The organism is Clostridium sp. LS, assembly GCF_002760435.1.
GTDB lineage: Bacteria > Bacillota > Clostridia > Clostridiales > Clostridiaceae > Clostridium.
The window spans coordinates 1-57,671 of the sequence record NZ_AUUU01000028.1 but is presented as its reverse complement, the minus strand read 5'-3'; the positions used below and the strand labels follow the sequence as shown (position 1 = coordinate 57,671).

General features: G+C 30.7%; 57 protein-coding genes, 1 other RNA gene and 1 pseudogene (1 of these 59 running past the window's edge). 51 read left to right on the top strand and 8 right to left on the bottom strand.

Annotation, left to right across the window (positions count from 1 at the left end; genetic code table 11):
* The 10 genes from COL3_RS07260 to ffs all read left to right on the top strand — a co-directional run.
* A protein-coding gene (locus COL3_RS07260) for a pyruvate carboxylase (RefSeq protein WP_008418863.1) crosses the window boundary here: on the top strand, positions 1-370 show its end. 3,071 nt of this gene lie to the left of the window's left edge; only the last 370 of its 3,441 coding nucleotides appear in the window; its start codon lies off the left edge, out of view; its stop codon occupies positions 368-370.
* A gap of 371 nt (positions 371-741) precedes the next feature.
* The gene (locus COL3_RS07255) at positions 742-2,436 is read left to right on the top strand and encodes a methyl-accepting chemotaxis protein (protein ID WP_008418865.1); all 1,695 of its coding nucleotides are present in this window, start codon (positions 742-744) and stop codon (positions 2,434-2,436) included.
* Positions 2,437-2,642: 206 nt separating this feature from the next.
* A complete protein-coding gene (locus COL3_RS07250; RefSeq protein ID WP_008418867.1) occupies positions 2,643-3,125 on the top strand; it encodes a DUF6803 family protein in 483 nt (160 codons plus the stop codon).
* A 282-nt stretch (positions 3,126-3,407) separates the two neighbouring features.
* Positions 3,408-4,448 carry an AI-2E family transporter gene (locus tag COL3_RS07245; RefSeq protein WP_008418869.1) on the top strand — a complete coding sequence of 347 codons (1,041 nt, stop codon included), beginning with the start codon at positions 3,408-3,410 and terminating at the stop codon, positions 4,446-4,448.
* Between the two features lie 232 nt (positions 4,449-4,680).
* Positions 4,681-5,556, top strand: a complete 876-nt coding sequence (locus COL3_RS07240; protein WP_008418872.1) for a response regulator — start codon at positions 4,681-4,683, stop codon at positions 5,554-5,556.
* The gene (locus COL3_RS07235) at positions 5,538-6,005 is read left to right on the top strand and encodes a chemotaxis protein CheX (protein ID WP_008418873.1); all 468 of its coding nucleotides are present in this window, start codon (positions 5,538-5,540) and stop codon (positions 6,003-6,005) included. Before COL3_RS07240 ends, COL3_RS07235 begins: the two co-directional genes overlap by 19 nt.
* 114 nt (positions 6,006-6,119) lie before the next feature.
* On the top strand, positions 6,120-6,767 hold the full coding sequence (locus tag COL3_RS07230) for a TIGR01906 family membrane protein (protein WP_008418876.1): 648 nt from the start codon (positions 6,120-6,122) through the stop codon (positions 6,765-6,767).
* A 16-nt stretch (positions 6,768-6,783) separates the two neighbouring features.
* Positions 6,784-7,161: a fluoride efflux transporter CrcB gene (gene crcB, locus COL3_RS07225; RefSeq protein WP_008418878.1), complete on the top strand. Its 378-nt coding sequence runs from the start codon at positions 6,784-6,786 to the stop codon at positions 7,159-7,161.
* Positions 7,162-7,212: 51 nt separating this feature from the next.
* Positions 7,213-7,764, top strand: a complete 552-nt coding sequence (locus COL3_RS07220; protein ID WP_008418881.1) for a ferritin family protein — start codon at positions 7,213-7,215, stop codon at positions 7,762-7,764.
* 409 nt (positions 7,765-8,173) lie between these two features.
* An RNA gene (ffs, locus tag COL3_RS07215) (signal recognition particle sRNA large type) lies at positions 8,174-8,440 on the top strand.
* 138 nt (positions 8,441-8,578) lie between these two features.
* On the opposite strand, the gene COL3_RS07210 is transcribed toward ffs, so the two are convergent.
* The 3 genes from COL3_RS07210 to COL3_RS07200 are packed head-to-tail and all read right to left on the bottom strand — an operon-like array spanning position 8,579 to position 10,849.
* Entirely contained in the window at positions 8,579-9,463 is an 885-nt protein-coding gene (locus COL3_RS07210) for a fumarylacetoacetate hydrolase family protein (RefSeq protein WP_008418882.1), read from the bottom strand.
* A gap of 58 nt (positions 9,464-9,521) precedes the next feature.
* Positions 9,522-10,013 carry a dihydrofolate reductase gene (locus COL3_RS07205; protein ID WP_008418883.1) on the bottom strand — a complete coding sequence of 164 codons (492 nt, stop codon included), beginning with the start codon at positions 10,011-10,013 and terminating at the stop codon, positions 9,522-9,524.
* 44 nt (positions 10,014-10,057) lie between these two features.
* Entirely contained in the window at positions 10,058-10,849 is a 792-nt protein-coding gene (locus tag COL3_RS07200) for a thymidylate synthase (protein WP_008418884.1), read from the bottom strand.
* Positions 10,850-11,031: 182 nt separating this feature from the next.
* Here COL3_RS07200 and dnaX point away from each other — a divergent pair, with 182 nt between their 5' ends.
* From dnaX to COL3_RS07120, 16 genes are all read left to right on the top strand, one after another.
* Positions 11,032-12,660, top strand: a complete 1,629-nt coding sequence (gene dnaX, locus COL3_RS07195; RefSeq protein ID WP_008418885.1) for a DNA polymerase III subunit gamma/tau — start codon at positions 11,032-11,034, stop codon at positions 12,658-12,660.
* Positions 12,661-12,775: 115 nt separating this feature from the next.
* Complete coding sequence (locus COL3_RS07190) at positions 12,776-13,123, top strand: YbaB/EbfC family nucleoid-associated protein (RefSeq protein WP_008418886.1); 348 nt, start codon at positions 12,776-12,778, stop codon at positions 13,121-13,123.
* Positions 13,124-13,254: 131 nt separating this feature from the next.
* A complete protein-coding gene (gene recR / locus COL3_RS07185) occupies positions 13,255-13,851 on the top strand; it encodes a recombination mediator RecR (protein ID WP_035282288.1) in 597 nt (198 codons plus the stop codon).
* Positions 13,852-14,086: 235 nt separating this feature from the next.
* Complete coding sequence (locus COL3_RS07180) at positions 14,087-14,365, top strand: DUF2508 family protein (protein ID WP_008418888.1); 279 nt, start codon at positions 14,087-14,089, stop codon at positions 14,363-14,365.
* Between the two features lie 21 nt (positions 14,366-14,386).
* Entirely contained in the window at positions 14,387-14,656 is a 270-nt protein-coding gene (locus COL3_RS07175; protein WP_008418889.1) for a pro-sigmaK processing inhibitor BofA family protein, read from the top strand.
* 318 nt (positions 14,657-14,974) lie between these two features.
* Complete coding sequence (locus COL3_RS07170) at positions 14,975-16,321, top strand: CHAP domain-containing protein (protein WP_008418890.1); 1,347 nt, start codon at positions 14,975-14,977, stop codon at positions 16,319-16,321.
* Positions 16,322-16,552: 231 nt separating this feature from the next.
* Entirely contained in the window at positions 16,553-18,583 is a 2,031-nt protein-coding gene (locus tag COL3_RS07165; protein ID WP_008418891.1) for a M13 family metallopeptidase, read from the top strand.
* 79 nt (positions 18,584-18,662) lie between these two features.
* Complete coding sequence (locus tag COL3_RS28615; RefSeq protein WP_008418892.1) at positions 18,663-18,839, top strand: hypothetical protein; 177 nt, start codon at positions 18,663-18,665, stop codon at positions 18,837-18,839.
* A gap of 252 nt (positions 18,840-19,091) precedes the next feature.
* The gene (locus COL3_RS07155; protein ID WP_008418894.1) at positions 19,092-19,853 is read left to right on the top strand and encodes a helix-turn-helix transcriptional regulator; all 762 of its coding nucleotides are present in this window, start codon (positions 19,092-19,094) and stop codon (positions 19,851-19,853) included.
* Between the two features lie 149 nt (positions 19,854-20,002).
* Positions 20,003-20,350 (top strand): P-II family nitrogen regulator, encoded by a 348-nt coding sequence (locus tag COL3_RS07150; protein ID WP_008418897.1) that lies wholly within the window; start codon positions 20,003-20,005, stop codon positions 20,348-20,350.
* 123 nt (positions 20,351-20,473) lie between these two features.
* A complete protein-coding gene (locus COL3_RS07145) occupies positions 20,474-21,568 on the top strand; it encodes a spermidine/putrescine ABC transporter substrate-binding protein (RefSeq protein WP_008418900.1) in 1,095 nt (364 codons plus the stop codon).
* A gap of 33 nt (positions 21,569-21,601) precedes the next feature.
* Positions 21,602-22,729: an ABC transporter ATP-binding protein gene (locus COL3_RS07140; protein ID WP_008418903.1), complete on the top strand. Its 1,128-nt coding sequence runs from the start codon at positions 21,602-21,604 to the stop codon at positions 22,727-22,729.
* Between the two features lie 12 nt (positions 22,730-22,741).
* Positions 22,742-23,605: an ABC transporter permease gene (locus tag COL3_RS07135; protein ID WP_008418904.1), complete on the top strand. Its 864-nt coding sequence runs from the start codon at positions 22,742-22,744 to the stop codon at positions 23,603-23,605.
* 1 nt (position 23,606) lies between these two features.
* Positions 23,607-24,413, top strand: coding sequence for an ABC transporter permease (locus tag COL3_RS07130; RefSeq protein WP_008418906.1), 807 nt, complete (start codon positions 23,607-23,609; stop codon positions 24,411-24,413).
* A 35-nt stretch (positions 24,414-24,448) separates the two neighbouring features.
* Positions 24,449-25,819 (top strand): amidohydrolase family protein, encoded by a 1,371-nt coding sequence (locus tag COL3_RS07125; protein WP_008418908.1) that lies wholly within the window; start codon positions 24,449-24,451, stop codon positions 25,817-25,819.
* Positions 25,820-25,916: 97 nt separating this feature from the next.
* Complete coding sequence (locus COL3_RS07120) at positions 25,917-27,398, top strand: aldehyde dehydrogenase family protein (RefSeq protein ID WP_008418910.1); 1,482 nt, start codon at positions 25,917-25,919, stop codon at positions 27,396-27,398.
* 20 nt (positions 27,399-27,418) lie between these two features.
* Here COL3_RS07120 and COL3_RS28610 read toward each other — a convergent pair whose 3' ends face one another.
* A complete protein-coding gene (locus COL3_RS28610) occupies positions 27,419-27,592 on the bottom strand; it encodes a hypothetical protein (protein WP_008418911.1) in 174 nt (57 codons plus the stop codon).
* A gap of 117 nt (positions 27,593-27,709) precedes the next feature.
* Complete coding sequence (locus tag COL3_RS07115) at positions 27,710-28,462, bottom strand: helix-turn-helix transcriptional regulator (protein ID WP_008418913.1); 753 nt, start codon at positions 28,460-28,462, stop codon at positions 27,710-27,712.
* Positions 28,463-28,825: 363 nt separating this feature from the next.
* Between COL3_RS07115 and COL3_RS07110 the strand changes: the two genes are divergently transcribed.
* The 7 genes from COL3_RS07110 (at position 28,826) to COL3_RS07080 (ending at position 37,450) form a co-directional block, all read left to right on the top strand.
* Positions 28,826-30,181, top strand: coding sequence for a putrescine aminotransferase (locus COL3_RS07110; protein WP_008418916.1), 1,356 nt, complete (start codon positions 28,826-28,828; stop codon positions 30,179-30,181).
* A 62-nt stretch (positions 30,182-30,243) separates the two neighbouring features.
* On the top strand, positions 30,244-31,362 hold the full coding sequence (locus tag COL3_RS07105) for a 4-hydroxybutyrate dehydrogenase (RefSeq protein ID WP_008418918.1): 1,119 nt from the start codon (positions 30,244-30,246) through the stop codon (positions 31,360-31,362).
* 452 nt (positions 31,363-31,814) lie between these two features.
* Complete coding sequence (locus tag COL3_RS07100; RefSeq protein ID WP_008418920.1) at positions 31,815-32,741, top strand: ABC transporter permease; 927 nt, start codon at positions 31,815-31,817, stop codon at positions 32,739-32,741.
* A gap of 12 nt (positions 32,742-32,753) precedes the next feature.
* The gene (locus COL3_RS07095) at positions 32,754-33,698 is read left to right on the top strand and encodes an ABC transporter permease (protein ID WP_008418922.1); all 945 of its coding nucleotides are present in this window, start codon (positions 32,754-32,756) and stop codon (positions 33,696-33,698) included.
* 12 nt (positions 33,699-33,710) lie between these two features.
* Positions 33,711-34,718, top strand: a complete 1,008-nt coding sequence (locus COL3_RS07090; RefSeq protein WP_008418924.1) for an ABC transporter ATP-binding protein — start codon at positions 33,711-33,713, stop codon at positions 34,716-34,718.
* Positions 34,718-35,698, top strand: a complete 981-nt coding sequence (locus COL3_RS07085) for a dipeptide ABC transporter ATP-binding protein (protein WP_008418925.1) — start codon at positions 34,718-34,720, stop codon at positions 35,696-35,698. Before COL3_RS07090 ends, COL3_RS07085 begins: the two co-directional genes overlap by 1 nt.
* Positions 35,699-35,794: 96 nt before the next feature.
* Positions 35,795-37,450, top strand: a complete 1,656-nt coding sequence (locus COL3_RS07080; protein ID WP_008418927.1) for a peptide ABC transporter substrate-binding protein — start codon at positions 35,795-35,797, stop codon at positions 37,448-37,450.
* A 94-nt stretch (positions 37,451-37,544) separates the two neighbouring features.
* On the opposite strand, the gene COL3_RS07075 is transcribed toward COL3_RS07080, so the two are convergent.
* The gene (locus tag COL3_RS07075) at positions 37,545-38,618 is read right to left on the bottom strand and encodes a metalloregulator ArsR/SmtB family transcription factor (protein WP_008418930.1); all 1,074 of its coding nucleotides are present in this window, start codon (positions 38,616-38,618) and stop codon (positions 37,545-37,547) included.
* 193 nt (positions 38,619-38,811) lie between these two features.
* Between COL3_RS07075 and COL3_RS07070 the strand changes: the two genes are divergently transcribed.
* The 14 genes and pseudogenes from COL3_RS07070 to COL3_RS07005 all read left to right on the top strand — a co-directional run bounded on the left by COL3_RS07070 (position 38,812) and on the right by COL3_RS07005 (position 50,751).
* Complete coding sequence (locus COL3_RS07070; RefSeq protein ID WP_008418932.1) at positions 38,812-39,570, top strand: hypothetical protein; 759 nt, start codon at positions 38,812-38,814, stop codon at positions 39,568-39,570.
* Entirely contained in the window at positions 39,561-40,490 is a 930-nt protein-coding gene (locus COL3_RS07065) for a carbohydrate kinase family protein (RefSeq protein ID WP_207655439.1), read from the top strand. Before COL3_RS07070 ends, COL3_RS07065 begins: the two co-directional genes overlap by 10 nt.
* A gap of 548 nt (positions 40,491-41,038) precedes the next feature.
* The gene (locus COL3_RS07060; RefSeq protein ID WP_008418934.1) at positions 41,039-41,947 is read left to right on the top strand and encodes a D-2-hydroxyacid dehydrogenase; all 909 of its coding nucleotides are present in this window, start codon (positions 41,039-41,041) and stop codon (positions 41,945-41,947) included.
* A 21-nt stretch (positions 41,948-41,968) separates the two neighbouring features.
* Complete coding sequence (locus tag COL3_RS07055; RefSeq protein WP_008418935.1) at positions 41,969-43,225, top strand: DUF1015 family protein; 1,257 nt, start codon at positions 41,969-41,971, stop codon at positions 43,223-43,225.
* 377 nt (positions 43,226-43,602) lie between these two features.
* Entirely contained in the window at positions 43,603-44,265 is a 663-nt protein-coding gene (locus tag COL3_RS07050; protein WP_008418936.1) for a putative cell wall binding protein, read from the top strand.
* A 60-nt stretch (positions 44,266-44,325) separates the two neighbouring features.
* Positions 44,326-44,532: pseudogene (locus COL3_RS07045) on the top strand (phosphohydrolase); the annotation flags it as partial.
* Positions 44,533-45,147: 615 nt separating this feature from the next.
* Entirely contained in the window at positions 45,148-45,807 is a 660-nt protein-coding gene (locus COL3_RS07040; protein ID WP_008418938.1) for a phosphatase PAP2 family protein, read from the top strand.
* Positions 45,808-46,824: a glycosyltransferase family 2 protein gene (locus COL3_RS07035; protein ID WP_008418939.1), complete on the top strand. Its 1,017-nt coding sequence runs from the start codon at positions 45,808-45,810 to the stop codon at positions 46,822-46,824.
* A gap of 113 nt (positions 46,825-46,937) precedes the next feature.
* Entirely contained in the window at positions 46,938-48,044 is a 1,107-nt protein-coding gene (gene glf / locus COL3_RS07030) for a UDP-galactopyranose mutase (RefSeq protein ID WP_008418940.1), read from the top strand.
* A 293-nt stretch (positions 48,045-48,337) separates the two neighbouring features.
* Positions 48,338-48,547, top strand: a complete 210-nt coding sequence (locus tag COL3_RS07025; RefSeq protein WP_008418941.1) for a hypothetical protein — start codon at positions 48,338-48,340, stop codon at positions 48,545-48,547.
* Positions 48,548-48,640: 93 nt separating this feature from the next.
* Positions 48,641-49,003 carry a spore coat protein gene (locus COL3_RS07020; protein ID WP_008418943.1) on the top strand — a complete coding sequence of 121 codons (363 nt, stop codon included), beginning with the start codon at positions 48,641-48,643 and terminating at the stop codon, positions 49,001-49,003.
* Positions 49,004-49,022: 19 nt separating this feature from the next.
* On the top strand, positions 49,023-50,159 hold the full coding sequence (locus COL3_RS07015) for a zinc-dependent alcohol dehydrogenase (RefSeq protein WP_008418945.1): 1,137 nt from the start codon (positions 49,023-49,025) through the stop codon (positions 50,157-50,159).
* Positions 50,160-50,193: 34 nt separating this feature from the next.
* Positions 50,194-50,421 carry a hypothetical protein gene (locus COL3_RS07010; RefSeq protein WP_008418947.1) on the top strand — a complete coding sequence of 76 codons (228 nt, stop codon included), beginning with the start codon at positions 50,194-50,196 and terminating at the stop codon, positions 50,419-50,421.
* 24 nt (positions 50,422-50,445) lie between these two features.
* Positions 50,446-50,751: a spore coat protein gene (locus tag COL3_RS07005; RefSeq protein ID WP_008418949.1), complete on the top strand. Its 306-nt coding sequence runs from the start codon at positions 50,446-50,448 to the stop codon at positions 50,749-50,751.
* Between the two features lie 132 nt (positions 50,752-50,883).
* On the opposite strand, the gene COL3_RS07000 is transcribed toward COL3_RS07005, so the two are convergent.
* The gene (locus COL3_RS07000; RefSeq protein ID WP_008418951.1) at positions 50,884-51,807 is read right to left on the bottom strand and encodes a DUF2935 domain-containing protein; all 924 of its coding nucleotides are present in this window, start codon (positions 51,805-51,807) and stop codon (positions 50,884-50,886) included.
* Between the two features lie 174 nt (positions 51,808-51,981).
* Here COL3_RS07000 and COL3_RS06995 point away from each other — a divergent pair, with 174 nt between their 5' ends.
* Both COL3_RS06995 and COL3_RS06990 read left to right on the top strand, forming a co-directional pair.
* Entirely contained in the window at positions 51,982-53,319 is a 1,338-nt protein-coding gene (locus COL3_RS06995; RefSeq protein ID WP_008418953.1) for a potassium channel family protein, read from the top strand.
* Between the two features lie 60 nt (positions 53,320-53,379).
* Positions 53,380-54,201: a nitroreductase family protein gene (locus COL3_RS06990; RefSeq protein WP_008418954.1), complete on the top strand. Its 822-nt coding sequence runs from the start codon at positions 53,380-53,382 to the stop codon at positions 54,199-54,201.
* 74 nt (positions 54,202-54,275) lie between these two features.
* Here COL3_RS06990 and COL3_RS06985 read toward each other — a convergent pair whose 3' ends face one another.
* On the bottom strand, positions 54,276-54,968 hold the full coding sequence (locus tag COL3_RS06985; RefSeq protein WP_008418956.1) for a 5'-methylthioadenosine/adenosylhomocysteine nucleosidase: 693 nt from the start codon (positions 54,966-54,968) through the stop codon (positions 54,276-54,278).
* Between the two features lie 422 nt (positions 54,969-55,390).
* Here COL3_RS06985 and COL3_RS06980 point away from each other — a divergent pair, with 422 nt between their 5' ends.
* Positions 55,391-56,155 (top strand): tRNA threonylcarbamoyladenosine dehydratase, encoded by a 765-nt coding sequence (locus COL3_RS06980; RefSeq protein ID WP_008418958.1) that lies wholly within the window; start codon positions 55,391-55,393, stop codon positions 56,153-56,155.
* A 170-nt stretch (positions 56,156-56,325) separates the two neighbouring features.
* Entirely contained in the window at positions 56,326-57,270 is a 945-nt protein-coding gene (locus tag COL3_RS06975) for a GNAT family protein (protein WP_008418960.1), read from the top strand.
* The last annotated feature ends 401 nt before the right edge of the window (positions 57,271-57,671 follow it).

Sequence of the window (57,671 nt, the reverse complement as noted above, 5' to 3'; positions counted from 1 at the left end):
ATTAATTAAAATTGGAGACCTTGATTCTGAAGGAAATAGAGCATTAGATTTTGAAATTAATGGAAACAGAAGAGAGATTAAAATAAAAGATAAAACGGAGAGAATTATTAATAATCAAGGTGCAGATAGCGGATCTAAAATGGCTGACCCTGATAATAAGTTAGAAATCGGAGCAAGTATTCCTGGAACTATTATTAAAGTACTTGCTAAAGAGGGAGATAGCGTTAAAGAAGGAGATAGCTTACTTGTAATAGAAGCAATGAAGATGGAGACAAATATTGTTGCATCTGCTACAGGAACTATTGAGTCAGTATTAGTAGCTGAAGGTCAACAAGTTAAAACTGGTGAATTATTAGTAAAAATAAAATAATAAATTTAACATTTATTTAAAGTAAAAGGTGCAAAATACATTAGAGCATTTAAGTTGGAATGTATTTTGTACCTTTATTTTTTTAATTATGTAATGCTATGAAAAATCTTAGTTATGTTATTGACATCTAAAGGCTGGGATATAAGAATTTCAATATTCTACAAAATATACAATGTTATATTGAAGGATTGAGAAAAATAGGATATTATAAATTTATGGGTTTACATAATAGGGAATGTTTAGGGTATGTTATAATTAAATTAAATAACATGTTTTAAATGTTTAGAAAAAGGCGTAAAATTATTTCTTGAATTTACTCTAGGTATTAGTCAGAAGTTCAGTCATAATTTTGAATTTTTAGGAGGGGTATTGTGAAATTAAAATGGAAGATATCAATAATAATTTCAATAGTACTTATTGCTTTCTCAACAGCATTGGGATTTGTCGTTTATAATAAAGTAATAAATATACTAAACATGAATATAGAAAAAGAACTTGATTCTAGTATGAGTATGCTTACAATAGTTTTCGATGAAAAATACCCGGGTGATTGGGAAGTAAAGGGTGAAGACTTATATAAGGGAAATATAAAAATAAATAATGATTTTAAAGTAGTTGATGAGATTAAGGATAAAACAAATATGTATGCAACTATTTTTATGAATGACACTAGAATAACAACTAATATTATTGATAAGAGTGGAAAGAGGAGTATAGGAACAAAAGCCAATGATCAAGTTATTGAAACAGTATTAAAAAATGGGAAAACTTATGAAGGTAAGGTTAATATAACTGGAATAGATGTACAAGGATATTATGTACCAATAAAAGATACAAAGAGCAAGATTATTGGAATGTATTTTGTTGGTGTATCATATGAACAAATATTAAATGAGACCAGAAACCTAGCTATTAATATTGCGATTATAAGTGCTATAATACTCATAATCGGGGTTTTAATATCCATAGCTATTGCTAAATATATTACTAAAGATTTAGAAACGGTTAAAAAAGATATTAATTTTTTTGCCAAGGGTGATTTTAGTATAGAGCTAAATCAAAAAGCATTGAGGAGAAAAGATGAAATAGGATACATTGGTAAAGCTATAGAGTCAATGCAAAGTGGAATAAAATCAATTATTGGTGATGTGCTAACAGAAACTGATATAATCGGAGAAAAAATAAGTAATACTAATGTTCAATTAAATAAATTGCAAATAGATATAGAAAGTATTTCTGCAACAACACAGCAATTATCAGCGGGATTAGAAGAAACATCAGCTTCAACTCACGAAATGAATGAAACAGCTGCTGATATTGAAATTTATATTGAAGAAACAACTGTTAAGGCTAAAGAGGGAAAAGAAGCGGCCAAAAAGATTAAACAAAGAGCCGAAGAATTAAAAATAAAAGCTTTATCTTCAAACGAAAAAGCAAAAAGCGTATATAACAGAACTCATGAGAGTATGATGGAATCTATAGAGAAAACAAAGGCTATAGAGAAAATTAAGATATTATCAGATGCAATATTAAGTATATCTGAACAAACAAACTTGTTAGCATTAAATGCAGCCATTGAAGCAGCTAGAGCAGGGGAGGCTGGAAAAGGCTTTACTGTAGTTGCAGAGGAGGTGCGTAAGCTGGCAGAAAATTCAAAAGAAGCAGCAGGTGAAATACAAAGTATGACTAAAATGGTAATTGAATCTGTGGATGGCTTAGTTTTAGAATCAAAAAATATGCTACAGTTTATTGATGTTAATGTATTGAAAGATTATGAGACTCTTGTTGAAACTGGAGAACAATACAGCAATGATGCAACATTTGTTGATAGCTTGGTTTCTGATTTTTCGAATACAGCAGAGAATCTAAATGAGTCTATAAACAATATCGTACATATGATAAATGAAATAAGCAGTGCTGCTAGTGAAGGTGCAAATGGGTCAACTAATATAGCAGGAAAAACTATAGATATAGCTAACAGTGTAAGAGAAATAGTAATGCAGGCAGAGCTTACAAAAGAAAGTTCAAATAGACTTTTGGAAGAGGTTCGGGAGTTTAAAGTGTAATAAGAATTAAAATTTTTATTATGGGCTTTACTTTAAATAATACAATATTAGCGCATATTACTTATATAGTATGCGCTATGTATTTATATCTAAAAATGATAATAATATAAACTAATTCTAGTGTAAAATCTTCATAATATCTTCATAAGTTTTTTATAAAATTACAGAGTATAAAGATTAGAAAGATTTTGAGGAGGTTTTATATTATGAATGACATGACTCACTACATGGAGCTACTGGCGCAGAATCAGCCATGGAATCTAATTATATTTATGGCTATTCCTGTTATTTGTGCTGAAACAATTGCTATTACAGAACTAATGGTGCTATTTAAAAGGGATTTTACAGGCACTGCAAGAAGAGTTAATAAAGCAACTGGAATTTTTGCGGGTTTTTATTTTTTAGGTATTTTTATTTACTTATTAATAAATGCTGTAATACCTCTTACTACTTCAGGAGGATGGAGAGGTATTATAGATGTAATTGCTGTAGGTTTTTATCTTTCAGGAATAGTACCGTTGTTTGGAATTAGTTTATTAGAAATCGGACTTATATCAAAAAATAAATCTGAAACAGATAAATTAAAGCTTCACGCTATTTTGGTGGGAATTTTCCTTGTAGTAGCACACGTGGCTATGATTTTTGGAATGTTAAATCCTAGTTTGATGACCATGAAGATGCCTATGTAATATTGGAATGAGCGAGTTGATGTTAGCTTTAATTTTCGAAATTGAATTATGATTTGAAGATAGGATAAAAGATTGGATATTTTATCCTATTTTTAATTATAGGAAATATAATTTTTATAAATTAAGGTTGTAATTTTAAATGTACTTATATCCCCAAAATCATTTACATAGAAAAGTAAAACTGTTACTATAAATATGAGGGTATTTTTATATTAATTTGTAATATTTACGAAGATTACCCAAGTTAAAAAGCATAAAACATGTAAGGAGTAGTAGTTACTTATGCCAAATATGATGCAGATATTAAGAAGTCAGGGCTTTAAGAGATTCATAACATTATTAATAGTATTCTTGTTCCTATATGTAATGAAAAGTATGATTAGTTTAATGCTGTTAACCTTTGTATTTACATATTTAATTGACAATGTTTCAAATTTCTTGATAAGGAAGTTTGAGGGGAAAATAAAAATAAATTATAAATTGATGATATTAGCAGTTTCTTTATTTGTAACAGCAATGTTATTTATAATAATAATTGATTTTTTACCTTTAGTTATACATGAATTTAGGCAAGTTGTCAGACAAATAAATGATATATATGGATCGACACAAAATAACGAATTTATTAATTTAATAAAAGAAAGACTTGATAGAATTTATGCTACAGTTTTTTCTACAGAAGGAATTAATTATATAATGCAATCTATTTCAAATATAGGAAGAATAGGAATTAATATTTTAATTGCTTTAATTTTGAGTATATTTTTCCTTTTGGAAAAAGGAAAAATAATTAATTTTGCGTATAAGTTTAAACAAAGTAAGATATCAGGTATTTGTAGTGAACTTGAATTCTTTTGGGGAAAGTTTATATCTTCTTTTGGTAAGGTTATTGAAGTTCAGATTCTTATTGCAACAATTAATGGGTTACTTTCTATTATTGGATTGGGGATAATTGGATTTCCACATTTATTAGGGTTTGGAGTTATGGTAATGCTTCTTGGACTTATTCCTGTAGCTGGAGTAATAATATCATTGGTGCCTTTGAGTATAGTTGCTTTTAATGGCGGTGGATTAGTGAAGGTAGTATATGTTCTTATAATGATAGTATTATTACATGCATTTGAGGCATACATTTTAAATCCAAAATTAATGTCTTCAAAAACAAAGTTACCTATATTTTTTACTTTGAGCGTACTTTTAGTAGCTGAGCATCTTGCTGGTGTTTTAGGATTAATTATTGGTATTCCAGTTTTTATGTTTATACTAGATATAATTGAGGTTCCGTATGTTGACATAATAACAAAAGAGAAAAAGGAAGAATGAGATTGAACTTTTTATATTTTATTCAGGATTTAAGGAAGAATTTATTACACAATATTCTGAATTTTATTGAGTATTGCTGAATTTTAAAATATAATGATAATAAGGTTAATTCACAAAAGATATATAAATTGACTTTTTATAGTTATATTTTATAAGTTTAGATTTGAAGGCTATATGTACTAATGATATGTGGGTTAATTGGGAGTTTATTAACAAAAGGGTAGGTGGATTTATGAAGAATGTAAATATTGTTATAGTTGATGATTCTCCTTTTCAAATCGCTTTACTAAGGGATTTGTTAACAGAGAATGGGTTTAATGTTGTAGGTGAAGCGGGTTCCCTGGAAGAAACAATTGAGGTAGTTAGTAGAACCAATCCAGATCTAGTTACAATGGATATGACAATTCCAGGCACAGATGGCTTTGAATGCACTAGAGAAATTCATAAAATAAATCCTAATATTAAAGTGATAATTGTAAGTTCTATGATGGACGATGAAATTGTAAGGAAAGCTAAAAAGACACATGTAAGTGGATATGCTCAAAAGCCAGTTGATCCTGAGGAATTGACACTATTAATTAATAGGGTTATGGCAGATGAACAGTTATTTTCTGAACTAGAGGAATTGTATTCAGCAGTCTTTAAAGAAGCGTTATTGGATGTTTTTAATAAACTCACTAAAACGGTGCCAGAAATTACAAATGAAAGTAACGAGAATGTAGAGAAAGTTAGTCATGGTATCTCAATTGTTATGGGTATTATAGGAAAGTATTCAGGTAGAATAATTTTTGATGTATCCTTTGAAACTGCACAAAACATGGCTAAATCATTGCTTAAAAGAGAACCTAAAAGCAATGAGGAAATTCTAAATGTAATGTCCGAGCTATCTAATATGGCAGCAGGAAACGCATGTTCAATGATTAATAAGAAGAACAAGGTGTTCGGGTTAAGGGTTGCGCCGCCAACTACTTTTCATGGGGAATCAATTAATATATCAAAAGCGGAATTAGAAATTACATACTCTGCTAATGCAAGAACGCAATTCGGAGATTTATCAATAAGTATAGGCTTTGGAAGAGGTGAAGGGGAATGGATGTCAATTATTTAAATCCTATATTAAGTTCCTTTTCAAGTGTAATGCCTCAATTGGGGCTGCCAAACGTTGAAAAAAAGGAAATAAGCTTAAAAGGTAGATTTATAGAAAGTCCAGGAGTTGTAATTATCGTTGGTATTATTGGAGATATTAGAGGTAATGTAATTTATGGATTAAGTGTAGAAGATGCGAAAAAAATCGCATCAATAATGATGATGGGGATGCCGGTAGAAAATTTTGATGAATTAGCTCAAAGTGCAATATCAGAACTTACAAATATGATAACTGCAACAGTGGCAACTAATTTTTCAAAAGAAAATATTAATATAAATATATCTACACCAACCCTTGTTCATGGAAAATTCACTGCAAATGCAAGTTCAGATAAAGTTGTTTGTGTGCAAATGGCAGTCGGAGACATGCTTATCGATGTTAATATTTCAATGGAGAAAAATACAATTTAAAATGTATAATGAGAAAAAACCATTTATGATTTTAAAATTATAAATGGTTTTATTTGAAATTATATTTTAAGGAAGTGAATTATTATAAATACTATTTACGAGGTAATTTCAAAGATGATTTTTAGACTTATTAGGAATATATTTTATGCCATATCCATAATATCTATCTCAGTTTTAGCTGTTTTAAATACTACTATTGTCTATAGATATGCAATAGAAAAATATGAATTAAACAAATATACTGGTTTATCAACTGAAGCATTAATGGATAATTATAAAAGAGTAATAAATTATGTTCAAAATCCATTTGATAAAGAATTAGTGCTTAATAATGTACCTATGAGTGAGTTTGGAAGAATTCATTTTTTTGAAGTAAAGCGGATATTTGTAGCTTTATATATTATTAGTATTGTTTTTGTTCTTATAATGATCTTTAAATTAATAACCAATAAAAATAAAGATTTAGGGAAAAGACTTATAGAAGATTTTAATGGTAGTATGAACATAGCAGCATTAATATTTATATTTGTTTCTATAGCAGCAGCTATAGATTTTTCTAAGACATTCTATTTTTTTCATAAAATATTTTTCAGGAATAATTACTGGATTTTTGACCCAGCAACAGACCCAATAATAAATGCTCTGCCAGAAGAATTCTTTATGACTGAGTTAATATTAGTAGTGGCACTATTAATAATATTTACTTTGATAATTAAAACAATCTATTTTAAAAGTGTCTTTGCGATTAAGAGAAGAAGATAAGCTGGAGGTGATTAATTTGCAGAAAATTATTTATGTTGGAATAGGAGGATTTATAGGGGCAGCAATTAGGTATATAGTGACTATACAATCGGCAAAGATGATTAATTCCAATATTCCTTTAGGTACATTAATAGTAAATGTAGTTGGAGGCTTTTTAATAGGTGTGATAATGGAATTAAGCATGTCTACAGATTTTATATCACCAAATTTGAGGTTATTTTTAACCACTGGAATTATGGGTGGGTTGACTACATTCTCTACATTCAGTTATGAAACAATTAGTCTAATAACTGATGGGAAATATTTATTAAGTATTGTAAATATTCTTCTTAATGTATTCCTAAGTATAGGAGGAGTTGCGTTAGCTAGGTTTTTATGCAGAATAGTTGCTTAGGTACAATTAAAAAATTAAATTAATATATTAAAATTAAAGGCGGTGAATTACTTGAAGTGTAAAATATGTGGAATGGAGATAAATGAAAAAAATTATAATTTCAATGAAGCAGCTTTTGTTGATAAGAATGCTATAGATAACATCCTATATTGTCCATTTTGTGGCGTAGATAAAAAATATTTAAGCGAAGATAACGAAATAATTAATATAGAGAGTAAGTTATTAGATGAACATACTTTAAAAATTATTGACCATGCTGTTAAACTTGAGCTATTTAATGGTGACTTTTATAATATAGCGGCAAGCAGGGCAGAGAGTGATAAAGTGAGAAAAATATTTGAAGCCCTATCAAAGATAGAGATAGTTCACTCTAGAGTACATCAGAAGCTAGGAGGATTCAAGAATACTCCTAATTTAAATAAAATAAATTATGATAAATATAATAGTGATAGTGCTCTTTTAGCGCTAGCAAAGCAAAAGGAAGAGCATGCTGTAAGTTACTATGAAAAATATAAGAATGAAGTTAATAATGATAATTTATTTGAAGTTTTTGAGGCTTTAGCGAATGTAGAAAAAGAGCATATTATTCTTGTTGAAGAGTAATTAGGGAGTAAGTTGTTTAATATATTAATAAAATAAAGTGAAAAGTAACTAATAGTGAAAATAAAATTATTAAATGTTGAAAAAATAATTTCGATTTTTATTTCCTGGGAAAATAAAGACAACATAAAGTATTATTCTAACTCAACAAGTTTTTTAAGTTATTTGCATGGTTCCAATGCGGATATACCAAGAATGGGATAAATTTTATGCAAAGACAAAAATAATATCCTTGAATTTAAATGTTTTATATGTTATCATTAACAAGTGTCAAAAATATCATTTAAATGATTTTTAGATAAAGTTTTTTGACGAAAAGAGCAATGATTAACATGGTCTGGCGTCCAGTGGGGGCGGAAATTTTCTTTTGAGAGAAAATTTTGAGGTTCAAACCCTCGACATTCCACCATTGCCATGCTAGATGGGGAGTTAGCGGTGCCCTGTAACCTGCAATCCGCTACAGCAGGGTTGAATCCCTCGCTTAGGTATTAGCAATTTATAGTCTGACTTTTGTAAGTGGTGTTGATGACTGGGTCCCACGCAATGGAAGCCCATGAACCTCGTCAGGTCTGGAAGGAAGCAGCGATAAGTGGTCCCTTTCATGTGCCGTGGATCAATCTGGTCTGAGCTAACTGCATTAGTAACGTATAGAGAACTAATAACGAAGCGAGGTGCATGGTTTATTTTAATGTTTAATTATAATTAGGAATATTAATTAGGTTATTCTTCAATAGGATTAACATAGGACACAATAGGATAAGAAAGTGAGGGCATTTCATTTATGAAATACCCTCATTTTCTTATCTTATTATAATTATTATCTTACTGTATTTTTAAGGCATCCTATGCCGTCGATTTCGCATTCGACTACATCGCCAGTTTTTAGGAATTTAGGAGGTTCAAAGCCCATACCTACACCTGCAGGAGTACCCATTGCAATAATAGTTCCAGCTTTTAATGTAATACCTTGCGATAATTCATGAATTACATCTTCTATAGAAGTGATCATAAGGTCAGTAGTACTATTTTGTCGTACTTCTCCGTTAACCCTAGAGCTAATCTTTAATACAGGAGGATTTAAAAATTCATCCTTAGTAACAATGCAAGGTCCCATTGGTGTAAAACCGTCCAAGCTTTTACCAAAATACCACTGTTTATGCCTTGTCTGCAGATTTCTAGCGCTTACATCATTTATTATCGTATAGCCAAATACATAGTCAAAAGCATCTTCCTTAGCTACATTTTTAGCGTCTTTTTTTATTATTACAGCCAGCTCAGCTTCGTAATCTAAACTATCAACTAGTTCAGGGTAACTAGGTATATAGTCCTCATCTCCAGTTGCCATTACTACTCTTTTAGAAAAATATACTGCATAAGGTCTATCCCCGCCAAAAGCTTCTTTTTTATATCTGGCAGATTCTATTGCGTGCTCCATATAATTGATACCTAAGCAAATAATATCTTGCTTAGGGTTAGGTATTGGAGCCATTTTGCAAACATAACTAGTCGGTATAAATTCATTTGTATTTTTTTCAAGCGATGCTTGCAGTGTTTGTAATTCCTGAACACTAATATTTTCTATCAAATCGTTCATATTTTCATAATTTACTCCAAGAGTCTTTATTGGATAAACACCTTGTTCATCCTTTGTGAAAATACCAACTTGTTCTATATTATTATATTTAAATGTTACAAATTTCATAGTAAAAGCCCCCAATTTAAATCAGTTTACAGTAAACAATTAACAGTTAACTTTGTTATTATATTTTTATTAAGTTTATAAAAGTATAACTAAGCTCATTTTTCTCATCTATAAATTGTTCGGAAATATAATCTGTTTTATAATCATTATAATTTATTTCGGGAAAGTATGTATCACCTTCAAAGGCTTTACCAATCTTAGTTAAATACAATTTTTTCGCATAAGGAAGAGATTGTTTATAAATTTCAGCGCCACCAATTACAAAGATTTCTTCGTTACCTTTTGAGTATTTTTCCAGTAACGAATTTAAATCATGAACTATAGTTACTTGATCAGAATCAATTCTAAAATTTTCATCTCTTGTTACAACTATATGTTCCCGATTTGGCAGAATACCAGGTAATGATTCGAAAGTTTTTCTCCCCATAATCATTTTCTTATTAGAGGTAATTTCTTTGAATCTCTTTAAATCATTTGAAATATGACATAATAGTTTATTATCTTTTCCAATAACGTCATTTTGCGCGATAGCTACAATTATTGATATCATTTATTATTCCTCCTTAGGTTCTAAAGTTATGCAATAAACTTTGATTATACTGAAACATCCATTTTTATAGCCTCATGATATTTGTAATCTTCAAGCTTTATATCATCTGGAGTAAAGTCATAGAAGTCATTAATTTCAGGATTAATCCAAAGTTTTGGAGCAGAATATGTGTCATTTCTTCTTGTTAATTGAAGCTTTAACCCTTCAACTTGATTTTCATATATATGAGCATTATTTATAACATGAGTAAATAAACCAGGTTTATGTCCTGTAACTTGTGCTAATAAGTGAACTAGCACGGCATATTGCGATGTATTAAATGGAACTCCAAGTCCCCAGTCACCACTTCTTTGGACAAGCATACAGTTAAGCTTTCCATCAGTTACGTCCCACATAGTAAGAAAGCAGCAAGGATATAATGCACCGCCATCTAAGTAAGGTATTTGCCATAAATTAAGCATCATTCTTCTATCTTGTGGGTTATTTTTTAGTGCATCAATTAATTTATCCATTTGATTGAACTTTTTGACTACCCATCCATAGGAAGTACCAATAGTTCCATCTTCCATCATCCATTCATCCCAAATTTTTACGTTTTGAGCTTGCAATGCTTTGACATCATTTGATTGATCCTTGAAGATCCATAACAATTCTTTTACTGCAGTTTTAAAAGCTACGAATTTTGTTGTTAGTATAGGAAACTCTTTTTCTAAATTAAATTGCATTATTTGATGAGGTAATTTATAAGTTTTAACTCCAGTCCTATTATTATCAAAGTATCCATTCTCTAAGATATCATTTGCTATGGATAAGTATTTATCGTCATATAAACTCATTGTAAGTACTCCTCCTAATATTTCTTATAAAATTGTTCAATATACATTTTAACCTAAACTATTTAACAAGTCACTTAGTATCCAGAATTTTATATGAAATTCAAACAATTGTACAATTTGCATTGCTCATTCAATGGTGTATAATAAGGGTATATTTAAGAGAAATAGCGAGGTGAAACCCATTGGGTTATACAGCATTATATAGAGAGTGGAGACCTAAAAGTTTTGATGATATAGTAGGCCAGGAACATATAACTACGACATTAAAAAATGAAATAATAAATGATAGAATTGCTCATGCTTACCTTTTTTGCGGCACGAGAGGAACGGGTAAGACGTCTACTGCAAAGGTAATGGCAAAGGCATTAAATTGTCTTGATTTGCATGATGGAGAGCCATGCAATGAGTGTGAAATGTGTAGAAAGATAAATGAAGGTTTGGCAATTGATGTAACAGAACTTGACGCAGCATCCAATAATGGTATTGATAAGATTAGAGATATTATAGATGATACTAAGTACCCGCCACAAGAAGCAAAATACAAAATATATATAATGGATGAAGTTCACATGTTATCTGTTGGAGCCGTTAACGCTTTCTTAAAAACCCTAGAAGAACCCCCAAAAAATGTAGTTTTTATATTAGCAACTACAGATCCCCAAAAATTGCCTATTACAATTTTATCTAGATGTCAGAGATTTGATTTTAAAAGAATAATCCAAAAGGAGATTTCTAATAGACTCAAAAGGATTGTTGACTCACAAAATATAAGTTATGAACAGAAAAGCTTAGATTTAATATCAAGAATATGCGATGGCGCAATGAGAGATGCTTTAAGCATATTAGATCAGGCAATTGCAATGGGAGATAATCAAATTAAATATGAGGATTTAGTAAATATATTGGGGCTTGTGACTAATGAATACTTGTTTGATATAACTGATGCAATTATAGATAGAAATGTTGAAAAAGCAATGGTCATAACTGATAAGCTTGTATATTCAGGGAAGGATATGCAATTATTCATTAAGGATCTAATAGCTCATTTTAGAAATTTACTCATGGTAAAGGTTACAAACAATCCAGAAGAAGTTTTGGATATGTCCCTAGAAAATATATATTTGGTTAAAGAGCAGGGACGAAGAATTAGGGTAGAAGAAATAATGAGAGCTATTAGAATACTTCAGGAGGCAGAAATTAATTCAAAGGCAAGTAAGCAAAGCAGATTATATTTAGAACTAGCTATTATAAAAATGTGTAAGATAGAGTATGATACTTCTAATGAAGTTATAGTATCAAGAATAAATCAGCTTGAGGAATCGTTACAAAGTGGAAAAATACAAATGGTTCAAGTAGAAAAAACTAATGAAGATTTAAAATATGCACATAATAATACAAATTCTAAGAAAAATACAATTAATAATAGTGCAAATATTAATGGCGAAGAAAAAATAGAGGTTAATCCTAATTCATCATTAACTATTGATGATGTCGGTAGAGCATGGACTGAAATATTAGAAAAATTTAAATCAAAGAGAGCAATGATTATTTATGCCTCGATAGTTACAGCTAAACCATATAGCTTTAAAAATGGAGTAGTTACTTTAGAGTATGACTCAATGTATGCATTTAATAAAGAGAGATTACAAAAGTTAGAGTATAGGGATATTGTAAATACCGTATTTTCTGAAGTATTGAAAGAAAAGGTTATGGTTGATTATATTGTGAAAAAAGATAACGAGAATAAAGGTAAAGAAGAGCTATTGGAGGAAGCAATAAATGGTGTACCATTTCAAGTATATGATGAGTAATGATTTTTATTACAAATTGTTAGCTTTACATTGTCAATTACTAGTTTAACTTGAGTATTACAAAAAGATGTTTTATAATTAAAAAATGAGATTCAAGAAAGAGGAGGATTTTTTTATGGCAAAAGGTGGATTTCCAGGCGGTTTCGGCGGCGGAAATATGAATAATCTTATGAAACAAGCACAGAAACTTCAAAAGCAAATGGAAGATATGCAAAAAGAGCTTGAAACAAAAGAGTTTGAAGCGTCAGTAGGCGGTGGCGCTGTAGTAGTAAAAGTAACTGGTAAAAAAGAAGTAACAGCAATTAACATAAAGCCAGAAGTTGTAGATGCAGATGATGTTGAAATGCTTGAAGATTTAGTAATGAGTGCCGTTAACGAAGCATTAAGAAAAGCAGAAGAAGAAACTTCAAGTAAGATGGGTAAGCTAACAGGCGGAATGGGAATGCCAGGCGGATTATTCTAATAGATTTAAAGAACTATAACGGTTATAGCATACAGAATTGTTGGTTATCCTCAGTCTGTATGCTTTTTATAATATTTATAGAGTGTGGATATTAAATGAAATACAAGCATAAAGGAGAAGTATAAATTATGATGGAATTTTATCCGGTAGCCATAGAAAAATTGATAGAGGAATTTGCTAAGTTACCAAGTATAGGGCAAAAGACAGCTCAAAGACTTACTCTACATATTCTAAACCTTCCAGATGAGGAGGTAAAAGAATTTGCAGATGCACTAGTTAAGGCAAGAGGAACAATAAAGTACTGCTCTGTATGTGGTAATTTTACAGATAAAGATCCTTGTTCTTTATGTGATAATCCCAATAGAGATAAAGGTACTATTTGTGTCGTAGAACAACCTAAGGATATTATGACAATGGAAAAAGTCAAAGAATATAATGGAGTATACCATGTATTACATGGAAATATATCGCCAATGCAAGGAAGAGGACCTCAAGATATTAGAATTAGAGAGCTTGTTACAAGAATGAATGAAGATATAAAGGAAGTAATACTTGCTACTAATCCTAATATTGAGGGAGAAGCTACAGCAATGTATATATCTAAAGTACTTAAGCCTTTAGATGTTAAAGTTACTAGAATTGCAGCTGGAATACCAGTAGGTGGTGATTTGGACTATGCAGATGAAGTTACATTGTCTAAAGCTTTAGAGGGAAGAAAAGAACTATAAGACAAAATTAAAAAATAAGGAACCTAAAATAAGTATTAGGTTCCTAGAAAAAGTGTTACATAGATGGGAGTTAGAAGTCTCTGTCTGACATGAGTGAAAAGCTTCTTATACAATATAGTATATAAAATAAATTAAATAATGTTCCTAATGAATTGGAAAATATTGAGTAAAAAACATGTATATTTTGCCCTCTAAGTGGATAAAATGGTAATAAGAAGTTTTTGGAGGGATTTACATGAATAAAAAAAATATTGTAGAATACCTGATGAATAAGGCTGATGATTCAAAAATGTATGCAAAACTAATAGAAGATATGGAAATTGCAAAGATGGAAATAAATGTAGCACGTAGCATGTTTAATAATGTCAACGATGACAAGTTAATAGAGGTAGCAATTTATTCAGAAAATGTTGCGAGAAAAAGATATGACTATTTATTATCAATAGCAAGGGAAAAGGGGATAAGTGTAGGTAATAGTTATATTATAGAAAAAAATATAGAGATTGCGGAATAACTAAAGAGGGGGAAGTTAAACATGGATGGACAGTATTTAATATATGGATTGGCAGGAATAGTAGCACTATTCTTAGTAGCAAAATTATTAAAATGGCCAATAAAAATAATTATAAATGGGATAATAGGGGTTATTATATTATATGCAGTAAATTTCATACTTGCAAATCTTAGTCTTATAGGTATAAATGTTAACTTCTCATTAGCAATTAACCCGATTACAGCCCTAATAGCAGGTTTTTTTGGAGTTCCAGGTGTTATTGTACTAATTATGATTGGATTGTTTCTATAATAAAATTTATGATTTAGGATTAGAGGAATTTATAGTGTTGCAAAATTTAATATTTATAAGTTTAGTATGGCCTGTCTGCTAAGAAATATTTAATTATATTATTAGTGGACAGGCTTTATTATTTTTGAATATTTAGGTTATAATTTATTTGTTAATTGCTTAATTTTGAGTTAATATTTAATGTATAAGGATTTATTTACATTTAGTACTTAAAGTTAGAAATAAGTTAGATATTACATAATAAAAAATTAGTTAATAGTAAGTTGCTTATGATAACATCGATTAGATGATTAACTTGTAAAGAGAGGATAACAAAGTATGAAAAAGGAGTTTATTAAAAAAGTAATACTAACAGGAATAGTAACATTAATAGTAGCAAACATGTATTATGTATCAGCTTCAGCAAAATGGATTGATGATACAAGAAGCAATTGGAGCTGGATGGAGAATGGCGTTAAAGCTACTGGATGGAAAAGCATTGATAATAAGTGGTATTATTTTGATACAGATGGAGTAATGAGCAGAGGCTGGATCAACTATAGTGGAGATTGGTATTACTTATCTGATAGCGGAGAAATGAGTGTTGGCTGGAAAAACATAGATGGAAAATGGTATTATTTTAATGAAGATGGAAAAATGAGTGTTGGTTGGATTAATGATAATGGAGCGTGGTACTTCACAAATTCTAGTGGAGAAATGGTGACTGGATCCGTCACAATTAACGGGGCAGTATATACTTTTTCAAGTTCAGGGGCAGTAATAAATAGTAAAGATATATCTAAGGGAACACAAAATCAAACTGAACCACAGAATACGAGTAATGTAAAGAGCAATGACAGCAGCTCACGTATTGCTTATGTTTCAACTAATGACGGTCCATTAAACATTAGGTCAAAGGCATCTGTAACTTCAGATATAATAGGTACTTTAGCTAAAGGAGCAGAAGTTAAAATCCTTGATAGTGAAACAAATGGATTTTACCCTATAATTATGAATGGACAAGAAGGGTGGGTAAGTTCTAAATGGATTAGCTTTAATAAAGATGAAAATATTAATACTAATACGAGCACAGGCTCTAGTTCCGATAGTAATAATAATTTAGTGCCTCCACCAATTAGTAATACTGATAATAAGGACAATACTGATAATAAGAATGACACAGATAGTGGTAAGGAGATAGATTCAAAGGATGATTCATTAGGTAAAGGCGTCATAAGAGATACAGCACCAAGTCTAGACAATAAGCATTACTATTCAGATGATAACCTTTTTTATAAAATTAGATTATCACCACCATTTTCTAATGGAGGGAAGGTGATTAAAGGTAATTGTACATGGTATGCTTGGGGACGAGCTTGGGAACTCACTGGTAAAAAGCCAGATGATGCAGGATTTATTGGCAATGCATATGAGTGGTGGAATGCTAATAAAAAAAGTGGAAAGTACCAATATGGCTCAGAGCCTAGAGTTGGGGCTATTGCAGTATGGAAATCTAATTTGCCGAATTCTGGAGGGAGTGGACATGTAGCAATGGTGGAAAAAATAAGTAATGGCAAGATATATATTTCAGAATCAACTTGGAATGGAGTAGTTTTCAGATATAGAGAAATATACGATACTGATTATTTATATGGATATATTTATTTGGACAAACCTAATTTCTAAAAATAAAGGTAGGCCTTACCTACTGATTTAGGTAAGGAAAGGAATAGCTTTTATTAGTGTCACATATAAGGGAAACTTTTTATACATAATGTATAGATTATTAGATAATAAAATTTGAAATAGAGGCCTTTTTAGTAAATTCGTTGAAATGCTGAGGGACGAGTATTAAATCTAATAACTTTATATATTACCTATTGCTATTAAAAGCTATACTGGAAGAGAGGTTAAACAATGAAAAAATTTAAAAGACTGGGTGCTATAGTAAGCTTGCTAGTATTTATGTTGGTTATGTCTCCAACATCATATATTATGGCAGCCGCAGAAGAGGGAAACTCGAAAAATAACAACCAAGAAGTAAGACTGCAAGATGATTTTTATGAGGCTGTAAATGCTGATTGGCTTAATAAAGCAAAAATTAAAGAAGGAGAATCATCCACCTCTACATTTGATGATGTTGAAGAAAATGTAACAAACCAGATAAAAACTATTGTCAGTAATTTATTAAATAGTAAAGATAAATACCCAGAAAATAGTGATGAGAAGAAAATAATAAATGTGTATAACAACATAGTTAATGTACAAGCAAGAAATCAAGAGGGCATAAAACCAATTCAAGGAATTTTAGATAAAATTAAGAATATACAAACAATAGATGATGCTACAAAACTATGGAGTAATAAGAATATAATAAACTCAACGATAAAATTTGCTGTTGAGAGAGATATTAAAGATGTGACCACTAATATATTATATATAAGCCCTACAGGCCTAAGTCTAGGTGATTCGGATGAATACACTAATCCAACTAAGGAAACTCTTAAAAATAAAAAATTAACAGAAGATTATTATAATAAAATTTTGGTACTAAGTGGATATACTCAAGCTGAAGCAAAAACCAAGGTAGATAATATGTTTAAGTTTGAAAATATGGTAGCACAAAATATGGTGGGCAAACATGAGAGATCACAATCATCAAGTGTAATTGATGATATGTATAACATATATACTTTGGATGAGCTTAATGATTTAGCACCAAATCTAAATCTGCCAACTATTATGGGTTACTTAGGTATAGATAAAGCTAATAAAATTATTTTAGAGGATCCTAGGTGGCTGGAAGGTTTTAATAAGATTTATACTCAAGAAAATCTGCCTCTTATAAAGAATTATATTGAAATAGCGAATTTGACCTATGCATCAAGCTATTTAAGCGAAGATTTTGAGAAGGCAAATAAAGAATATGCTAGTAATTTGCTTGGAGTGACAGGAACTGCTTCAAAAGAAGAGGACGCAATCAATTCAATTAATTCTATGATGGGTATGGCAATAGGAAAAATTTATGCAGAGCAGTATGTTCCGCAAAAAACTAAGGACGATGTAGAGCAAATTACTAAGGAGATTATTGAGGTTTATAAAAAGCGTATCACTAATCTTGATTGGATGAGTAATTCAACTAAGAAAAATGCTATTGATAAATTAGATAAATTAAAAATAAAGATAGGTTATCCCGAAGAATGGCTGGATTATTCAAAGGTAGACCTTAAATCCTTTGAAGAAGGAGGATCACTTTTCGAAAATGCAATGGCGCTTAGAGTTTTTGCCATGAATGAGGTATTTGGAAGAATAAATAAGCCGGTGGATAAGAAAAAAGATGGATTTACGCCTCAGACAGTTAATGCATTTTATAGTGCAACTGAGAATTCGATTATTATACCAGGGGGAATCATACAGGGGCATTTCTACAATCCAAATGAAAGCAAAGAAAAAAATCTAGGCGGAATTGGCGTTATTCTTGGACACGAAATAAGCCACGCATTTGATGATACAGGTGCTAGATATGACGCGGATGGGAATCTTAATAACTGGTGGAGTCAGGAAGATTACGATGAATTTACAAAGAGGACTGAAAAAGTAAAAGACTTTTATAGTCAAATAGAAGCAATGCCAGGGGAAAATATAAATGGTAATCTTACTGTAGGTGAGAATATCGCTGATATTGGAGGCGTGTCTTGTCTTTTAGATATATTAAACACAATGGACAAGCCTGATTATAAGTCATTTTTTGAAAGTTATGCAGTTACTTGGCGTCAAATAACAACAAAAGAATATGCAGAGTATGCATTAGCATTAGATGTCCATTCACCTAATAAAATTAGAGTAAATGCAGTTTTACCACAATTTCAAACGTTCTATGACACATATGGAATAACAGATAAGGATAGAATGTATGTTAAGCCAGAAGATAGAATTGGAATATGGTAGATAAATCTTTAATTTGACATTCACTAGCTTTGAGTTGATAATATAATAAGTATAAAACTAAAGGAGTAGTGATATTATTATGCCAGCCGGAAATGGAGTAAATTGCGGGGATTGCATGGAATTAAAGCAAGGGAAATGTGATGGCAGGGATTTAACTTGTTTATGTTATAAATGTCCAAGAAAATTAGCACAATGTATGTGTGTTAAGTATTGCAGAGAAACTGAGTCAGTGCTATATTTTGATGAAGATAATTAACTTTAAAGTTCATGAGTTAATGTAGAATCTTTCCTATAAAATGTAGTATAAAATACTTTTAATATACTCCTAAAGGAGTATATTAGGACAAAAAATAGTCAAATGATAATATTGAAAGGCACACTATGAGGGAGTAAAATGTAATTAATACAAATCATAGATGTGCAACGAAGCATATGTAATACTCTGTTTAAGAGGGTTACATGTGCTTTTTTATTTTAGCAGATTTTAAGAGGAAAGGAAGTTTAATGTATGCGTAGTTTAGAAACCAATGATTGGATGGTGATTAATAATATTGTATATCAAATTAATTCTATTGAGGATTCTATTACTATGAGGAAAAATTTCCTTACTCAGATGGCATTGATTTTAGATTTTGATAGTGCTGATTTTTACATTGCATCAGAATTAAATAGTCATACCCTAACAAGTCCAGTATTTTATAACTACAAACCTAAGGCAGATGAAGATTATATGGATAAGTATGATGGCATAGATTATAGCAGAGGTCTTATGTTTGGTGGAAAAAGTAAGGTATATAGAGAAAGTGATATTATTTCAGAACAAAAGAGAATGGAAACAGAGTATTATAAGAAATACTTTTTGCCTAATAATTGGCATCATACATTAAATGTTATATTAGCGCATAAGAATCAATTTGTCGGTGTAGTATGTTTCTTTAGATTAAAGGGAAAAGAAGATTTTTCATATGAAGATTCTTTTGTATTGGATATGATAAAAGAACACCTAGCATTTAGGTTATATCAAGACTTAAAAAATAATTCAACGGAAGATGAAAAATTATCTGTTTCCAAATGTGCAGAAATTTTTGGGTTAACTAAAAGAGAAGAATCTGTTTTACATGAACTCATGAATGGTTTAGAAAATAATGAAATTAGTAATAAATTATGCATTACTAATAATACATTAAAAAAGCATGTATTAAATATATATAGGAAATTAGATATTAAAAATAGGGTCCAACTATTTAAAATGGTTAGAGAAAAAGAATAAATATACTCCTTTATAAGTATTTATATATTAAAAAGGATAATTAAAATGGTGTTTTTGGTCAATTGTTATAAAAAGAATTTGATAGTATATTATTCACAAGAAGTAGCAATTAGGCTAAATAGTTTATTAACTGGGAAAGGAGAGATTTTATGAAAGAAATAGTACTAATCATAAGACCTGAAAAGTTAGAAATTGTTAAAAGTATTTTAGATGAGTATCACTGTGGTGGCATGACAATTTCGACTGCAATGGGATGTGGAACTCAAAGAGGTTCTACAGAAGGTGTAAATGAAATTAAGGGATTAAAAACTACTATAAATTTATTACCAAAGATTAAGGTTGAAGCAGTGGTAGAAGATGATGTATTGGAAGATATATTTTTAGCTGTAATAGATAAAGTAGGTACTGGCAATGTTGGAGATGGTAAAATTTTTGTTCGAAATATTGAACAAGCTGTTCGTATTAGAACAGGAGAAAGAGGAAACAAGGCCTTATAATTATAAATATTTAAATGCAAAGGTGCATGAAGATAGGATTAATCTTTATGCACTTTTTTATTTTAGTTTTTTAGAGGTACATCAAGATTATTAAAATGATATTTATTAAGAGGAGTGAGTAATATGATTAAAGGAAGTTTAAAAAAGTTTATGTCAATTATAGTGATAGGAGCAATGGCTACAATGAGTTTAGTGGGTTGCGGATCAAGTACTCAAACTGCTTCTAATGGAAGTTCGAGCACAAGCTCTAGTGGAAGCAAAGAATTAAATGTTATATGCTGGTCAGAATATTTGCCAGATGAGGTGTTAAAGGGATTTGAAGAAAAGTACGGAGTCACTGTTAATATGACTACATTTACTGATCCAGATGAAATGCTTGCAAAGGTTAAATCAGGTAGTAAAGGCACATATGATATGATTATAGGTCCAGCACAAGATATCCAAATATTAAAATCACAAGATTTGATTCAAAAATTAGATACAACTAAAATAGAGAATTTCAAAAACATTGATGAACAATATCTGCATGAAGCTAATGATCCTAAAAATGAATATAGTATTCCTTATTTAGGTACAAGTATTCTCATTGCAGTTAATACAGATAAAATTAAAGATAATATTAAATCATACAAAGATTTATTAAATCCTAAGTATAAAGATACAATGGTTGTTGTTGAAGATGCAAGACCAATTGTTGGTATTGGATTAATGGCAAATGGATATAAGATAAATGATACAAGTGATGAGGGTTTAAAGAAAGCAGAAGATTATCTAACACAATTAAAACCAAATATCCATGCATTTAATGGTGATAGTCCAAAAACATTATTGTTAAATGGCGAATGCTCATTAGGCCTTGTTTATGGTGGTGAATGTGCTTTAGCAGCAAAAGAAAATCCAGCAATTAAAGTAGTATATCCAGAAGAAGGTATTTACTTTACATTTGATATGATGATGAAGACAAATGGAGCTAAGAACTCTGAAAACGCAGATTTATTAATGAACTATATCTTAGATCCAGAAGTAAGTGCTACTATTTCAAAGACTTTCCCATATGTTAATCCTAATAAGGCGGCTAAAGATGTTTTAGGAGATGAATTTAAAAGCAATAATATTGTGAATATACCAGAAGCAGAAATGAAAAAGAGTCAAGGGCTACAAGATATAGGAGAGAATGTATCTAAAATAACTGATTTATGGACTAAATTTAAAGGCTAGATTACAAAATTTAAAAACTTTGGAGGGGATGAAATGTCTGAGGTCATCGTAAAAATAGAAAATGTAAATAAGAAATATGGAGATAATCATGTAGTTCGAGACCTATTCATTGAAATAAAGCAAGGTGAGTTTTTAACTATGCTTGGCCCCTCGGGTTGTGGAAAAACCACGACCTTGAGGATGATAGCAGGTTTTGAAACCCCTACAAGCGGAAATATTTATATTGAAGGTGAAGAAGTTCAAAATAATGAACCATATGAGCGCGAAGTAAATACAGTTTTTCAAAACTATGCTTTGTTTCCTCATATGACTATTTATGATAATTTAGCTTTTGGATTAACAGTAAAGAAGGTTAACAAAGCAGAAATTAAAAAACGTGTTACTGAAATTCTTGAGCTAGTACAATTAGTAGGTTTTGAAAATAGAAAGCCTGATCAATTATCAGGTGGTCAAAAACAAAGAGTTGCAATAGGAAGAGCTCTTATAAACAGGCCAAAGGTATTATTATTAGACGAGCCGTTAGGAGCTTTAGACTTAAAGTTAAGAAAGCAAATGCAATTTGAATTAAAACGCCTCCAAAAGAAATTAGGGATTACATTTGTTTATGTTACTCACGATCAAGAAGAGGCACTTACAATGAGTGATAGAATTGCGATTATGTATGGAGGTGACCTAGAACAAATAGGAACACCAAAAGAAATTTATGAAAAACCAAGATCTAAATTTGTTGCAGATTTTATTGGAGAATCTAATATTTTTTATGGAGTTGCAAATAAACTTGGAAATGACGTATTAAAAGTGAAATTAGAAACTGGAGATGCTTTAGCACTAGATTCTCAAATAGAAGATAATGAAATAATTTATGTTTTAGTAAGACCAGAAAATATAAAGCTATCTAAAGAGCCGGTGGAAGGATTCACACTTGTAGGGAAAGTAAAAGAACATGTCTATATTGGAAATGTGAATAAAACAATTATTGTGCTTCCAACAGGTATGGAAGTTAAAATGAATACTAATCCCAAAGTGGAATTATTGCCAGTAGGCACAGAAGTATGTGTGTATTGGGAAAAAGAAGATTCTGTAGTCATTAAATCGCAAAGCCAGGAAGTCTTCAATGTTATAGACAATCCTGTATTTACAGTAGAAAAACAAGTGAAATAAGGAGGTATTTAGATGAGTGACAAAAAGAAAATAAACTTACCTCTTATTACGACAGTAGGACCAGTCTCAGCATGGATGATTTTATTAGTAGCTATTCCTTTTATTTATGTATTTATTATGAGTTTTATGAATAAAGGGGCTTATGGCGGAGTTGTAATTGGATTTACATTAAATAACTTTATGCAAGTATTTGATCCACTATATTTAAAAGTTTTTGGTGAATCGCTTTTGATTTCAGCTTTTACAACTATAATATGTATACTAATTGCCTACCCATTTACCTATTTTATAGCTCAAAAAACAACTATAAAAAAGACAGTTTTTATGGCTATGGTAATAGTACCATTCCTGGTAAGTTCTCTAATTAGACTTTTTGGATGGATTAATTTGCTTCGTAAAGATGGAATAATTAATTCAGCGTTACTGAAGTTTGGAATAATTCATGAGCCGCTTCAACTGGTATACAATACCACAGGAGTTATGATAGGTCTTGTATATATGTTGTTACCGTTTATGATTTTACCATTATATAGTTCAATAGAAAAATTAGACAAGTCTCTTTTAGAAGCTTGTAATGATTTAGGTGCAAAACCTGCTACTGCATTTTTAAAAGTTACTTTGCCCCTTACAATGCCAGGAATATTTGCAGGCAGTATTTTAGTATTTATTCCGGCACTAGGATATTTCTTTGTTACTGATTTACTTGGTGGAAGTAAAACACAGGTAATTGGTAATATTATTAGAACTCAATTTATAACTGCTAGAAATTGGCCATTAGGTTCAGCAATTTCAATTTTCTTAATTATAATTACCCTAATACTTGTATGGCTGTATCAAAAATCTGGTGGTAATATGGATGATTTAGGAGGGATGTAAAATGACAAAGGCACAGAAAAAAAATATATCTGGAATATTTAAAAATATTTATATTTATCTTGTTTTCTTATTTTTATATCTTCCTATCTTCTATGTAATTATTTTTTCATTCAATACCTCAAAGTTAAATATTACTTTCGAAAGTTTTACTTTTCAGTGGTATGGAAGTTTCTTTAAAAATAGAACCCTTATGGAAGCACTTACAAATACTTTGATTATCGGCGCATTAAGTACCGTTGTTTCAACTATTATAGGAACCATTGGTGCTATTGGATTAAGTAAATATAGATTTAGGGGAAGAAATTTAATAGATAAATTACTATATATTCCTATAGTAATTCCAGAAGTTGTACTTGGTATTGCATTACTTTCTATATATTCGGCTTTAAGTATTCCATTAGGAATTATAAGTATTACCTTATCTCATATTACCTTTAGTATTCCTTTTGTTGTAATAACAGTTAGAGCTAGACTTGCTGGATTTGATAGATTTTTAGAAGAAGCAGCCATGGATTTGGGTGCAAACCGTATTGTAACCTTTTGGAGAGTAACTCTTCCAATTATAATGCCAGGAGTTTTATCTGGGGCCATGTTGGCATTTTCATTATCTATTGACGATGTTGTAATCAGCTTCTTTACAACTGGACCAGGAAGTACAACTTTACCGCTCAAGATTTTCTCAATGGTAAAGACAGGAGTAACACCTGAGGTAAATGCTTTATCTACAGTAATAATGCTTGTAACCATAATAATTATAGTTATAAATACTGCATTTCAAGTTAAAAAACTAAAAGCTAATAAAATATAAAGGCTTTGTAATTGCAAGAAAAGGATGAGTTAATAATGAAATACGATGTTGTTATTAAGAATGGTACTATAATAGATCCTAAAAATAAAAGGAGTACTGTAGCTAGTCTTGGAATTCTAAAGGGAAAAATAAGCGTTATAACAAGAGAGGATATAGAGGGAAATAGTGAAATAGATGTTAGAGGAAAAATAGTATGTCCAGGAATTATAGATATTCATGCTCATGTAGAAGGGAATTTAGATTGTGCAAAGGTAATGGCTGCTATGGGAGTCACTACAGTATACAATGGAAATTGTGGAATGTCTCCAGAAAACATGGAGGAATTTTATAAGAAATATGATGATTTCTTAATTAATCAGATTGAACAAATTGGGCATACTTCTCTAAGAGAACAAGTTGGAGTTACTGATCGATACAAAGCGTCAAGCGATGAAGAAATTGAAAAAATGAAAGTTATTCTTGAAAAAGCATTTAATTTTGGAGTAAGCGGACTGTCATTTGGGCTTGAATATGTACCAGGAAGCTCATCAAAAGAGGTTCTAGAACTATCCAAAGTTGCAGCTAAATATGGGAAATTAGTATCTATTCATACGAGATCAGATTGCTATGGTGGCCTTTCATCCTTAAGAGAAGCAATTGATATAACTAAAAAAACTGGAGCAGTAGTAAATATCTCGCATTTAACTTATCAATTTGGGATGGGAATGGCTACAGAGGCACTCCATATGATTGATGAAGCCTTAGCGGAAGGGTTGGATATATCAGTAGATAGTGGATTATACAGCGGCTTTGCAACAGCCATTGGAAGTGCCGTCTTCGATGAGGGTTGCGTGGAAAAATGGGGATGTGATTACAGTAGTTTAATAGCTGGAACTGGTAAATATAGAGGGCAGAGATTAACAAAAGAAATGTATGAAGAGCTTAGACGAGATTATCCTGATGATACAGGAATAGGTATGGTAGGCGAAGAGTATGAAGTATTTGAAATTTTAGAAAAACCTTATGTAATGGTTTGTACAGATGCAGGTACATTATATGACAGTGGGATACCAGGTCATCCTCAGGATGCGGGCACATATCCTAAATTTTTTAGAACTATGGTAAGAGAACAGCATAGAATCACATTAATGGAAGCCATTAGACGCTGCACTTATATGCCAGCAAAACGTTTAGGTTTAAACAATAAAGGTACAATCGAAGTAGGGGCAGATGCAGATATTTTAATTTTCGATGCAAAGATTATAGAAGACAAGGCGGATTATCCTTGCTTTGGAGCTACAGATGCAAGGCCCGAGGGAATTGAATATGTATTTGTCAATGGAGTTATGACTGTGAAAGGAAAAGAAATATTGGATGTAAACGCAGGAAGAACTATTAAAGATAAATGTGAATTATGGAAATGGTGATAAAGGTTCAATTAGTTTTTAAGAGAAGTCGAAGACTTTTCATCCGAAACTGTAAATTGTTAACTGTTAACTGAATAAATTGAGAGGAAGAGATATTATGGAAATCAAAAAAATGTATATTAATGGGGAATGGGTAGAAGCACTTTCTAAAAAAACAAGAGATGTTATAAATCCAGCTAATGGACAAGTAATCGCAAAAACGACTGAAGGCGGAGTTGAGGATACTAAATTAGCAATAGCAGCAGCAAAAGAATCATTTTATGGAAAAGGCGAATGGAGAAGAATGAATGCACAGGCTCGTGCAGATATACTTTTGCAGATTGCAGATAAGATAGCAGAAAAGAGAGATAAATTTGCAATGCTTGATACTATAGACAATGGTAAACCACTTCGCGAGGCAGAAGGAGATATTGATGATGGAATTCATTGCTTTAGGTATTATGCAGGCTTAATCACAAAGCCATATGGCGGAGTTTATGATGTAAATGATGGATTTGGAGAAATGCATTCATATACTGTTCATGAACCAGTAGGTGTATGCGGACAAATTACTCCGTGGAATTACCCATTTTTAATGGCTGTTTGGAAGTTAGCACCAGCAATAGCGGCGGGAAACAGCGTTGTATTCAAGCCAAGTTCAAATACACCATTATCAACTATTGCATTATTTGAAGTATTTGATGAAATAGGTCTTCCAAAAGGGTGTGTAAATTTAGTATTAGGATCAGGTGGAACTGTAGGGCAAGAAATAGCTGAAAGTAAAGATGTAGACATGGTTACTTTCACAGGAAGCACAGAAGTAGGTCAAGGTATTGCTAAAGCAGCTGTAGGTAATCTTAAGAAGGTTGGATTAGAACTTGGTGGAAAATCACCTAATATTATTTTCGCGGATGCAGATTTTGAAGGTGCTGTAGAATGGGCAATGGTTGGTATTTTCTTCAACCAAGGTGAAGTTTGCTCAGCAGGTTCACGTATTATTATTGAGGAATCAATTAGGGATAAATTTGTGGCACGTCTTGCAGAAAAAGCAAATGCTATGACTATAGGTAACCCAGTAAATAATCCTGATATGGGGCCATTAGTTTCAAAGGAGCATATGGAAACAGTATTAAGATATATAGAGATAGGTAAAAAAGAAGGCGCAACTCTAGTTTGTGGTGGCGAAAGATATACAGAAGGAGAATGTGAAGAAGGCTATTATGTGAGACCAACTATATTTGATAACTGTACTTCAGATATGACTATTGTAAAAGAAGAAATTTTTGGACCTGTTGTAACAATTCAAACATTTAAGACAGAGGAAGAGGCTATAGCTTTAGCTAATGATACAGTATATGGTTTGGCGGGTGCAGTATTCACATCTAATGGAACAAGAGCACTAAAAGTGATAAAAGAGATTCGCGCAGGAATTACATGGGTTAACTGTTACAACCCAACGTTTAATGAAGCACCATGGGGAGGGTATAAAATGAGTGGATATGGAAGAGAGCTAGGAGTTCATGGGTTAGAAGAATATCAAGAAATAAAACAAATAAATATTAATTTAACACCAGGGCCAATTGGCTGGTACGAACATTAAATAAAGGTATTGTGAAGAACTTAAAGTAAAGCAATAAACAACCGAAATAGAATGCATATATGTTCCTCAGGACTATGAAAAATTTCGCTTTGCATATCTAAACTGAAAGTTGCGCCAACTTCTGCATGTTCTTGTGACAAGCATAGGACAAGCAAAAGTGGAACAACTTCCCGTAAAGATATGCAGCAGCTCATTTTTCAATGCCTGCTCCACATATGTGTATTCTATTTCTTTGTTTTGTTGTTACTCTAAGTTTTTTTAAGTTACCTATATAAAGAGTAAATGTCCTTCACAATACATTACAAATGTGTTTATTCTCTAAATTTTAACAAGTTCCATTTGGTAGATACATCAAATTTGCGATATAAATTCTGAATATGTTTTTTTAAGGTATATCCACTTATACAAAGCTTGTCTGCAATTTGATCATTGTCCATATCCTGAAAAATTAATTGTAAAACTTCCACTTCACGGTTTGTTAAGTTATATTGCGCAGCAAGATTTGCTATTGAATAGGATTTGCTAGAAGAATTTTTTGAATCCTTTGTATAATAATCATAAAAACGAAGATTTAGATGGTCACTAAAAGCTTTTACAATAAACATCTCATCAGAATTAAAATCCCCTTCTTCTTTTTTACGATAAATTGTAACTACTCCTAAGAACAAATCATTATATACAAGGTTTAATTGCAGCGAGTAATGGAGCCCAAATGGTTCGTAGCACTTTTTATAAAGCACTGTTTTCACTCGTTCTTCTTCAGGCATCAAATCGCTTTCACGAATAAGAAGGCATTGACCGCTAAGCATTATCCAACGGGTATAGTCTTCATCCTCATTCAAAAGATAATTCTTTTCGGTTTGTGAATAGACCTCGGGTACACAAATAGGATCACAAAGTAAGTTTTTAGAAGCTGTATGATCGGCCATTAAGATGCTCGAAGCTGTGTTGGGAATTAGCATTTTTAGCAGATTTAAGAACGTGATTTTCATAGTATCAAAATCAGGAATGCTATATATCTGATAAATTATATTGTTTATTAAGAGAAATTCATTATTTTGCATATAAATACCTCTCTGTAATTATATATTATGTTAAAATAAATATGTCACTTGATATGAAAATTCACAATATGAACAAAGATGTTCATTAAGAATAGTGTATCATAAACCGGCTAAATTGTATATATTTGCATCAATGCTTAAATATTAGGAGCTGTAGGCACTATATAAGAAAAAAGGTACTTATAAAGTAGTATTAGTACTCCTAAAATAATGCAATAACCATACGCTAAGAGAATTGTCTTCATTAGCTGATTTATCTTATAATAGAATCAATAAAAGAAATAGATTAAATACGACGGCGTATTACTGATTTAGGAATCAATGTAATGCGTCGTTTTAATTTTAGAAAGGAAGTATACTATTATGGGAGAAAAAGCAAAAGTTATTCGAGATTTAAAGAAAGTCATAGGATATATTAAAAGTGATGAATTAACAAATGATGATAAGGAACAAATTACAAAGGATACAATAAATTATTTTGATAATTATGTAAGTCCAGGCTGGCTTAAATACAGAAAATCAGTATCAACTAATGCAGCGGTGATAGAATGGACAGATGAAGGATCTTACTGTACAGGCTTATATGGAGAAAAATTTATCGATTGTTTGGGTGGGTTTGGAATTTATACATGTGGACATAGAAATGAGGAGATACTTGATGTTGTAAAGGCGCAACTAGATCATCAAGCATTGCATTCACAAGAATTATTAGATCCATTAAGAGGGTATCTTGCAAAAGCAGTTGCTGATATTACTCCTGGAGACTTAGAATACTGTTTCTTTACCAATGGGGGAGCAGAAGCTGTAGAAATGGCATTAAAACTTGCAAGAATCGCTACGGGCGGAAGATGGTATATTTCAACAGTAGGAGCCTTCCATGGTAAGTCAATGGGTGCTGTTTCAATGGGCGGTAAGAGCACATATAGAGTGCCTTATACACCAATGGTACAACAAGTGCAGCATGTTGAATATGGTAATGCAGAAGATATGAGAAAGGCAATAAGAAATCTTTATGCAGTTGGAGAAAAAGTTGCAGCTGTTATATTAGAACCAATACAAGGTGAAGCGGGAATTATTATTCCGCCAGAAGGGTATCTACAAGAAGTACGTGAAATATGTGATGAATATGGAGTAGCATTAATATTTGATGAGATTCAAACTGGTATGGGTAGAACTGGAACAATGTGGAGATGTGAAGCAGAAGGGGTAACCCCTGATATTATGACTTTTGGTAAAGCCTTTGGTGGTGGAATAATGCCAATAACAGGAATCATATGCAGACCTAAAATGTGGACACAAGAATTAATAGACAATCCATGGCTACTAGGATCACCAACTTTTGGTGGAAATCCAGTTTGCTGCTCAGCAGCACTTGCGACAATAAAATACATGTTAGAAAATGATGTTCCTGGACAATGTAAGGAAAAAGGGGAATATTTAAAAGCTGAATTAGAAGGCTTATGGAAAAAGTATCCTACAGTTATTAATGAAGTAAGAGGTACTGGACTAATGCTCGCAGTAGAATTTTGTGAAAGTGATATAGGATACTCAGTTGCTAAAGGTTTGTTTAAAAGAGGCGTTATGACTGCAGGAACTTTAGTTAATGCTAAGTGTGTTCGTTTTGAGCCAGCAGCTGTTATTTCAAAAGAGGACATGGATAATGTAATTGAAAGAATGGACGCAGCACTAGAAGATACTAAAAAAGAATTTAATTTATAAAAGCAAAGATGCTATATACATATATATAGCATCTTTTTTTAATAAGGAGGGGATATATATTTATGAAACAACTAATGCTGAACCCTACAATATATAAATATGATGATTGCAAAACTTTTTGTAAGGAATTCCGTATTGGAAAAGACGATTTGGTAATTACAAATAAAAGGATTTATGATGATTACTTGAAATCTAATGTGAACGAGGCTGCTGTTTTGTTCAGAGAAAACTATGGAAGTGGTGAGCCTTCAGATGAAATGGTTGAAGCTATGTATGAAAATATTAAGAGGATATCTTATGAGAGGATTATTGCCATTGGAGGAGGGTCTATTCTTGATATAGGAAAATTATTTGCCTTAAAGAATATTTCACCAGTTGTGGATTTGTTTGATCATAAGCTAGAAATTATAAAAGAGAAGGAATTGGTTTTGGTACCAACTACATGCGGTACTGGAAGCGAAGTTACAAATATTTCAATCTTAGAATTAAAGAAAAGAAATACTAAAATGGGACTAGCGACAGATGAATTATATGCTGATAGTGCTATTATGATACCAGAATTACTACAGTGTTTGCCATTTGATGTGTTTGCGACTAGTTCAATAGACGCATTTATTCACGCAATAGAATCATATTTATCGCCTAAAGCAACCGCACATACAAAGCTTTTTTCTATAAAGGCGATGGAAATAATACTTAAAGGTTACAAAAAGATTAAAGAAGAAGGAAAGGATGCGAGTAAAGAGATATTAGATGATTTTCTTTTAGCGAGTAATTATGCTGGAATTGCCTTTGGAAATGCAGGATGTGCAGCAGTTCATGCAATGAGCTATCCGCTAAGTTCAGCATATCATGTACCTCATGGAGAAGCTAACTATGTTATGTTTACGGGAATATTTAAAGTGTATCAAAAAATTAATCCAGATGGAGAAATTAAAGAACTGAATAAATTCTTAGCTTCCCTACTGAAATGTACTGAGGATAAGGTTTATGAATATATAGAAAATTTATTAAATAATTTAATTACAAAGAAGTCTCTATATGAATATGGGGTTAGCGAAGGAGAATTATCAGAGTTTGCAGATAGTGTAATTGAAAAACAGCAAAGATTAATGGCTAACAATTATGCGAAACTGAATAGAGAAGAAATTTATGGTATATATAAGTCACTATATATATGAAGATATTGAGAGAGTATGGAAGTAAGAAAATTAATTCCATGCTCTTTTGGTAGTCTATATAAGAAGTGCTATACTTATTATTAATAGAAGTAATGTTAACAAATTAAAAAATTGTTTTATCTGTTTTGAAAAAAATGTTGACACATACAAATAAAAATATTATTATAATGATATTATATTGCGAATAACTTAAATTTTTTCTTAAAAAAATTAAATATTGATAAATTGAAATAACAAAGGAGTTATTAAACGTTGAAGTGTGTTTAATGACTCCATTAATATGTTAAATGTGAAAGCGGTTCCTGAAAAAAGTAAAAAATATAGTATTTTATAGAAAAACTTAAATATTCATGTAAAATTCTCGGCGAAATTAGGATTTTAATTAATAAGTAAAATAATATTTTAATTCATAAACTGTTATATAAAGTAAAATCAAAGAAGGAGAGGAACACATGCTAAAATATATTGGCAAAAGATTAGTTGCAAGTCTATTAACAATATGGGTTGTAATAACATTAACGTTTTTTCTAATGAGACTTATGCCAGGAGGGCCATTTGACGGTGATAAGTTAACACCACAAGTTAAAGCTAATATGGAAGCTAAATACGGGATGGACAAACCTATAATGGAGCAATATACAATGTATATGAAAAACTTGGTTAAAGGTGATTTAGGGGAATCCATGATTTTCAATGGCAGAGGCGTAACAGATACTATAGCTACTTCATTCCCTGCATCAGCAAAGGTAGGTATGGTAGCAGTAGCAATAGCAGTAATAGTTGGAGTAGGATTAGGTGTGACAGCAGCACTAAATCATGAAAAATGGCCGGATTCACTAATAATATTTATCGTAACACTTGGGATTACAATACCTAGTTTCGTAATAGGTGCAGTGTTAATATATGTACTTGCTGTAGAGCTTGGACTTTTACCACCGACTGGATTTAGTGATTGGAAGAATTATATAATGCCATCAATAGCATTATCGGCAGCATCCATGTCTTTTATTACAAGATTAACTAGAAATAAGCTTTTAGACGTATTAAAAGCCGATTACATAAGAACTGCAAAAGCTAAGGGGCTAAGTAAAGGTACGGTAGTATTTAAACATGCTCTAAGAAATTCATTGATTCCAATTGTTACTTATATTGGGCCATTAGTAGCAAGTATTTTAACAGGAAGTTTTGTTACAGAGAAGATTTTTGCTATACCTGGACTTGGAAATGAGTTTGTACAATCGGTTACCAATAGAGATTATACAATGTTACTAGGAGTAACAGTATTCTATTGCACCATGTTAATAATGTTCAATTTTATTGTGGATATAATGTACGTAGTAATTGATCCAAGAATAAAATTACAAGATGCAGAAGTTTAGGAGGGAAATAAAGTGGAACAACAATTAAAAATAGATAATGACTTATTTACTCCCCTAACTGAAGAAGAGAAAAAGGTGGATGTAATTGTTAGACCAAGTGTTGGCTATTGGAAAGATGCATGGAATAGATTAAAGAGTAAAAAGATGGCTATGGGAGCTTTGTTGGTAATAATAGTAATAGTGACAGCTGCAATTTTGATTCCTCATTTTTCAAGCTTTAATTATTCAGATAATGACCTAGGTGCAACAAATTTGAAGCCTTCTTCAGAGCACTGGTTTGGAACAGATCAATTAGGTAGAGATATTTTTGTAAGAGTATTTTTTGGAGCTAGATATTCGTTAATAATAGCTGTAGTAGCAGCACTAATTAACTTAGTAATTGGTGTGTTATATGGTGGAATAGCAGGGTATTTTGGAGGAAAAGTAGATAGCATATTAATGAGAATTGTAGATGTTTTATATTCAATTCCATTAACTATATATGTAATAATACTAATGACTATTTTAAATAAACCAGGAAGTGGTGGAAGTGGTCTTTGGACAATTATATTATCACTGTCTATTTCATACTGGATTGGAATGGCAAGAATAGTTAGAGGAGATGTACTTCAATTAAAGCAACAAGAATTTGTTCTAGCAGCAAAAGCCTTAGGAGCCTCAAATTTTAGAATATTGATAAGACACCTTATCCCAAACTGCATAGGATCAATAATGGTTACAATAACATTGTTAATTCCAGAAGCTGTATTCACTGAAGCGTTCTTAAGTTTCATTGGGCTTGGATTAGTTCCACCAATAGCATCCCTTGGAACACTTGCAAATGAAGCAATGCAAGCAATTTATACATATCCTTACCAATTATTGTTCCCAGCAGCGATGATTTGTTTAATTATATTAGCATTTAATCTTTTTGGTGATGGATTAAACGAAGCATTAGATCCTAAGAACAAAAGATAGGAGGAAAAGACAGTGGAAAAGTTATTAGAAGTTAAAAACTTAGAAACCTCCTTTAAGACAAGTGTTGGGGAAGTACATGCTGTAAGAGGTGTATCTTTCTACTTAGAAAAAGGAGAAGCGCTAGGTATAGTTGGAGAATCAGGTTGCGGTAAAAGTGTTACCATGATGTCAATTATGAGATTATTAGCTGACAATGGAAGACTTGCTGGCGGAGAGATACATTTTAATGGGAAAGATATATCTAATGTTAAGGAATCTGTAATGGAAGGGATTAGAGGAAATGAAATAGGAATGATATTCCAGGATCCTATGACTTCTCTAAATCCGGTATATACTATAGGAGATCAATTAATAGAGCCGTTATTAAAACATAGAAAAATTAGTAGAGCTGAAGCTAAAAAAGAAGCTATAAAAATGCTTGGATTAGTTGGAATACCAAGTCCAGAAAAGAGAATGAAGCAATATCCTCATGAATTTTCAGGTGGTATGAGACAAAGAGCTATGATAGCTATGAGTTTAATTTGTGAGCCGAAGCTTATCATAGCTGATGAGCCAACTACAGCGCTAGATGTTACAATTCAAGCTCAAATTTTAGACTTAATGAAAGAGTTGAAAGAAAAACTTAACACAGCAATTATTTTAATAACTCATGATTTAGGTGTTGTTGCAGATGTTTGTTCTAGAATAAATGTAATGTATGGTGGAATAATTGTTGAAACAGGAACGACAGAAGATATTTTCTATAGAGGTAAGCATCCATATACTTGGGGACTTTTAAGAAGTGTTCCAAATCCTAAAGAAGATATTAAAGAAAAGCTTATACCTATTGAGGGACAACCACCAGATTTATTAAAACCACCAACTGGGTGTCCATTTGCAGCTAGATGTGACTACGCAATGAAAATTTGTGTTCAAAAACAGCCACCACAATTTGAAGTGGGAGAAAAACACAAAGTAGCATGTTGGTTGTGTCATGAAGATGCACCCAAGGTCGAATCACCTATAAGGAGGATGAAGTAGTGGAATCTAATAAAGAGATAATTTTAGAAGTTAAAGATTTATGTAAATACTTCCCTGCGAAAAGAGGTTTGTTTAGAGGCCATAGCTATGTAAAAGCAGTAGATAGAGTTTCATTTACAATAAATAAAGGGGAAACTTTAGGATTAGTAGGTGAGTCGGGCTGTGGTAAAACAACTACTGGAAGAACTATTTTGAAGTTGTATGAACCAACATCAGGGCAAATTATTTTTAAAGGGAAAGATATAACAAAGAATTCTGTTAAAGATATGGTTCCATTAAGAAAAGATATGCAAATGATATTTCAAGATCCTTATGCATCTTTAAATCCAAGAATGACTGTTGGTGATATAATTGGTGAAGCTATTGATATTCATAAATTACTAACAGGAGAGAAAAGAACAGAGAGGATAAGAAGTTTACTATCAAAGGTAGGTCTTGCTAGTGATCATATAAATAGATATCCTCATGAATTTTCTGGAGGACAAAGGCAAAGAATAGGAATTGCAAGAGCGTTAGCTGTTGAGCCTTCACTAATAGTTTGTGATGAGCCTATATCAGCCTTAGATGTGTCTATTCAAGCTCAAGTTATAAATATGCTTGAAGAACTTCAAGAGGAATTAGGTTTAACGTACCTTTTCATAGCGCACGACCTTTCAATGGTTAAACATATATCCACTCATATAGGAGTTATGTATCTTGGAAGGATGGTTGAAAAAGGAGAAAGTAATAAGGTATACTCTGAAGCATTGCATCCATATACACAAGCATTACTTTCAGCAGTACCAATACCAGATCCAGATGTAGCTAAAAATAATAAAAGAATAGTTTTAGAAGGAGACCTTCCATCACCGATAGATCCACCACCAGGATGCAGATTTAAAGGCAGATGTAGATATGCAAAACCAATATGTTCAGAAATAGATCCAGAATTAAAAGAAGTTAAACCAGGACATTTTGTAGCATGTCATTTGTATGACTAAGATACTATTTTTAATAAGTAACAGTGTACTGTTAAGGAAAGTTATAAGTACTAACCAAAACAGCATATTAAATAAATAATATAAGGGGGAAATATAATGAAAACAAGTAAACTAAAAAAAATCTGTGCAGTTGTTTTAACAGCAGCTGTAGGGATTTCAGTGTTAACTGGTTGTGGTGGATCTTCAACTGGTGACAAGAAAACAGCTAGTAAGCAAGAACTTAATTTTAACTTAGGAGCAGATCCAAAAACTTTAGATCCAGCATTAAACCAAGCAGTTGATAGCTCAATTATATTGGTAAATGCATTTGAAGGTTTATACAAGGTAGATAAAGATAATAAAGCAATACCAGGAGTTGCAAAATCATATGATCTTTCTGCAGATGGAACTGTTTATACATTCCACTTACAAGACGGTCTTAAGTGGTCAAATGGAGATCCGATTAAAGCAAGTGATTTTGAGTATGCATGGAAGAGAGTAATGAATCCAGAAACAGCAGCTGAATATGCATATCAAATGGAGTACATTAAAGGTGCTAAAGAATATACTGCAGGAAAAGGTTCTGTGGATCAAGTCGGAGTTAAGGCAACTGATGATAAAACATTACAAGTAACTTTAGCTTCACCATGTTCATATTTCTTAAATTTAACTGCATTCCCATGTTATTTCCCAGTAGATCAAAAAGTTGTTGAAGGAAATAAAGATTGGGCAAATAGTGCGGCTACTTATGTTTCAAATGGTCCATTTAAGATGACTGACTATAAGATTAAGGATGGATTAGTATTAGAAAAGAATGAAAATTATTATGCAAAAGATTCAATAAAATTAGACAAGATAAATGTAAAATTTGTTACTGAAGATACTTCAGCTTGGGCAAGCTACAAATCTGGACAATTTGATATGGTTTATAATGTACCAAAATCTGAAGTTCAAGCAGCTATAAAAGATGGAAGTGCTAAGGTAATAAATTTATTAAGTAACTACTTCTATTCAGTTAACGTTTCTGACAAAGCTAAAGAAGTGGATCCAAATGCAGCTAAGGTTTTAGCAGACCCAAAAGTTAGAAAAGCATTAAATCTTGCTATAGATAGACAATCAATCGTTGATAATGTAACTAAGGGTGGTCAAACTCCAGCGCATAGTTTTGTACCAACAGGTATAATAGGCGCAGATGGTAAAGATTTCGCAGGAAAAACTTACTTTGATCCAAAAGGAAATGTAGAAGAAGCTAAGAAATTATTAGCTGAAGCTGGATATCCAGATGGAAAGGGCTTCCCATCGGTTGTATTAATGTTCAATCCTGAAAAGCAACACGGAATTATTGCTCAAGCGGTTCAAGATATGTGGAAGAAGAACCTAGGAATAGATGTTCAAATTCAAAATCAAGAATGGAAAGTTTTAATTGCAACAAGAAACGACAAGAAATATGAGCTGGCTAGAGATGGATGGGTTGCAGATTATACAGATCCAATGACATTCCTAGATATGCTTCAAAGTACTTCTGGACAAAATAATTCAGGATACAATAATCCGGAATATGATAAATTAATTGTTGCGGCAAAAGCTGAACAAGATGCTAATAAGAGACTAGAAATGCTTCATAAGGCAGAAGATATATTAATGGAAGATATGCCAGTAATAACTTTATTCTATGATACTCAACCAATGGGAATTAAAGACACTATAAAAGGTCTTAAGACATCCCCACTTGGATATATATACTTCGATGAAGCTTATATGGAAGGTAAATAAAATAAAAATTTAAAGTTAAAAAATGAGGAGAAATTATTCTCCTTATTTTTTTTCTCCTTATATAAAGAGTAGAAGAAGGAATTTAAGAGGCATGCTATAACGGCTTGGCTTTAAAAAAGCTTGTGAAGTCTTCAAGCATTCTGATAAATTTAGCATTATTCAAGGAGTAATATGAGCGATTATCAGATCTAATAAAGGTTACGGCACCTATTCTTTGTAAAAATGCCATATGGTAGGAGACTGTAGCTGGAGTAATATTTAATTTCTCAGCCAATTCTTGCCCAAACCAAGGTCTTTCAGATAAGAGCTTAAGTATTTCTATCCTATTAATATCTGATAATGATTTAAAGAAAGCTGCTAATCTTTCAGAAGATAAGTTCTTATTAAATAGCAAATCTGAGTATATTCCTAGTATGAACCAATCAGCTAGTTCTTCTGAATACAGTGAATAATTGTGCCAACTAACATATTTAAAAAAGCTCGTGTGAATAACGACTTCTGTATTGGCAGATGTTAAATCAAAGTTAAAATACTTATCCATAAATTCTTTTGGAGAATTATTAAATTCGGATTTATATCTAACTATGCTTTCCGAAATTATGTTGGTTATATCTGATTCAATTGGGCTAAAGCACCTTGTATAAAATTGTTTTAATAAAAGATTTAAGCGTTGCTTTGACTCTTCTGGATTTTCAAGGATTTCTAATACTCTTTGTTTTCTTTCAGAATTTTGAAAGATTGTTTGGTTTACAAGCATTATCATTTCAGCAGTGCTTTTTCCAAAATTGTTATATTCAGAAGTATTTTCTCCGGATAGATTGCTCTTACATACACTCTTTACAACATCGTATGCAAAATCTATAGCTTCCACGGTTTCGAAATCTTTAAGGAAATGATCTATACTTTTTAAATGATGATTTCGTAATATGTGTTTATATAATATGTAACCTAATCCTGGAAGATCAAAAAAATATTTTAGTTCTTGACTCAAGTAAGAGGAGAGAGCAGAAGTCATTTTTGCTGTTACAGCAATTATTTTCTCATTAGGCTCCAAATCAAATTCACGTATCATATCAGAAAAATGCTTTCCAGTTCCAATTGCGAACATGGAATATAAAAATTCCATTGGAAGATGGTTTTCAAAATAAATATTTTTAAAATTAATCATAATTAACCTCCATAATTTGAATTAGATATTTATCTAAGTTATATCAAGTTTTCATAATTATATAATATATAACTGTGAAAATCAAATTATATATTTATGTTTAGAAGTAAATTTTAATATATATATTGATTCGTAGATATATTTCTAATATAATCTTAATTAGATAAATATCTAACTAAAGAGAGGTGATTAAATGAATATTAAAGAAAAACTATTAGAAAGATTAGATGAAATTGGGATATCATTAAGTAAAAAGGAGAAAGCATTAGCACTATTGGGATTAGGTTCAGTTGGAATAGAAACTCATAGAATCGATGAATACTCAGACTTAGACTTTTTTGTTATATGTAAAGAAGGATTTAAAGAAAGTTTCATTAGTAATCTGGATTGGCTAGAAAGTATTGAAGCTATAACGTTTAAGTTTAAAAATACTAAGGATGGATATAAACTTCTATTCAATGATGGAGTTTTTTGTGAATTTGCTATATTTGAGCCACATGAATTAATAAATATACCTTTCTCAAAGGGAAGGATAGTTTGGAAATCGAAATTTTTTAATTCAGAAGTATGCATACCAACAGTTAAAGAAAATAAAAACATGAAAAAAGACATGGACTTTTTAATAGGAGAGGCACTTACTAATTTATATGTAGGATTAGGAAGATATAGAAGAGGGGAAAAACTTTCGGCATATAACTTCATTCAAAACTATGCTAAAGATAGAGTTTTGGAGTTGATTACAATGATAGAAGAACCTAAATCTATAAATGAAGATATATTTTCTATAGATAGAAGATTTGAATTTAGATATCCTAATAATGCGGTTATACTTTCTGAAATATTACTTGGTTATGAGAAAATACCAAAGTCTGCAGAAGTTATTTTAAATTTTTTAGATTCAAATTTTGCAATAAACAAAGTTATGAAAGATAAGATAATGAAATTGCTATAAAAAAATATGCGAGGGGAGATTTTAATGAAAAAATATTAGTAATAGGTGGAACAACCTTTGATTCAATAATTCATCTTGATGAATTACCCAAACCAGAGCCACAAACTATATTTTATGCACCTTTTAATGAAACAATAGGATCAACAGGCGCTGGAAAGGCTATTAATTTGGCAAAACTTAACGTTAATACAACTCTTCATTCTGTAATAGGAAATGATATTTACGGTCAAAAGATAATTTCAAGTCTTGAAAAAGAAGGTGTAAATTTTATTTATGATATAGATGAGAAAGGGACAGAGAGACATGTGAATTTGATGGATCCAAATGGGAATAGAATATCTATTTTTGTTACTCAATCATCGGGTGACACAACACTAAATATGGCTAGAATAGAACAATTAGTAAAAGAAAGTGATATCATAATATTAAATATAGTAGGTTATACGAAACAATTAATACCGATTATAAAAAAATATAACAAGCCCGTATGGACTGATCTTCATGATTATAATGTCGGAAATCCATACCATGAGGAGTACATTGAATTAGCAGATTATATATTTGTGAGTTCAGATAGCATGGATAATTATAGAGATATAATGGATACCTGGATGCAAAAGGGAAAGGAAGCTATCATATGTACTCATGGAAAAAATGGTGCAACAACGCTGACCAAGGATGGGCAGTGGATTGAAACTGAAATAATAGATGAATATAAATTACAAGATGCTAATGGAGCTGGCGATAGCTTTTTCTCAGGCTTTTTGTATGGTTATTTAAAGGAAAAGCCCATAGAAGAATGCTTAGGTTTGGCTACAATATGCGCGGGTTTGTGTATTACGTCTAGTGAGCTAGCCTTTCAAGAATTAAGTGAAGAAGTTATAAATGAAGAATATGAGAAATATTACAGTAGTAATTAAATTTATTCATAAGTTTTCAAATATACTAAAATATTTATAATGCTTACATAGTTTGCAAATATATTAATTATGTAAGCATTTATTTTATGTAATTATTTAACACGGATTTTATTGAAATAATAATTATTAGTGGATATTTTAAGAAATTTCATTAGAATAAATAGGATTAAATATTAATATATTATCTAAAAAATTTAATTCAGAGCAATAAAGTCTTGAATTGAGACTCAATAAGTAGTAGAATAAAACAAATGAGTTTTAAGCATATATAATATATATTGCAAATTAAGAAATAAAAAAGTTATAATTGTTATAAGGTGTTGCAAAATTTAAAAGTTATTTGAAAATATAGTAAAGTTTAGATTTATGCTTTTTTTTAGGCCTATAATTCAGATGGTTTTAATAGGATATACACTTTGCAAATATCGTAATATTTATTAACAATAGATAATTAAAACAATTATCTATCTTGAACATGCATTAAACTCCAGTAAAAAGATAAAAAATAATAGGTAATAAGCATATTTAATTTAAGGGGGATTTATAAAATGATTAGAGTATTAACAAACGATGGATTAGAAAGCGCAGCGATTGAATCATTAAGAGCATTAGGAGCAGAAGTTGTTAACGAACATATTGATCAAGATGCATTAGGAGAAAAATTAAAGGATTTTGATGCAATAGTTATAAGATCAGCTACTAAGCTTACTTCTGACGTATTTGCAGCAGAAAAAGGTGGAAACTTAAAATTAGCTATAAGAGCTGGTGTAGGAATAGATAATATAGATATTCCTGCTGGGGAAGCTGCAGGGGTTGCAGTAAGAAATACTCCAGCTGCTAGTTCGGATTCAGTTGCAGAACTTGCAATTGGTCATATGTTTGCACTTGCAAGATTTATTGCTATATCTAACTATACTATGAGAAATGGTGAATGGAATAAAAAGAAATATGAAGGAACTGAAATTGCAGGTAAAACACTTGGAATTGTTGGTATGGGAAGAATAGGTCAATCTTTAGCTAAAAAAGCTACTGCTTTAGGCATGAAGGTTGTATATTATACAATTGAAGGAAAGCATGATGATTTAGCTTATGATTTTGTTTCATTAGAAGAAGTATTAAAGACTTCAGATTTTATATCTCTTCATGTTCCATACGATAAAGCAGCAGGTTCATTAATAGGAAAGAAAGAATTAGAATTAATGAAGAATACAGCATATCTTATTAACTGTGCTAGAGGTAAAGTTGTTGATGAGGCAGCATTAATAGAAGCTCTTGATAATGGAGAAATTGCTGGAGCAGGTATTGACGTATTTGAAGAAGAGCCAACTAAAAATGAAAAGTTAGTTAACCATCCAAAAGTTAGTGCTACACCACATATTGGAGCTGCAACTGCAGAAGCTCAAACAAGAATAGGTGAGGAAGTAGTTTCAATAATTAAAGAATTCTTTAAGTTATAATTATTTAGGAGGAATTTTTCAATGGCAGTAGTTAAGGCATTTAAGGGAATAAGGCCAATTAAAGAATTAGCTTCAAAAATAGCTGCTTTACCTTATGATGTAATGAATAGTGATGAAGCAAGAGAAATGGTAGTTGGAAATTCACACTCATTTCTTCATGTTGATAGACCGGAAATAGATTTAGATCCATCAATAGATATACATGATCCTAAGGTATATGAAAAGGCTAGAGAAAATCTTGATAGAATGATAGCAGATGGAGAATTTGCTCAAGATGAGAAGCCTTGTCTTTACATATATAGACAAATAATGAATGGAAGATCTCAAACAGGGATAGTATTTTGTGCATCAATTGATGATTACATGAATAATGTTATAAAGAAGCATGAGTTTACTAGAGCAGATAAGGAACAAGATAGAATTAACCATGTTGATTATTGTGATGCAAATACTGGACCTATTTTCTTAACATATAAGGAAGATCAAATTGCTTCTGAAATAATTGATGCTTGGATTCAAAATGAAAGTAAAAGAAAGCCAGTATATAATTTTGTGGCTGAAGATGGAATCACTCATATTGTTTGGGTTATAGATAATGATATTATTATAAGTGAATTAATAGATTTATTTAAAGAAATAGATTATCTATATATTGCTGATGGTCATCATAGATCAGCATCAGCAGTAAAGGTTGGGTTAAAGAGAAGAGCTGAGAATCCTAATTATACTGGAGACGAAGAATTTAACTATTTCCTAGCAGTTGCATTCCCAGATAATGATTTAATGGTTATGGATTATAATAGAGTAGTTAAAGACTTAAATGGTTTAACTAAAGATGAATTAATTGAAAAGCTTAAGGAAAAATTTATCGTAAAAGAATCAACTAGTGAAGATCCAATAAAGCCAGCTAAAAAGCATACATTTGGAATGTATGTAGAAGAAAAGTGGTATTCACTAGAGGCTAAGGACGGGATTTATAATGCTGAAGATCCAATAGATAGTCTTGATGTTGCAATACTTCAAAACAACGTTTTAACACCTATTTTAGGAATTGAAGATGTAAGAACGTCAGATAGAATAGACTTCATTGGTGGAATTAGAGGGCTTAAGGAGCTTGAAAGAAGAGTTCATACTGACATGAAGATAGCATTTTCAATGTATCCTACTGAAGTTAGTGATATAATGAGTGTTGCTGATATTGGAGAAGTAATGCCACCAAAATCAACTTGGTTTGAACCAAAGCTTAGAAGTGGATTATTTGTTCATAAATTAAAATAATTGTCTTTAAAAAAGACTAAGTACGAGGCGGAGCATTAGAAATAGGGAATAAAAAATAGAAATAAAGAGAGAGCATAAAAGCGAGAAAAACAAGGCCTTTACGTGGGTTTGTTGATCTTGAATTTATGCTCTTTTTGTGCTTAAAATTATAGTTCATTTCTTTATATGTCTTAATCACTACATCACTAATGAAATTAAAAAAAGAGTATATAATTATTGTATTAATATCAATATACAGTATTTAAATACATATATTAGAAAAGTTATGTACTTCATTACCATAATATTTTATAATTATATTAGTTCCTATATCTGGAATATTGATTTTAAATATAGGAATAAATTAAAAATCTTTTTTCGCATAAGGAGGGTAAATAATGATTAAAAAGTTAAAAAAATTGACTGCGGGGATTATTACAATAGCTGCAATATTTTCGCTAAATCCAATTGCAGCACACGCAGAATGGAGGCAGAATCCAACAGGATGGTGGTATGCCAACGGTGATTCATGGTATACAGGCTGGAAACAAATAGACGGGAAATGGTATTATTTTAAGAAAGATGGGTACATGGCTCATAATTGCTTTATAAGCAATAAATATCATTTAAACAGTTATGGAGTATGGGATTCAACTATTCAAGGCTTTACAATACAACTTCCTTCAAATTGGATTAAAACAACGGATTCAGCTGACAGAACTTATTATAAAATAGATGATGTTGGAACAAGCGTGGATGAATTGATTAGCATTTTACAAGGTAAATCACAAAAAGATTGCATGGATGAACTTACTAATAACTTAAAAAGTATGGCTGGTGTTGATAATCTTACTGTATCAAATAAGACATTTAATGGTAAATCAGCACAAGTAGTTGATTATAAACATAATAATTCTACGTTAAATAAAGTATTTCAAATACATCAGGTAATTTTCTTTAACAATAATGAATCATATATTTTTACTATTGTAGCAGCTAATGAAATTTCAAGCGAAAATATGAACGCCTTTAATAATTTTTTAAATACTATTAAGTATTAAAAAACATAGGACTAGCAGTAAAAAAGGAAGAGATATTTTCCGTTTTTACTGCTATATAAGTTAGAAGCAAAAATATATTTTGATTCAGATAAACTTGATGTTATAGGAGCAAGTGGAATTGCCCGTACTTTTATGTTAGCAGGACAATTTGGTCAAAGGCTAATAGCAAGTGAACCTATTGATGGATATCTTAAAGACAATACAGTTGAAAATGGAAGATTGAAAGATGTTTCAAAATATAATCCTTTCATTGAATATGAGATGAAAGTAACTTCAATGAATATGGAGCGTTTTGCTCAATTCCAATTTCAGGGGCATAATATATCTATGATGAACGGCTATTTTGATACTCAAAATCCAGAATTAACAATACATAAAGGAGAATATGTTGAAAAATTTGATAATCTTGTTGCTATAGCAGAGGCAAAAAATACTAATAAGTTTGTATTGAATTTTTGGGTTGAAGATTTAGAAAAAGAGCGCAACAGAATAATAAATCTAAATATTAGCGAACTAGCGACTAAGATTAAATATGTTAACAATGTGATACCATACTATTATTTTCAAGTTGCAGACCCAGATGATAATGTTATAGAGATTACAGGTGAATACACATCTAAAAACGAGGAATTTAATGAGTGAAGATATTAATTACAAATTCTAACTTAAGATTAAATGGTGTTGATAATAAATTAGAGGATTTAGGAGGGAGAAATATTAGGTGGATGGGGTGTCAAAATTAATATTAAATAGATTAGAAGATATTGAATAAATTTGATATAATATTAGTTAATGGAATTTTTATTATATAAGTATTACGTCTAAGATTAAAACTTTTTAAAAAAGTATATTTATTATTTTAAAGAAGCATAGGAGAGAAAGATGAGAATAGTAGAAAAAATATATAAGTATATACCAGAGTATGCTATTAAGCCATTAACTCTATGTGTAGCTTTTAATTTTACAGTATATTCAGGAGCTCGTTTACTAAATAAGCATAGCATTTTTCATAATTTAACATCATATTATGATGATAGGATACCAGTTGTTCCGATATTTACTTTAATATATTTTGGGAGTTATTTATTTTGGATTGCTAATTATATATTAATTAGTAATATAGATAAAGATCATTGTTACCGGTTCTTGATAGCAGATTTGTTAGGAAAATTAATATGTGGTATTATTTATTTAAAATTTCCAACAACTAATATTAGACCTGACATCACTACCTTAGGCATTTTTCCAGATATGCTTAGATTTCTATATGATATAGATGCAGCAGACAATCTTTTCCCATCAATTCACTGTTTGGTTAGCTGGTATTGTTTTGCTGGACTTAGAAATTGTAAATCCATACCTGCATGGTATCGCTATTTCTCTTTATTTATGGCGGTGATGATATGTATTTCAACATTAACAACAAAACAGCATGTTATAATAGATGTTTTTGGAGGTATTATGTTAGCAGAATTAACTTGGCAGTTATCTTTGCACATGCAGCTGTATAAAACATTTAAATTTATTAATCAGGAGGTATAAATGAAAGTTCTTACTGTAGTAGTACCCTGTTATAATTCAGCAGCCTATATGGATAGGGCTATAAACTCATTATTAATTGACAGCGAGGATTTGGAGATTTTGATTGTAGATGATGGCTCTAGGGATAATACTTCAATAATCGCTGATGAATATGAGAAGAGATATCCACATGTAGTACGCGCAATACACAAGGAAAATGGTGGTCATGGTGATGCCATAAATACAGGTTTGAATCATTCAAGCGGTATGTATTTTAAAGTTTTGGATAGTGACGATTGGTTTGATAAAGAAAGTTTAGAAAAAGTACTTGATGTATTAAAAAATATGATTAATAATTCCAAATCATTAGATATGCTCATTGCAAATTATGTATATGAGAATGCAAATATAAATAAAGAAAAAGTAATTAACTATAAAGGGGCAATGCCAGAAGAAAAAATATTTACATGGAGTGACTTAGGATATCTTAAAAGCAGCCAGAATATATTGATGCATTCAGTAATTTATCGCACAGAGGTTCTTCGCGAGTGCGGTTTAGAGCTTCCTAAGCATACATTTTATGTTGATAATATTTTTGTGTACAAGCCGCTGCCTTATGTGAATACCATGTATTATTTAAATGTAGATCTTTATAGGTACTTTATCGGAAGAGAAGATCAATCGGTTAATGAAAAAGTGATGATTGAGCGTATTGATCAACAGATTAAAGTAACAAAGATAATTATTGATTGTTATAATCCTATGCTTATTGAGTGTAAAAAATTACGAAAGTATATGATTAAATATTTAGTAATGATGATGACAGTCAGTACAGTACTCTTACTAAGAGAAAATACTGAGGAAAGTTTAAATAAAAAAGAAGAACTTTGGAGTTATTTAAAATTAAGAAACAGACAATTGTATAAGGAAATTAATAAATATCTTTTGGGATTATGTATGAAAATTAAAGGATTAGTCGGAAGAAAGTTAATATTAGCAGGCTACTCATTATCAAGAAAGGTGTTTGGATTTAATTAGTTTTAATAGGACTTATTTATAAGATATTAGTATACTGATGAAATATTACAAGAGGTAAAATTGGGAACGGAAGAGACTTTGGCGTCAAAGTTGATAAGGAAAGAGTGATATTAATGTATGATTATTTAATTGTTGGAGCAGGACTATTCGGGTCTATATTCGCCTATGAAGCTAAACAAAGAGGAAAAACATGTTTGGTGATTGATAAAAGAAACCATATAGGTGGAAATATATATACAGAATGCATAGAAGAGATAAATGTGCACAAATATGGAGCTCATATTTTTCATACTAGTAATGAATTTGTATGGAGGTACATAAGTAAATTTGGAGAATTTAATAATTTCATAAACTCACCTTTAGCAATATATAAGGATGAACTTTATAATTTGCCATTTAATATGAATACATTTAATAAACTATGGGGAGTAAAGACTCCGAAAGAGGCAAAAAATAAGATACATAGCCAAATAAGAAATTTAAATATTAGTGAACCGAAGAATTTAGAAGAACAAGCTTTAATGCTTGTTGGAAAAGATATATATGAAAAATTAATTAAAGGTTATACTGAAAAGCAATGGGGGAGAAATGCAAAAGATTTGCCAAGTTTTATAATAAAAAGGCTCCCAGTAAGATACACCTACGATAACAATTATTTTAATGATACATATCAAGGAATTCCTAAAGGTGGATATACTTCAATCATAAATAAAATGCTAAATGGGATAGAAGTAAAATTAAATACCAACTTTTTTTTAGAATATAGAGACTTTGAGAAGACTGCCAAGAAATTAGTATTCACAGGAATGATAGATGAATTTTTTGAGTATAAGCTAGGAATATTAGATTATAGAAGCTTACTTTTCGAAACAGAAGTGTTAAGTGAGGCAAATTATCAAGGTAATGCAGTTGTAAATTACACTGAAAGAGATATACCATATACTAGAATTATTGAGCATAAACATTTTGAGTTTGGAAATCAAGATAAAACGATCATTACAAAAGAGTATCCAAAGGAATGGAAACAAGGTGACGAACCATATTATCCAATAAATGATAACAAGAATATGTCTTTATTCAATAAATATAAAGAATTAGCTCAAGGAAAGAATAATATAATATTTGGAGGAAGACTAGGAGATTATAAATATTATGATATGGATAAGGTTATTGAAGCAGCTTTGGATTGTGTTAAAAAAGAACTAGATAGCGAAAACTGATAACAAATAATATTTTTATAGAATAAATTAATTATATATAATGAAGAAGCATAAGCATTTAAATTAGAGTATTCCAGGAAGCTCAATTATAAATGCTTATGCTTTGTTATTTGAGAATATTATGGAATCAAGGTGCTTTTTAATACAGAATAATTAAGTAAAATACTATGATGTTTTGTAATAGTCATCCAAGTTAGGGTGATTTTATTTTATGTAAGAAATAAGTTAGTTGTATAACTAAATTTATCGTGTGGAAGAATACATTTATTAGTAAAGAGTCAGGAGGTGATGTTGTGAAACAAGAATATTTAGCACCAAATGAAACAATGCAGGTTCACGAAATGTTGAATTTCAAAACTATATGTATGACTACGTCAAAAATGATGGAAGGCGTAGTTTTCGATCAAGACCTAAAAGCGTTATTAGAAAAAGATGTACAACAATCTATTACTGCAATAAATGGCCTACAAAATTTACTTAAGAAAGCACCTAAAATTAGATAATAATATGTGTTGGAAATATATATAAATTCAATCGGTTAATACAGTCGTTGAAGATGACACTAAAAATTAAGGATTATAAAAAGGAGGAACGTTATGATAAATGATTATTTAGAAGTAAGAAATTCAGAAGGAATGCCTAAACTTGTTGATGCGACTATGTCATTAGGTTTTTTATTGAATGCCAAAAGTGGAGTGAGAAATTGTGCTATTGCGTTAACAGAAGCAGCAACTCCTGAAGTTAGAATATTTTTGCAAAATCAGCTAAATGACGCTATTAATCTTCATGAGGAAATATCTAATCTTATGATAAAAAAGGGATGGTTTCATCCTGTTAATTTAGAAAAGCAGTTTCAAATGGACATAGAATCATCCACAACTGCTACTCAAATTGCAGGCCTAGATCTATTTCCAGGAGATACAAGCAGAATAGGTATGTTTGCAACACAGACAAAATAATAAAGGAGGTATTAATATAATGAAGGCTGTAACATTTCAAGGCATAAAAAATGTAAAAGTTAAAGAAGTAGCAGACCCTAAGATACAAAAAGCTGATGATATTATCGTAAAACTCACAAGTACAGCAATATGCGGTTCGGATTTGCATTTGATTCATGATATGGTTCCAAACCTCCCTCAAGGTTATGTTATAGGGCATGAACCAATGGGAATTGTTGAGGAAGTTGGCCCAGAAGTTACAAAATTAAAGAAGGGTGATAGAGTTATTGTACCCTTCAATGTAAGTTGTGGAGAATGTTTTTACTGCAAACATGATTTAACTTGTATGTGCGATAATTCAAATCCAAATGGTGAAAATGGAGGCTTTTTCGGATATTCAGATACCTTTGGTGGATACCCTGGAGGGCAGGCGGAATATATGAGAGTTCCATATGCTAATTTTACTCCATTTAAAATTCCAGAGAATTCAGAAGTAGAAGACGAAAAGCTATTACTAATGTCAGATGCAATGGGTACTGCTTATTGGAGTGTAGAAAACGCAGGTGTAAAAAAAGGAAATACCGTTATTGTACTAGGCTGTGGTCCTGTAGGGTTACTCGCACAAAAGTTTTGTTGGTTGCATGGTGCAGAAAGAGTAATAGCAGTTGATTACATAGACTATCGCCTTGAGCACGCAAAAAAATATAACAAAGTAGAGACTGTTAATTTTGAGCAGCACGAAAATACTGGAGAGTATTTAAAAGAAATTACTCATGGTGGTGCAGACATAGTAATAGATTGTGTAGGTATGGATGGAAAGATGACGCCAATGGAGTTCTTAGGTTCGGGGTTAAAACTTCAAAGTGGATCTTTAGGTGGTTTTGTTATGGCTACACAAGCAGTAAGAAAAGGCGGAATGATACAAGTAACAGGAGTTTATGGAGGGAGGTACAATGCATTTCCGTTTGGAGATATAATGAATCGCAATATTAATATAAGAACAGGTCAAGCACCAGTAATTCCATATATGCCAACTCTTTATAAATTGCTTGAAGATGGTAAGGTTGATCCCAGTGACATTATTACTCATAGATTGCCATTGGATCAAGCTGAGTATGGATATGAGGTGTTTGATACAAAAACTGATGGCTGTATTAAGGTTGTTCTTAAACCATAAAGAAAGTTTAAAATTAATGAAGGAGGAAAAAAGTATGAATCAACAAGGCATTGCACCTAATGAAACTATGCAGTTGCATGAGATATTAACATTTAAAAATACTTGCTTAACAAAATCTCTGACTATGTCACCCTTAGTTTCGGATGATGAACTAAAATCTATACTGCAGCAAGAAGTAACTATATCCCAAACTCATATCGAAGAATTAAGAGATCTTATGAAAAAGTCAAATATAGCTGTATCAGAAGAAGTACAATCTTAAGTTAATTAGAAAGAAGGCGGGCTTATGAATGGATTAATAGAAAGTCTTATTGGAATGAACAAAATGACTGATCAAGTTATTGCTACTGATTTTTTAATATCTGCAAAAAGCGGCGTACAAAATTATGCTGTAGCGATAACAGAAACAACTTCACCAGAAGTAAGATTAGTATTGAAAAAGCAATTGCAAGATGCAATTGCGACTCACGAAAAAATTTTCAATTATATGATGAAGAACGGATATTATAATGCTTATGATCTTGAAGCGCAATATAAAGTGGATATGAAAACAACAGATACAACTTTAGATCTTACAAAAAACATCATGTAGAAATTCTATAAAAAATTAAGGGGGCAAAAAATTGAAACAAAACTTTTATACTGGTATGAGTTTCGAATTTATTACCCTCTTTTATTTTTAGGTCTAATATTTGTTAGATAATAAAATATGAATCGGATTGGTTTATATATTACTAAATGACCGTAATAAATTTATATAATAATTTGATTCTCTAAGCACGTGGTCAGCTAAAAGTGGAAGAATTATAGATTTAATTTTGCATGCCAAAAGCCCTTCGGTAGCCTGCGCTTTAAAATTCCTGAAATCAATAGCCTTATTTAAAGTATCTTCAGTGAGATTAGAAAAGCCTGATAATGTATTATCCATTGAAGCTGCTTCTTTTCTTAATTCTTCAAATTCTTTTCCAAAGTTATCTGCTATATTGAATAATTCTACCTCGGTAGGATCTAACATTCCTCTAATTGTAAAACCATGCTCAGACAATTTATCATCCCAGAAAGTCTCAAGGGCAAGTGCGTCCCTTTTTATATCAATCTTAATACCATTTTGCAATCTTGTTAGCAGCTCCAGAAAAACCATTGCCTCACTAAGTATATGATTTATCAATGCTGGATATAAGTTTGTGAAAAGTCTGCAACTTAAAACATCATTTTTTAATTTAGTTTTAAATTTAATAATCATTTTTGTTGCCGCAATTGAGTGACGATTTAACATGTAAACATTATCTGTGAGTCCTGAAGTATCGCTATTATTTGTATCAGTAGAAAGTGAATTTTCCAAAGAAGTTATGTTTGGATCGATATAAATTCCGGTGGCAAACTGAGTAGCTCTCTCAGCATCTAAAGTATAATTAGTAATAATTTCGCCTGTTTCTAGAATTCTAGAAGGGATTACCCCATCAGACAATGATATGGCGCGTGTAAGCAAGGTAGAGAATTCATTTTTTAAAGCATCAGCTTGACTTATTAAATCTTTATTCTTTGGTGGAATCCCAGCTTCCATAAATATAGAGTGTTCTTTCATAATTCTTAAGAAAAATAGGTTCAACTCTAAGGATTGATTAATAAATTCTTGCTTTAATAGCATTATATACTCCTAAATTAAAATATTAGTTACATCTTTATAAAATATATTCAAAATTATAAAATAAATGATTGTATGGTTAATAAATAAGTATTTAATAGGATAGTGACGAAAAAAATGATATAATTTTATTGTATTAATTACTAATTTAAAATAATTGTTAGTATGAGGTAGGGAATGGTTAAAGAGGGGTTAGAAATAGAATTTGGAGAATTGAAATTTAAGGAAATTTCAAAAGATATAGATTTTATATCTATAATTAAGGATGGCAAAGCAGAGAAATATAAGATTGTGGATACACAAGAAGAATTAAAAAAATACATATATAAACCTTTAGAAGTTGTAGAAAATAAAACAGGAATAGTTGTTACTTGTGAATGTAATAATATTTCAGGGGTTTTTTATAATGTTATATTTTTAGAGAAATTTAAGATTGACAGTTATTGTGAGCCTAAGATAGAGGAGTCTATGTACTTAAGTTTTAATAATTGTAATTTTATTGAAGATATTGAGATGCTGGGAGGAGATTATAAAAGAATAAAGTTTAATGATACTATTATAAGCCGAAATCTTTTTATGAGATTTATAAATTGTGAAAAATTAAGAGTTAACAATCTGATAATTAAAGAAAACATAATTTTAGAAGATTCGGAATTTGGAAGTTTTAGTGCCAATGCATCTAGGTTTGAAGACAATTTACTTTTTCAAGAAGTAAATATTTTAAATGATTTTATTTTAGATAAAGTAATAGGAAACAAAGATCTGGATTTTGTAGATTGTAGGTTTGAAGGATTAAGTAAATTAGAATTGGATGTAAACAGTGAATTGAATTTCTTAAAATGTTCTTTTTATAAAAAATCAGAAATAAATTTCGATGAGCTAAATGGAAAAATTAGTTTGTATAAGACTAACTTTTCAGACAAATGTTACTTAGAATATGAATTGCTAGAAAATAAAAAGTACGAGCCTTTAATTTTTAAAGACGACTTTAAAAAAACTAAATGGAATTTTCTGATTGTCTCAGATATATATAAATCCAGCGGAAGAATAGAGCAATATTTAGAAACCTTCTATTACTTTAAAAAATATGAGAGGTTAGAAAAGAAAAGTAAAAATAAAGCAAAGTTTAATTTATTGTATTATTTAATTGGGATAACTACTAAGTATTATACAAGCTGGGAAAGAACGTTATTATCTATGTTTATAATGATATCAGTATTTTTTATACTATATTGTTCTTTTCCTAATCTTCTAATGTGTAAAGATACTCCATTAAGTTCAAAGAACTTATTTATAGCAGTAATAGAAATGTGCCAGACTTCAACTTTAGATATACATTATATTATAAGTAAATTTGGTAATGCTTTTTATTTTACTATAATAACATTTACTACAGTTGGATATGGCGATATAACGCCACTTAACTGGATGAAGGTGGCAGTTGGAGTAGAGTCATTTTTAGGAATATTTTTCTCGTCAAGCTTTGTAGTATCGCTTTCAAGAAGATTTATGTGATAGATAAGTATAAATGTATTTTATGATATAAAAAGTTAATGTTAAAGGAGTTAATGTGCTATGATGATTGTAGATAATGAAAAATGTATAGGATGCGGGCTTTGTGTTAAAGATTGTTTTCCTAAGGCTATTAAAGTAGCTGACGGTAAGGCTGAGGTTAAAAATATTATGTGTATGAAATGCGGTCACTGTATTGCTGTTTGTCCAAAAGGAGCAGTATCAACTGATGAGTATAATATGGAAGATGTAAAAGAGTATAATGAAGCTGAATTTAAAATAGAGCCAGAAATGCTTTTAAATTTCATAAAATTTAGAAGGACCACAAGACAATTCATAAATAAAGATGTTGAAACAGAAAAAATACTTAAAATTGTTGAAGCAGGAAGATTTACTCAAACTGGTACCAATAGTCAAAACGTATCATACATAGTGGTAAAAGATAAAATAGAGCAGCTAAAGGAAATGGCTTTAGAAAGTCTTAAGATTAAAGGAGAAGATATTCTTAAAAATTTAAATCCAGAAACAATACCATTCAAGAGATATGCTCAAATGTGGATTAAAATGTATAATGAATATAAAGAAAATCCAAAAGTTAATGACAAGTTATTTTTTAATGCTCCAATTGTAATTCTTGCAATTTCTGATTCGCCAATAAATGCAACTTTAGCATCTTCGAATATGGAACTTATGACTAATGCTTTAGGTCTAGGAACATTTTTTAGTGGATTCTTTGCAATTGCAGCACAAGGAGATGAAGGAATAAGGAATTTACTTGGTCTTGAAGGTAAAGAAGAGATTGTAACGTGTATGGTTATAGGATATCCTAATGTAAAATATATTAGAACAGTTCCAAGAAAAGATCCTAATATCCTATGGAAGTAAAAGTTAATGTAACATATTAAATATACAGCTATTTTAGATTGATATGATTAATCTAAAATAGCTGTTTTATTAAATTACATCATTTCAAGCATTTGCTTTAATATTCTTGTTGAATTTTTAACTGCAACTGGAATGAATTTTTGATAATCCATATGTGCACCATTATTTGCGTTATCAGAAATTGACCTAATAACTACAAATGGAATTGAATTTAAGTAGCAAACTTGAGCTATGCTTGCACCTTCCATTTCACAAGAAATTGCTCCGAATTCTTTATCAAGCCATTGAATTTTTTCAATATTTGCAATAAATTGATCACCAGAGGCGATTCTACCTATAAAACTATTTAATTCAGGAATTTCTTCACATGCCTTTTTAGCTAAGGCAACCATTTCTTTATCGCATTTAAAGTCAAACGTATCAAGCCTTGGAATTTGACCTACCTTATCACCAAAAGCTGTTGTATCCATATCATGTTGCACCAAGTTTTCTGCTACAACGATATCTCCAGGATAAATTTCTTTGCCAATTCCACCTGCAACCCCAACATTAATAACTTTATCAACTTTGTATTCAGATGCTAGTATTTGGGTACAAATAGCAGAATTAACTTTACCTATGCCACAAACCACAGCTACAACAGTCTTTCCGTATAGTGTACCTTTGTGAAAAGTCATGTTAGCTTTTTCAAGTTTTTCTTCGAGAGTTAAATCCGCTAATAAAATCTCTAATTCTTCTGCCATAGCAGCAATTATTCCAATAGTCATATAAAATAATCCTCCTAAAATATTGATTTAACATAAATAATAAATATTTTGTTTATATTTAGACAAAAAACAAAATATACTGGTTAATTATGCATAATACTAATTAATATTATAATCATTACTCCGTAAATTTAATAGGTAAAATATAAAAATTATAATTATTGACTTTAAATAATGTTGTAAGTAATTAATTAAATTTAAACTATATTAATTATTAAATAAGTTACTTTACGCCTGATTTTGGGGATTTTATTATTAAGCTTTAGTTTATTTTTATGGTATAATAACAATTAACAATTGAAAGTATAAAAATAATAAGGGAAGTAATGAATATTACACATATTATTATATATGTTATGGATTAAGTGAGAAACATATAATGAACTATTATGTTGAATAAATTAAATAAGGAGAGAAAATATATGGCAGCACAACATTCTTTATCAAGAACAGAACTTTTAATAGGTAAAGATGGGTTAGACAAATTGAAGGGAAGTAAAGTTATTGTTTTTGGCGTGGGCGGAGTAGGAAGCTATACTATTGAAGCGCTTGCTAGAGCAGGAGTTGGTGAATTAATTATTGTTGATGATGATACAGTCTGTTTGACTAATTTAAATAGACAAGTACATGCTACATATAAGACGATTAGTCAGCCTAAGGTTGAAGTTATGAAAGAAAGGATATTATCTATAAACAGGGAGTGCAATGTAATAGCACATCAAATTTTTGTTACACAAGAAAATATAGCAGATATAATTCCTGATGACGTAGATTATGTTGTTGATGCTATAGATACAGTTTCGGCAAAACTTGGTTTAGTGGAATATTGCTATAAAAAAGGAATAAGGATAATGAGTTCTATGGGAACGGGGAATAAATTAGACCCTACACAATTTAAGGTTACAGATGTATTTAAAACAAAGATATGTCCGTTAGCTAAAGTTATGAGATCTGAATTGCGAAAAAGAGGAATAGAAAAATTAAAAGTTGTATATTCTGAAGAGGTGCCTATGAAACCTAACTATGATGATGTTGTTACATGTAAGACTGGGTGCGTTTGTACAGGTGGAACTAAAAAGTGTGCCATCAAGAGGCAAATACCTGGCAGCATATCTTTTGTTCCACCAGTAGCGGGAATGATAATTGGAGGCGAAGTTATAAAGGATATACTGGGCATTAATAGTTAGGTAAACTATAAAATTGCAATAAAGAACTAGGTTATTAATTGTATATTAAAGTAATTCCCACAATATGTTGGCGTAATAATAAAGTTATCAACAATATATTGTGGGTTTTGTGCATAAGTATATTACTTCGCTAAAATTTGTGGACAATATTATATTTAGGAGAGAACTATATGCAATTGAATGTAAGTGTAAAAATACAATCAGATAAATTAAATCAGTCAGAGTATCTAATTAGAGATAAAAATGATATCATAATCGGTAGATTTGCAACAATGGAGTTAAATGATACAAGTAAAACGTGTAATATTAATCTTAGATTTTATAGAGCATCTAATTATGATCTTTTGAGCGATACCTTGAAGCTCATATTAAAAGGTACCTTTAAAGATTTAAATATTTTTAAAGTTAATATTAAAACTATTGAAACAATAGATATTAATCCATTTCTAGACTTGGGATTCACACTAGAGGGAGTATTTAGTCATAATGAGTATTTTAAAGGCGAATATTTTGATGAGTTATCATTTGGGATAACTCGAATAGAGTATAACCAAATGAGTAGATATTCTTTAATAGAATTAAAAGGAAAAAACATTGTACTCAAAAATTTAAATTCAAGCAATGCAGAAGAGATACTAGAATACTACCAAAAAAATAAAAATTATTTGGCTCCTTTTGAACCTGTTAAAGATAGTGATTTTTATACGCTAGAAACTCAAAAAAAATTGCTTAATAAGAGTTATCGAGAGTTTTTGAATGGAACTCATGTTGATTTAGGGATATTTAAAGAAGAAAAGTTAATCGGAAAAATAAAAATTTCTAGAATTGTGCATGGATCTTTCAGAAATGGAACTTTGGGATACTCTATAGATGAAAATGAACAAGGTAAAGGATATATGAAGGAAAGTGTCAAACTTATACTCGATTATGCTTTTGAAGAGTGTGAGCTTCACAGAATAGAAGCGTCAGCCTTACTGGATAATAAAAGGTCAAGAGCAGTATTAACACAATGTGGATTTAAGTTGACAGGAATAAATGAAAAGTATCTTTTAATTAATGGAAAGTGGATGGATCATGCAACTTATTATATTTTAAAAGAAGAATTCAAGGGATAATTAATGCGGGGGTTAGGTAAATGTAGAGTGAAATTAAGCTTTACCTATGCTCCGTCGCAGTTTTGGATAAATTTTTTATAATGGAACTAGAGTAAAATTAAGATGCAGTTAAATAACTAGTCCTAGCGTATCAATAATAGAAAAGTAGTGAAAAAAAGAGAAAAATATAGAATTTAGTGTTTAATTTTAATATATAATAGATTATAGAATAATTACGATAAGCTTATATGTTAAGATAAAACACGTCGCTAAGAGACGTAAGCAACCACAAAGTAAATCAACAAAAACTCTTAAATATAGAGTTAAAAAGATTTTAAAAAAGTTGTTGACAAGCTTTCGACACGATGATATACTGATTAAGTCGCTTAAGGGCGACACAATAAAACAAAAAAATACAACGA

What these genes read in the sequence shown, in the direction of transcription:
- COL3_RS07250 (WP_008418867.1), top strand. Translation starts at nt 2,643, where the DNA reads ATGAATGACATGACTCACTACATGGAGCTACTGGCGCAGAATCAGCCA.
- COL3_RS07145 (WP_008418900.1), top strand. Translation starts at nt 20,474, where the DNA reads ATGATTAAAGGAAGTTTAAAAAAGTTTATGTCAATTATAGTGATAGGA.
- glf (WP_008418940.1), top strand. Translation starts at nt 46,938, where the DNA reads ATGTATGATTATTTAATTGTTGGAGCAGGACTATTCGGGTCTATATTC.
- COL3_RS07100 (WP_008418920.1), top strand. Translation starts at nt 31,815, where the DNA reads ATGCTAAAATATATTGGCAAAAGATTAGTTGCAAGTCTATTAACAATA.
- COL3_RS28610 (WP_008418911.1), bottom strand. Translation starts at nt 27,592, where the DNA reads ATGAGCTGCTGCATATCTTTACGGGAAGTTGTTCCACTTTTGCTTGTC.
- COL3_RS07070 (WP_008418932.1), top strand. Translation starts at nt 38,812, where the DNA reads ATGAATATTAAAGAAAAACTATTAGAAAGATTAGATGAAATTGGGATA.
- COL3_RS07120 (WP_008418910.1), top strand. Translation starts at nt 25,917, where the DNA reads ATGGAAATCAAAAAAATGTATATTAATGGGGAATGGGTAGAAGCACTT.
- COL3_RS07115 (WP_008418913.1), bottom strand. Translation starts at nt 28,462, where the DNA reads ATGCAAAATAATGAATTTCTCTTAATAAACAATATAATTTATCAGATA.
- COL3_RS07110 (WP_008418916.1), top strand. Translation starts at nt 28,826, where the DNA reads ATGGGAGAAAAAGCAAAAGTTATTCGAGATTTAAAGAAAGTCATAGGA.
- COL3_RS07055 (WP_008418935.1), top strand. Translation starts at nt 41,969, where the DNA reads ATGGCAGTAGTTAAGGCATTTAAGGGAATAAGGCCAATTAAAGAATTA.
- COL3_RS07010 (WP_008418947.1), top strand. Translation starts at nt 50,194, where the DNA reads ATGAATCAACAAGGCATTGCACCTAATGAAACTATGCAGTTGCATGAG.
- recR (WP_035282288.1), top strand. Translation starts at nt 13,255, where the DNA reads ATGGAATTTTATCCGGTAGCCATAGAAAAATTGATAGAGGAATTTGCT.
- COL3_RS07135 (WP_008418904.1), top strand. Translation starts at nt 22,742, where the DNA reads ATGAGTGACAAAAAGAAAATAAACTTACCTCTTATTACGACAGTAGGA.
- COL3_RS07165 (WP_008418891.1), top strand. Translation starts at nt 16,553, where the DNA reads ATGAAAAAATTTAAAAGACTGGGTGCTATAGTAAGCTTGCTAGTATTT.
- COL3_RS06990 (WP_008418954.1), top strand. Translation starts at nt 53,380, where the DNA reads ATGATGATTGTAGATAATGAAAAATGTATAGGATGCGGGCTTTGTGTT.
- COL3_RS07125 (WP_008418908.1), top strand. Translation starts at nt 24,449, where the DNA reads ATGAAATACGATGTTGTTATTAAGAATGGTACTATAATAGATCCTAAA.
- COL3_RS07200 (WP_008418884.1), bottom strand. Translation starts at nt 10,849, where the DNA reads ATGAGTTTATATGACGATAAATACTTATCCATAGCAAATGATATCTTA.
- COL3_RS07245 (WP_008418869.1), top strand. Translation starts at nt 3,408, where the DNA reads ATGCCAAATATGATGCAGATATTAAGAAGTCAGGGCTTTAAGAGATTC.
- COL3_RS07060 (WP_008418934.1), top strand. Translation starts at nt 41,039, where the DNA reads ATGATTAGAGTATTAACAAACGATGGATTAGAAAGCGCAGCGATTGAA.
- COL3_RS07205 (WP_008418883.1), bottom strand. Translation starts at nt 10,013, where the DNA reads ATGATATCAATAATTGTAGCTATCGCGCAAAATGACGTTATTGGAAAA.
- COL3_RS06985 (WP_008418956.1), bottom strand. Translation starts at nt 54,968, where the DNA reads ATGACTATTGGAATAATTGCTGCTATGGCAGAAGAATTAGAGATTTTA.
- COL3_RS07210 (WP_008418882.1), bottom strand. Translation starts at nt 9,463, where the DNA reads ATGAAATTTGTAACATTTAAATATAATAATATAGAACAAGTTGGTATT.
- COL3_RS07050 (WP_008418936.1), top strand. Translation starts at nt 43,603, where the DNA reads ATGATTAAAAAGTTAAAAAAATTGACTGCGGGGATTATTACAATAGCT.
- COL3_RS07235 (WP_008418873.1), top strand. Translation starts at nt 5,538, where the DNA reads ATGGATGTCAATTATTTAAATCCTATATTAAGTTCCTTTTCAAGTGTA.
- COL3_RS07130 (WP_008418906.1), top strand. Translation starts at nt 23,607, where the DNA reads ATGACAAAGGCACAGAAAAAAAATATATCTGGAATATTTAAAAATATT.
- COL3_RS07000 (WP_008418951.1), bottom strand. Translation starts at nt 51,807, where the DNA reads ATGCTATTAAAGCAAGAATTTATTAATCAATCCTTAGAGTTGAACCTA.
- COL3_RS07170 (WP_008418890.1), top strand. Translation starts at nt 14,975, where the DNA reads ATGAAAAAGGAGTTTATTAAAAAAGTAATACTAACAGGAATAGTAACA.
- COL3_RS07240 (WP_008418872.1), top strand. Translation starts at nt 4,681, where the DNA reads ATGAAGAATGTAAATATTGTTATAGTTGATGATTCTCCTTTTCAAATC.
- COL3_RS06995 (WP_008418953.1), top strand. Translation starts at nt 51,982, where the DNA reads ATGGTTAAAGAGGGGTTAGAAATAGAATTTGGAGAATTGAAATTTAAG.
- COL3_RS07015 (WP_008418945.1), top strand. Translation starts at nt 49,023, where the DNA reads ATGAAGGCTGTAACATTTCAAGGCATAAAAAATGTAAAAGTTAAAGAA.
- COL3_RS07155 (WP_008418894.1), top strand. Translation starts at nt 19,092, where the DNA reads ATGCGTAGTTTAGAAACCAATGATTGGATGGTGATTAATAATATTGTA.
- COL3_RS07080 (WP_008418927.1), top strand. Translation starts at nt 35,795, where the DNA reads ATGAAAACAAGTAAACTAAAAAAAATCTGTGCAGTTGTTTTAACAGCA.
- COL3_RS07005 (WP_008418949.1), top strand. Translation starts at nt 50,446, where the DNA reads ATGAATGGATTAATAGAAAGTCTTATTGGAATGAACAAAATGACTGAT.
- COL3_RS07150 (WP_008418897.1), top strand. Translation starts at nt 20,003, where the DNA reads ATGAAAGAAATAGTACTAATCATAAGACCTGAAAAGTTAGAAATTGTT.
- COL3_RS07190 (WP_008418886.1), top strand. Translation starts at nt 12,776, where the DNA reads ATGGCAAAAGGTGGATTTCCAGGCGGTTTCGGCGGCGGAAATATGAAT.
- COL3_RS28615 (WP_008418892.1), top strand. Translation starts at nt 18,663, where the DNA reads ATGCCAGCCGGAAATGGAGTAAATTGCGGGGATTGCATGGAATTAAAG.
- COL3_RS07230 (WP_008418876.1), top strand. Translation starts at nt 6,120, where the DNA reads ATGATTTTTAGACTTATTAGGAATATATTTTATGCCATATCCATAATA.
- COL3_RS07020 (WP_008418943.1), top strand. Translation starts at nt 48,641, where the DNA reads ATGATAAATGATTATTTAGAAGTAAGAAATTCAGAAGGAATGCCTAAA.
- COL3_RS06975 (WP_008418960.1), top strand. Translation starts at nt 56,326, where the DNA reads ATGCAATTGAATGTAAGTGTAAAAATACAATCAGATAAATTAAATCAG.
- COL3_RS06980 (WP_008418958.1), top strand. Translation starts at nt 55,391, where the DNA reads ATGGCAGCACAACATTCTTTATCAAGAACAGAACTTTTAATAGGTAAA.
- COL3_RS07140 (WP_008418903.1), top strand. Translation starts at nt 21,602, where the DNA reads ATGTCTGAGGTCATCGTAAAAATAGAAAATGTAAATAAGAAATATGGA.
- COL3_RS07180 (WP_008418888.1), top strand. Translation starts at nt 14,087, where the DNA reads ATGAATAAAAAAAATATTGTAGAATACCTGATGAATAAGGCTGATGAT.
- COL3_RS07175 (WP_008418889.1), top strand. Translation starts at nt 14,387, where the DNA reads ATGGATGGACAGTATTTAATATATGGATTGGCAGGAATAGTAGCACTA.
- COL3_RS07105 (WP_008418918.1), top strand. Translation starts at nt 30,244, where the DNA reads ATGAAACAACTAATGCTGAACCCTACAATATATAAATATGATGATTGC.
- COL3_RS07075 (WP_008418930.1), bottom strand. Translation starts at nt 38,618, where the DNA reads ATGATTAATTTTAAAAATATTTATTTTGAAAACCATCTTCCAATGGAA.
- COL3_RS07040 (WP_008418938.1), top strand. Translation starts at nt 45,148, where the DNA reads ATGAGAATAGTAGAAAAAATATATAAGTATATACCAGAGTATGCTATT.
- COL3_RS07035 (WP_008418939.1), top strand. Translation starts at nt 45,808, where the DNA reads ATGAAAGTTCTTACTGTAGTAGTACCCTGTTATAATTCAGCAGCCTAT.